This is a genomic window from Congregibacter sp. (assembly GCF_045107095.1).
GTDB lineage: Bacteria > Pseudomonadota > Gammaproteobacteria > Pseudomonadales > Halieaceae > Congregibacter.
The window spans coordinates 1-45,247 of record NZ_JBGCFU010000121.1 but is presented as its reverse complement, the minus strand read 5'-3'; the positions used below and the strand labels follow the sequence as shown (position 1 = coordinate 45,247).

The 45,247-nt window shown below is 55.2% G+C and carries 43 protein-coding genes and 1 pseudogene; 26 read left to right on the top strand and 18 right to left on the bottom strand.

The window, feature by feature from the left end; genetic code table 11:
* From AB8B76_RS14695 to AB8B76_RS14675, 5 genes and pseudogenes are all read right to left on the bottom strand, one after another.
* Positions 1 to 718: pseudogene (locus tag AB8B76_RS14695) on the bottom strand (xanthine dehydrogenase family protein molybdopterin-binding subunit); the annotation flags it as partial.
* Positions 711 to 1,238: a (2Fe-2S)-binding protein gene (locus AB8B76_RS14690; RefSeq protein WP_405273617.1), complete on the bottom strand. Its 528-nt coding sequence runs from the start codon at positions 1,236 to 1,238 to the stop codon at positions 711 to 713. The gene AB8B76_RS14690 and the pseudogene AB8B76_RS14695, both read right to left, overlap by 8 nt.
* 110 nt (positions 1,239 to 1,348) lie before the next feature.
* On the bottom strand, positions 1,349 to 1,939 hold the full coding sequence (locus AB8B76_RS14685) for an START domain-containing protein (protein ID WP_405273616.1): 591 nt from the start codon (positions 1,937 to 1,939) through the stop codon (positions 1,349 to 1,351).
* Between the two features lie 14 nt (positions 1,940 to 1,953).
* Positions 1,954 to 2,796: a glutathione-dependent disulfide-bond oxidoreductase gene (gene yghU, locus AB8B76_RS14680; protein WP_405273615.1), complete on the bottom strand. Its 843-nt coding sequence runs from the start codon at positions 2,794 to 2,796 to the stop codon at positions 1,954 to 1,956.
* A 70-nt stretch (positions 2,797 to 2,866) separates the two neighbouring features.
* Positions 2,867 to 3,670, bottom strand: coding sequence for a PaaX (locus AB8B76_RS14675; RefSeq protein ID WP_405273614.1), 804 nt, complete (start codon positions 3,668 to 3,670; stop codon positions 2,867 to 2,869).
* 88 nt (positions 3,671 to 3,758) lie between these two features.
* On the opposite strand from AB8B76_RS14675, the gene AB8B76_RS14670 reads away from it, so the two are divergent.
* The 4 genes from AB8B76_RS14670 to AB8B76_RS14655 all read left to right on the top strand — a co-directional run bounded on the left by AB8B76_RS14670 (position 3,759) and on the right by AB8B76_RS14655 (position 9,564).
* On the top strand, positions 3,759 to 4,697 hold the full coding sequence (locus tag AB8B76_RS14670) for a fatty acid desaturase family protein (RefSeq protein ID WP_405273613.1): 939 nt from the start codon (positions 3,759 to 3,761) through the stop codon (positions 4,695 to 4,697).
* A gap of 146 nt (positions 4,698 to 4,843) precedes the next feature.
* Positions 4,844 to 6,835 (top strand): sodium-translocating pyrophosphatase, encoded by a 1,992-nt coding sequence (locus tag AB8B76_RS14665; RefSeq protein WP_405273611.1) that lies wholly within the window; start codon positions 4,844 to 4,846, stop codon positions 6,833 to 6,835.
* 48 nt (positions 6,836 to 6,883) lie between these two features.
* Positions 6,884 to 8,230 (top strand): amidohydrolase family protein, encoded by a 1,347-nt coding sequence (locus AB8B76_RS14660; RefSeq protein ID WP_405273610.1) that lies wholly within the window; start codon positions 6,884 to 6,886, stop codon positions 8,228 to 8,230.
* A gap of 2 nt (positions 8,231 to 8,232) precedes the next feature.
* Complete coding sequence (locus tag AB8B76_RS14655; protein WP_405273609.1) at positions 8,233 to 9,564, top strand: nucleobase:cation symporter-2 family protein; 1,332 nt, start codon at positions 8,233 to 8,235, stop codon at positions 9,562 to 9,564.
* On the opposite strand, the gene AB8B76_RS14650 is transcribed toward AB8B76_RS14655, so the two are convergent.
* Positions 9,545 to 10,108: a phosphoribosyltransferase gene (locus tag AB8B76_RS14650; protein ID WP_405273608.1), complete on the bottom strand. Its 564-nt coding sequence runs from the start codon at positions 10,106 to 10,108 to the stop codon at positions 9,545 to 9,547. The two genes, AB8B76_RS14655 and AB8B76_RS14650, sit on opposite strands and share 20 nt — an antisense overlap.
* 189 nt (positions 10,109 to 10,297) lie before the next feature.
* Between AB8B76_RS14650 and AB8B76_RS14645 the strand changes: the two genes are divergently transcribed.
* Genes AB8B76_RS14645 through AB8B76_RS14620 form a run of 6 tightly spaced genes read left to right on the top strand, consistent with a single transcriptional unit; the run spans position 10,298 to position 14,205 of the window.
* Positions 10,298 to 11,440: an amine dehydrogenase large subunit gene (locus tag AB8B76_RS14645; protein WP_405273606.1), complete on the top strand. Its 1,143-nt coding sequence runs from the start codon at positions 10,298 to 10,300 to the stop codon at positions 11,438 to 11,440.
* Between the two features lie 3 nt (positions 11,441 to 11,443).
* The gene (locus tag AB8B76_RS14640) at positions 11,444 to 11,980 is read left to right on the top strand and encodes a MauE/DoxX family redox-associated membrane protein (RefSeq protein WP_405273605.1); all 537 of its coding nucleotides are present in this window, start codon (positions 11,444 to 11,446) and stop codon (positions 11,978 to 11,980) included.
* Positions 11,970 to 12,578: a thiol-disulfide isomerase gene (locus AB8B76_RS14635; RefSeq protein WP_405273603.1), complete on the top strand. Its 609-nt coding sequence runs from the start codon at positions 11,970 to 11,972 to the stop codon at positions 12,576 to 12,578. The genes AB8B76_RS14640 and AB8B76_RS14635 overlap by 11 nt, the downstream gene beginning before the upstream one ends.
* Positions 12,575 to 13,156, top strand: coding sequence for a methylamine dehydrogenase light chain (locus AB8B76_RS14630; RefSeq protein WP_405273602.1), 582 nt, complete (start codon positions 12,575 to 12,577; stop codon positions 13,154 to 13,156). Before AB8B76_RS14635 ends, AB8B76_RS14630 begins: the two co-directional genes overlap by 4 nt.
* Positions 13,157 to 13,159: 3 nt before the next feature.
* Positions 13,160 to 13,594, top strand: a complete 435-nt coding sequence (locus tag AB8B76_RS14625) for a c-type cytochrome (protein WP_405273601.1) — start codon at positions 13,160 to 13,162, stop codon at positions 13,592 to 13,594.
* Entirely contained in the window at positions 13,591 to 14,205 is a 615-nt protein-coding gene (locus AB8B76_RS14620) for a phosphoribosyltransferase (protein WP_405273600.1), read from the top strand. Before AB8B76_RS14625 ends, AB8B76_RS14620 begins: the two co-directional genes overlap by 4 nt.
* A gap of 17 nt (positions 14,206 to 14,222) precedes the next feature.
* Here the strand turns inward: AB8B76_RS14620 and AB8B76_RS14615 are convergent, their stop codons facing one another.
* A complete protein-coding gene (locus tag AB8B76_RS14615; RefSeq protein ID WP_405273599.1) occupies positions 14,223 to 17,480 on the bottom strand; it encodes a glycosyl hydrolase in 3,258 nt (1,085 codons plus the stop codon).
* Between the two features lie 160 nt (positions 17,481 to 17,640).
* On the opposite strand from AB8B76_RS14615, the gene AB8B76_RS14610 reads away from it, so the two are divergent.
* Together AB8B76_RS14610 and AB8B76_RS14605 are read left to right on the top strand one after the other, a co-directional pair.
* The gene (locus tag AB8B76_RS14610; protein WP_405273598.1) at positions 17,641 to 18,639 is read left to right on the top strand and encodes a HupE/UreJ family protein; all 999 of its coding nucleotides are present in this window, start codon (positions 17,641 to 17,643) and stop codon (positions 18,637 to 18,639) included.
* Between the two features lie 70 nt (positions 18,640 to 18,709).
* Positions 18,710 to 20,629, top strand: coding sequence for a DUF3604 domain-containing protein (locus AB8B76_RS14605; protein ID WP_405273597.1), 1,920 nt, complete (start codon positions 18,710 to 18,712; stop codon positions 20,627 to 20,629).
* A 7-nt stretch (positions 20,630 to 20,636) separates the two neighbouring features.
* Here the strand turns inward: AB8B76_RS14605 and AB8B76_RS14600 are convergent, their stop codons facing one another.
* From AB8B76_RS14600 to AB8B76_RS14585, 4 genes are all read right to left on the bottom strand, one after another.
* Complete coding sequence (locus AB8B76_RS14600) at positions 20,637 to 21,140, bottom strand: DUF4124 domain-containing protein (RefSeq protein ID WP_405273596.1); 504 nt, start codon at positions 21,138 to 21,140, stop codon at positions 20,637 to 20,639.
* A gap of 594 nt (positions 21,141 to 21,734) precedes the next feature.
* Positions 21,735 to 23,921: a carbohydrate-binding family V/XII gene (locus AB8B76_RS14595; protein ID WP_405273595.1), complete on the bottom strand. Its 2,187-nt coding sequence runs from the start codon at positions 23,919 to 23,921 to the stop codon at positions 21,735 to 21,737.
* Between the two features lie 39 nt (positions 23,922 to 23,960).
* Positions 23,961 to 25,517 (bottom strand): arylsulfatase, encoded by a 1,557-nt coding sequence (locus AB8B76_RS14590; protein ID WP_405273594.1) that lies wholly within the window; start codon positions 25,515 to 25,517, stop codon positions 23,961 to 23,963.
* Positions 25,518 to 25,601: 84 nt separating this feature from the next.
* Complete coding sequence (locus tag AB8B76_RS14585) at positions 25,602 to 26,009, bottom strand: hypothetical protein (protein ID WP_405273593.1); 408 nt, start codon at positions 26,007 to 26,009, stop codon at positions 25,602 to 25,604.
* Positions 26,010 to 26,261: 252 nt separating this feature from the next.
* On the opposite strand from AB8B76_RS14585, the gene AB8B76_RS14580 reads away from it, so the two are divergent.
* Genes AB8B76_RS14580 through AB8B76_RS14560 form a run of 5 tightly spaced genes read left to right on the top strand, consistent with a single transcriptional unit; the run spans position 26,262 to position 29,747 of the window.
* Positions 26,262 to 26,816 (top strand): nuclear transport factor 2 family protein, encoded by a 555-nt coding sequence (locus AB8B76_RS14580; RefSeq protein WP_405273592.1) that lies wholly within the window; start codon positions 26,262 to 26,264, stop codon positions 26,814 to 26,816.
* 1 nt (position 26,817) lies between these two features.
* Complete coding sequence (locus tag AB8B76_RS14575) at positions 26,818 to 27,390, top strand: acyl-CoA thioesterase (protein WP_405273591.1); 573 nt, start codon at positions 26,818 to 26,820, stop codon at positions 27,388 to 27,390.
* Positions 27,391 to 27,394: 4 nt separating this feature from the next.
* The gene (locus tag AB8B76_RS14570) at positions 27,395 to 27,583 is read left to right on the top strand and encodes a CPXCG motif-containing cysteine-rich protein (protein ID WP_405273590.1); all 189 of its coding nucleotides are present in this window, start codon (positions 27,395 to 27,397) and stop codon (positions 27,581 to 27,583) included.
* The gene (locus AB8B76_RS14565; protein WP_405273589.1) at positions 27,580 to 28,788 is read left to right on the top strand and encodes an NAD(P)/FAD-dependent oxidoreductase; all 1,209 of its coding nucleotides are present in this window, start codon (positions 27,580 to 27,582) and stop codon (positions 28,786 to 28,788) included. The genes AB8B76_RS14570 and AB8B76_RS14565 overlap by 4 nt, the downstream gene beginning before the upstream one ends.
* A complete protein-coding gene (locus AB8B76_RS14560) occupies positions 28,785 to 29,747 on the top strand; it encodes a nucleoside hydrolase (RefSeq protein ID WP_405273588.1) in 963 nt (320 codons plus the stop codon). The genes AB8B76_RS14565 and AB8B76_RS14560 overlap by 4 nt, the downstream gene beginning before the upstream one ends.
* Here AB8B76_RS14560 and AB8B76_RS14555 read toward each other — a convergent pair.
* Both AB8B76_RS14555 and tsgA read right to left on the bottom strand, forming a co-directional pair.
* Positions 29,733 to 30,575 (bottom strand): 2OG-Fe(II) oxygenase family protein, encoded by an 843-nt coding sequence (locus AB8B76_RS14555; RefSeq protein ID WP_405273587.1) that lies wholly within the window; start codon positions 30,573 to 30,575, stop codon positions 29,733 to 29,735. The genes AB8B76_RS14560 and AB8B76_RS14555 overlap by 15 nt on opposite strands.
* 138 nt (positions 30,576 to 30,713) lie before the next feature.
* Complete coding sequence (tsgA, locus tag AB8B76_RS14550; RefSeq protein WP_405273584.1) at positions 30,714 to 31,889, bottom strand: MFS transporter TsgA; 1,176 nt, start codon at positions 31,887 to 31,889, stop codon at positions 30,714 to 30,716.
* Between the two features lie 128 nt (positions 31,890 to 32,017).
* Between tsgA and AB8B76_RS14545 the strand changes: the two genes are divergently transcribed.
* A complete protein-coding gene (locus AB8B76_RS14545) occupies positions 32,018 to 32,872 on the top strand; it encodes an SDR family oxidoreductase (RefSeq protein ID WP_405273582.1) in 855 nt (284 codons plus the stop codon).
* A 30-nt stretch (positions 32,873 to 32,902) separates the two neighbouring features.
* Here AB8B76_RS14545 and AB8B76_RS14540 read toward each other — a convergent pair whose 3' ends face one another.
* The gene (locus AB8B76_RS14540) at positions 32,903 to 33,490 is read right to left on the bottom strand and encodes an HD domain-containing protein (RefSeq protein ID WP_405273580.1); all 588 of its coding nucleotides are present in this window, start codon (positions 33,488 to 33,490) and stop codon (positions 32,903 to 32,905) included.
* A 185-nt stretch (positions 33,491 to 33,675) separates the two neighbouring features.
* On the opposite strand from AB8B76_RS14540, the gene AB8B76_RS14535 reads away from it, so the two are divergent.
* The 3 genes from AB8B76_RS14535 to AB8B76_RS14525 are packed head-to-tail and all read left to right on the top strand — an operon-like array spanning position 33,676 to position 36,152.
* The gene (locus tag AB8B76_RS14535) at positions 33,676 to 34,566 is read left to right on the top strand and encodes a DUF1295 domain-containing protein (protein ID WP_405273578.1); all 891 of its coding nucleotides are present in this window, start codon (positions 33,676 to 33,678) and stop codon (positions 34,564 to 34,566) included.
* A 6-nt stretch (positions 34,567 to 34,572) separates the two neighbouring features.
* Entirely contained in the window at positions 34,573 to 35,493 is a 921-nt protein-coding gene (locus AB8B76_RS14530) for a lysophospholipid acyltransferase family protein (protein WP_405273576.1), read from the top strand.
* Positions 35,490 to 36,152 (top strand): DJ-1/PfpI family protein, encoded by a 663-nt coding sequence (locus tag AB8B76_RS14525; RefSeq protein ID WP_405273573.1) that lies wholly within the window; start codon positions 35,490 to 35,492, stop codon positions 36,150 to 36,152. Before AB8B76_RS14530 ends, AB8B76_RS14525 begins: the two co-directional genes overlap by 4 nt.
* Before the next feature lie 14 nt (positions 36,153 to 36,166).
* On the opposite strand, the gene AB8B76_RS14520 is transcribed toward AB8B76_RS14525, so the two are convergent.
* Positions 36,167 to 36,979, bottom strand: a complete 813-nt coding sequence (locus tag AB8B76_RS14520; RefSeq protein ID WP_405273570.1) for a polysaccharide deacetylase family protein — start codon at positions 36,977 to 36,979, stop codon at positions 36,167 to 36,169.
* Complete coding sequence (locus AB8B76_RS14515; protein ID WP_405273568.1) at positions 36,976 to 37,887, bottom strand: mitochondrial fission ELM1 family protein; 912 nt, start codon at positions 37,885 to 37,887, stop codon at positions 36,976 to 36,978. The genes AB8B76_RS14520 and AB8B76_RS14515 overlap by 4 nt, the downstream gene beginning before the upstream one ends.
* A 69-nt stretch (positions 37,888 to 37,956) precedes the next feature.
* Between AB8B76_RS14515 and AB8B76_RS14510 the strand changes: the two genes are divergently transcribed.
* Positions 37,957 to 38,874 (top strand): patatin-like phospholipase family protein, encoded by a 918-nt coding sequence (locus AB8B76_RS14510; RefSeq protein WP_405273566.1) that lies wholly within the window; start codon positions 37,957 to 37,959, stop codon positions 38,872 to 38,874.
* 27 nt (positions 38,875 to 38,901) lie between these two features.
* Here the strand turns inward: AB8B76_RS14510 and AB8B76_RS14505 are convergent, their stop codons facing one another.
* Complete coding sequence (locus tag AB8B76_RS14505; protein ID WP_405273564.1) at positions 38,902 to 39,318, bottom strand: YidB family protein; 417 nt, start codon at positions 39,316 to 39,318, stop codon at positions 38,902 to 38,904.
* 195 nt (positions 39,319 to 39,513) lie between these two features.
* Here AB8B76_RS14505 and AB8B76_RS14500 point away from each other — a divergent pair, with 195 nt between their 5' ends.
* The 4 genes from AB8B76_RS14500 (at position 39,514) to AB8B76_RS14485 (ending at position 44,032) form a co-directional block, all read left to right on the top strand.
* Positions 39,514 to 41,337 carry an alkyl sulfatase dimerization domain-containing protein gene (locus AB8B76_RS14500; protein ID WP_405273562.1) on the top strand — a complete coding sequence of 608 codons (1,824 nt, stop codon included), beginning with the start codon at positions 39,514 to 39,516 and terminating at the stop codon, positions 41,335 to 41,337.
* Between the two features lie 32 nt (positions 41,338 to 41,369).
* Positions 41,370 to 42,713 (top strand): MFS transporter, encoded by a 1,344-nt coding sequence (locus AB8B76_RS14495; RefSeq protein ID WP_405273561.1) that lies wholly within the window; start codon positions 41,370 to 41,372, stop codon positions 42,711 to 42,713.
* Positions 42,661 to 43,542: a trans-aconitate 2-methyltransferase gene (gene tam, locus AB8B76_RS14490; RefSeq protein WP_405273560.1), complete on the top strand. Its 882-nt coding sequence runs from the start codon at positions 42,661 to 42,663 to the stop codon at positions 43,540 to 43,542. Before AB8B76_RS14495 ends, tam begins: the two co-directional genes overlap by 53 nt.
* A gap of 85 nt (positions 43,543 to 43,627) precedes the next feature.
* Entirely contained in the window at positions 43,628 to 44,032 is a 405-nt protein-coding gene (locus AB8B76_RS14485; RefSeq protein WP_405273559.1) for an acyl-CoA thioesterase, read from the top strand.
* Positions 44,033 to 44,045: 13 nt separating this feature from the next.
* On the opposite strand, the gene AB8B76_RS14480 is transcribed toward AB8B76_RS14485, so the two are convergent.
* A partial coding sequence (locus AB8B76_RS14480) for an SdrD B-like domain-containing protein (protein ID WP_405273557.1) occupies positions 44,046 to 45,247 on the bottom strand: 1,202 nt, incomplete at its 5' end.

The following is a 45,247-nucleotide window of genomic DNA, read 5'->3' as shown; positions in this document are numbered from 1 at the left end:
CCTTGGCAGGTATATCGCGGCGGGGAGCACTCTTCCCCATAATGCGGAACTGCTCCGGTGTTTTGAGCGCTGGTGTAGGTGACGGCGACATTTGCGACGCAGCCAAAGCAAACTCCGCAAAAGGAGCTCGTTTACCCGAGTTCCTATCGATGATGTGGGTATCGCGTGCATCCAACTGCGCGGTGGGAACGCCCCAGGCCTCACTGGCCGCGTTGATCAGCATCTCTCGGGCAGCAGCACCGGCTACACGAACGCCATAGACGCCAGTAGCGCGGATAGAGGCGCTGCCTCCGGTGATCTGCATCTTCATGGCTTTCATGATCTGAAGCATGGCGCCATCGACAGTCGGGACCAAGGCCTTAGGAATATCCGCATCTCCGAGTAGAAACCCTTTGCCCAAAGCCCAGTTTGCGTACTCATCAATAGCCGGTGCTTCTAAAAAGCTCGTGTCTTCCCAGCTGGCGTCTAGTTCATCAGCAAGCATTTGGGTTAGCGCGTTTTGGGCACCCTGCCCCATCTCGCTATGCGCAGCGACAAGCGTGACCTTGTTCCGAGGGTCGATTTTGACCCACATGTTCACCAGGACCTCACCATCTTCGGTGACCTGACCCGCGACCTTTGGCGCGCGATGACCGGGGCGAATTGCTACGCCTACGGCCAGAGCGCCTCCCGCGAGGACGCCGGTGGTGATGAATGCGCGTCTCGTCCACTTACCCATGATTCGCCACCTCGCTACTGCCGTCTGAAGCGGGGTCAAAGGTTTGTACCACCGCCGCTTGCTGGGAAGCGGCCAACTTCACCGCCGCCCTTATGCGCGGATACATTCCACAGCGACACACATTGCCAGACATTGCCGCATCAATAGCTGCATCATCGGGATTTGGATTGCTATCCAACAGCGCCGCGGCGCTCATAAGCTGACCTGACTGGCAGTATCCGCACTGAGGAACCTGCTTTTCGATCCACGCGCTTTGCAAGGGATGCATAGCATCGCCCGGAACGAGATCGGCCAAACCTTCAATAGTGGTGACTTCACCTCCAGCCGCCGCTGAAACGGGGGTTACACAGCTACGAATCGCCCGCCCGTTGAGATGCACGGTACAAGCACCGCACTGCGCTATGCCGCAGCCGAACTTGGTACCTGTCATAGCGAGATTCTCTCGGATGGCCCAAAGCAAGGGCATAGCCGGATCTACATCCAGCTCCCTTTGCTCACCGTTGACGCTCAAAACAATCATGTTGTGTCTCTCGTTTAATGCCGGTTTATTGCCGGCGTATTGTCGCATGGTGTTCCCGCTATCCCCTGGGGTGGGAACAGGCGGATTATCTTCGGATGCCAGCTTAGCTATTAACTCTCAAAATACTCTTTTAGCGCCTGCAGGGCTGCCTTAGGTGTTTCGATGACTCGCGCGTTCACCAGGCCGCTGGGAATGTTACCTCCCGGCTCGACATGAAACTCCCAGTGCAAAGCAGTAGCGCCGTCGCTGTCCTTCAGCTCCCAAAAGCCAGCAGCGGCTCGAATACGTACAGCGTCGCCAGACTCCGGGACCGTGTCGGGTGCGACTCCTACAACTATCTTTATAGAGGAACCGCTACGCTCCAGGTTTTGCGTGTAAATTGCGTCGCGGTCCTTTACGGGCCAGGGCGCATCCGTGCGGACGTAATTGGCCCAGTCATCACCGTCAAGCTCCAGTCGCCTAGCCTCCACTGTGTCCGGAAACCAATCGGGATAGCTCTCAATATCACGGAGCCGAGCAAGAACGTCCTCGGGAGAGGCGGCTATCAGGGCTGTTGCTCGAAAAGCCTTGTAGTTGGAGTCATCGACATCACGAGTATCAACCTGCACACCGCCTTCATCAAACTGGGTCTCCCAATCACTAGACAGGGCACTTCCTGCCCAAACAATCCCGATTACCAGACCCATCGCTCGAATCAACATAGCGACCGCCGCCTTCATCGTTTTATGTCGGCCGCGCTGTGACGCTCCAGAACTTGCTCCTCTTCCGGCCCCCAGGCGCGATTAACGCAGCGCCCCCTAATCACGCCGGGACGTTCAAAGATTTCCTCAGACCAGCGTATGACGTTTTTGTAGGAGGCCACGTCGAGAAACTCTGCGGCTTCGTAAAGTTTGCCCATGGCGAGCGCGCCATACCAAGGGAAGGTAGCCATATCGGCGATAGTGTATTCGTCGCCACACAGATAAGCGCGATCAGAGAGATTTTGGTCCAAGACATCCAGTTGGCGCTTTACCTCCATCGCGTAGCGATTGATGGGGTACTCAAACTTCTCCGGGGCGTAGGCATAGAAATGGCCAAAGCCACCACCCAGAAACGGCGCGCTGCCCATCTGCCACATGAGCCACGAATAACACTCAGCCCGGGAAGCCAAATCTTTCGGCAGAAACGCATCAAACTTTTCTGCAAGATATAAGAGCATCGCGCCGCTCTCGAATAGACGTACCGGGGTGTCGCCACTCTGATCGACCATGGCAGGGATTTTTGAATTGGGGTTAACGCTGACAAAGCCACTGCTGAACTGAGCGCCTTCCTGGATATTGATTAGCCAGGCGTCGTACTCCGCTTCGCTTATACCCAGCTGCAGGAGCTCCTCCAGCATCACCGTTACCTTCACCCCATTCGGGGTCGCCAAAGAGTAGAGCTGAAACGGATGCTCACCCACTGGCAGTTCCTTGTCATGGGTCGCTCCAGCGATTGGACGATTGATGCTGGCAAATTTGCCACCGCTTTCTGTATCCCAGGTCCATACCTTGGGCGGTTCATACTGTGTCTCACTCATAGTATCGAGGTGTCCATATAGTTCATTAAACCTACTGTGCGAGTTAAAAAAAGGGGGCGCTCTCACAGCGTCATGCGCTGTAACTCTGAAACCGTACCCAGGCATCTCGCCCAAACGCGTCATAAGCTACCATCGTTTGATGCATTTTTCGCCGGGCCGTAACGTCAATCATGCTATCGGGCAATAGAGGATCGCTCGTGACCTGACGAATGACCGCCTCACCTAACAGGAAAGTCTCCCTCGCCAAAGCGTCACTCTCCTGCGCGTCTCCTCGGCCCATGCTATCTAGCATCGCCTGCGTCAGCGCTTTGTACCGCTCCTCGAGCATGGCCCCGGACCAAAGAACGCTGGTCGGAACGGTCGCTCCCAACAGTGAGTCAACCCGCAAGATTACGGCGCCTGGTTCCAGACCCAACTCAACAAGTCGCCCTCGGGTTTCCGCAGGGGTTTCGAGATAGTTGGCAGGCCGGCACCAGAGACCCGGATGCAGCTCAGCAAAACCTTCAAGCTCCAGTGAGTGCTCTCGCACCCTTAAGGTGGTTTTGTCTCGGCGCCCTAAATGGGCGGTATGCGCCATGAGCCAGCGTCCATCCCAGGGGCCTACGCGCTGTTCCGCTGAAACCCAACGCCGCGCGGTTTCACTCAAAACCTTGCCTCGGTCCCCTATGGCGTAGCGACCTCGGGAGACGCTGCGCAAAAAACCGGACTTCACCAGTCGTCCAAGAGCAACGCGCATAGCCGTGGGATCAATGGCAAAGAGTTCTCCCCAATGCAAACACTCACGCGCTGTGATTTCGGCGAGGTCCGGCGAGCTAAGAAGAGAAAGGACGAGACGCTTCGGCGTCGGCCACTTATACGTTGTGGGATCAAACATGCAGGAATCTTAGCACCGATAAATATAACAAAAATATGCGCATTGTTATTTTCTATGTTACTTTTGAGGCTCTCAAAAGGACACCACCATGAAAGCGTCAGATTATCTTAGCCGGGATGAAGTCAAACACTACACGCGTCGCAGCGATGCCGTTGGCTTGTGGCTGATATTCAAAAGCTGGCTGGGAATCGTCGCCGTGTTTGCCATGGTCGCGCTATGGACCAACCCACTCACCATCGCCCTGGCGATCCTGCTTCTGGGAGGCCGGCAACTCGGCCTGTCCATTCTGATGCACGAGGCCGGTCACAAGACACTATTCAAAACCCAAAAACTCAATGAAGTCCTGGGGCAGTGGCTCGGAGCCTATCCAGTCTTGGGTGATTGTGATGCCTACGGGGCCTCACACCGCGAGCACCACCGTCTTGCGGGCACGGATCAGGATCCTGATTTGCCCAACTATCGAAAGTACCCCATTGCCGCGGACAGCTTTCGTCGGAAGCTTTTAAGAGATGTCACGGGTCAGACAGGTGTCAGGCAGCTGACAAGTCTGTTAAGCGGCGCCGGGAATCGAATCATGATGCGCAGTGGCGAAGGTAACAGTGCGCTTCGTCAGGGTTTGATTGCGAATGCAGCCCTGCTGGCGGTCCTTTGGCTCTGCGGTGCGACCTGGCTTTATTTACTTTGGGTCGCGGCTTACCTAACCAGCTACCCTTTGGTGGCGCGCATTCGACAAGTTGCCGAGCATGGCAATGTCACGGCGCTCTATGAAATGGATCCTCGCGGCAACACTCGCACTACGCGCGCAAACTGGTTAGAGCGATTAATCCTGTGCCCAAACAACGTGAACTTTCATATCGAGCATCATCTTTTGCCCAGCGTACCGCTCTGGCAGCTGGAGAACCTTCACAAGGAGCTCAGCGCCCGCGGATTTTATGAGGACTACCCGGACGCCGTCGCCGATGGTTATTGGAGCGTCATCAAGCGCGTCGTACCCGATTTCGATCGGAGTGCGACTGCTGCAGCCTGAGCGCATCCGGGCAAAAGCGCGCTACCTCTAAAACTCAAAAAAGGACTTTTGAAGGCACTGAACAGCGCTAGCAAATCTCTCCTCGTCTTACGCCTTTTCTTTTCTATACTGAGAGGGCATCAAAACAATAAGAAGGAGTACGCAATATGTTCTTTGACTACCTGCTCTATCCTCCGATTGTGGGCGCCGTCGGTCTCATCGCGGCATTCATCATCTATCACATCATGATCCGCCATAACCATGGCGACGGTAATGTAAAAAAAATCGGCGACCAGATTCATCTGGGCGCCATGGTGTTCATGCAGCGCGAGTACAAAATGCTTGCGATGTTCGCAGCCGTACTGCTGCTCGGTATTTTTGTTTCGCCCTTAGGCACTAATACCGCCATTGCTTTCACGGCGGGCGCTGTATCTTCTGCAACAGCAGGATTCCTCGGTATGTTCGCGGCTACAAAAGCGAATGTGCGCACCGCTGTTGCGGCACACAATCATGGCCAAGCCCAGGCGTTAACGATCGCCTTTTACGGTGGATCCATCATGGGGCTCTGCGTTGCGTCGCTCGGCCTCATTGGCCTCGGAAGCCTCTATTACTACTTTGGAGGCGATCCAGAAACGGCTCACGCTATCCATGGTTTTGGTATGGGCGCTTCCGTAGTAGCCCTCTTCTCCCGCGTAGGTGGAGGCATTTTCACGAAGAGTGCCGATGTGGGCGCAGACCTCGTGGGCAAAGTGGAAGCGGGGATTCCTGAAGACGATCCGCGCAACCCTGGCGTCATAGCAGACAACGTGGGGGATAACGTAGGTGACATTGCCGGCATGGGTTCAGACATCTTCGAATCTTACTGCGGCTCCATGATCGCCTGCATCGCCATCGCCTCAACTATGGCCATCGATAAGCAGGCAGAAATGATGTTCCTGCCTCTAGCGCTGGCAACTATCGGTTTGGTGGCTTCGGTACTGGGTATTCTTATCGTTCGTATGCGCTCCAGCGCCGCACCAGAGGCTGCGCTGCGCACCGGTACGCTCATCGCGCCTGCCGTGTTTGCCGGTATTGCCTGGCTCATGATGCAAGAGATGGGACTCGACATGAACGTGTGGTGGTCGGTTGTCGCAGGTGCTATCGGCGGCGTGCTCATCGGGCTGATTACCGAGTACTACACAGGCTCTCACCCCGTCCGCAAAATCGCTAAGGCTGGTGATACAGGACCTGCAACGGTCATGATCAGCGGATTGGCGGTAGGTATGGAATCAGTTGTTCTGCCGGTACTTTTCCTAGCCGCGATCATTTGGGTGTCCACAGAGCTCTCAGGTCTTTACGGCGTGGGTATCGCCGCAGTCGGCATGCTCTCTACCGTCGGTATCACTATGGCTATTGACGCTTATGGTCCGGTTGCAGATAACGCAGGCGGCATTGCAGAGATGGCAGGTATGGGTGAAGACACCCGGCGCATTACCGATGGCCTCGACGAGGTGGGCAACACCACGGCTGCAATCGGTAAGGGCTTCGCCATCGGGGCTGCCGCGCTAGCTGCTTTGGCGATCATTGCCGCCTTTGTGCAGACGGTGCAGGTGAACAACCCGGGCTTTTCTCTGGAACTCTCGGATCCCACGGTTCTGGTAGGGCTGTTTATTGGCGGCACCATTCCCTTTCTTATCGCATCGATCACCATGACGGCGGTGGGTGATGCCGCCTTCGACATGATCAACGAGATCCGACGTCAGTTTCATGAGATTCCCGGCCTCCTCGAGGGCACTGCCGAGCCCGACACAGCCCGCTGTGTGGACATTGCGACCACTGCGGCACTTCGTCGGATGATCCTGCCAGGCGCTATCGCTGTCTCCGCCCCTGTAGTCGTAGGTATGGGACTTGGCGCAGCGTCGCTGGGTGGCATGCTTGGGGGCGCGCTGCTAGGCTGCGTACTTATGGCTCTTATGATGGCAAACGCCGGAGGCGCCTGGGATAACGCCAAGAAGTATGTCGAGAAAGGCAACCACGGTGGTAAAGGTTCACCAACGCACTCTGCCTGCGTGGTGGGCGATACCGTGGGTGACCCCTTCAAAGATACGTCGGGCCCATCCATGAACATTCTGATTAACGTGATGGCAATTGTGAGTTTGGTAATCGCTCCCTTGCTATAGCAGCTGTCTATGCGGCTGTAGGCTCTCCACAAGAGGAACTCAGCCGCCATGATTGAGGCCGATCTCGCCATTATTGGCGGCGAAATTTTGACTATGACCCAGCAATCCCAAGCTGGGAACTCCGCGGCGTTGAAAGGCGCCGTTCTCGTTTCTGAGAATCGAATTATTGCCGTCGGTGACGAAGCAGAGATCGGGCCCTACGTCGCCAAGAAGACCATCGATGCCACGGACCAGGTAGTCATGCCCGGTTTCAGCAACTGCCACACGCATATCGGTTCAAACGTGTTACTGCGGGGCCTCAACGAAGACGCCAAGCTCTTTGAATGGCTTCAAAGCATGTGGCGCCTCAAACAAAATTTTGATCATGAGACTCTGCGTCTGGCGAGCCTCGCTGGACTTGCGGAGATGGCGCTGGCGGGTATCACCAGTTTTAACGAACACTTCGATGCCTACTCGGTGAGCCCTGAAATCAACGCACTGGAGACAATCCCACTGCGCGCTACTTTGGGTTACGGCTTTGCGGACATTGGTCTGTACGGCGATTTGAAAGATTGGTCCTACGGCGCGCTGGATAACTTTGGTGAAATTGCCAAGGAGCATCACAACACACTCGATGGTCGCCTGCGCGTGGCCTTGTCACCCCACGCCACTTATTCCTGTACAGAAAAGCTGTGGCGGCAGTGCGCGGACGTCGCCGGCGAGCATCAGCTCACCATCCACACACATCTATCAGAAGGCCAGCAGGAGCATCAGTTCGTTTCAGACAATCACGGCATGACGCCTACCGGCTGGTTGCATAGCATGGGCTTGCTTGGCCCTCATCTCACTGCGGCGCATTGCACCACGCTGACCGACGACGACATCGCTCTCATGGCCGAGCATGATGTGAAAGTTGCGCACTGCCCAATTAGCAACGCGAAGCTGTGCTCGGGCATTATGCCCATACGTAAGTTAATGGAAGCCGGCGTCACTGTAGGGCTTGCCACCGATGGTCCGGCAAGTCACAACACGCTCGATATGTTTCAGGAAATGAAGTTCGGCGCGATTACCCACAAGAACCACAACCTGGACCCCGAGTTACTCACCGTTAGTGAAATGCTTGAAATGGGCACACGGGAAGCTGCCAAGGCGATGCATCTGGACGAGGCAGGTACCCTCGCCCCAGGTCAGCTTGCAGACATCATTGTCGTCGATCTCAACAACGCCCATTGTGCCCCACGCTACGACTCTCAGGCGGCATTGGTATATTCAAGCCGCGCGGACGATGTTATTCATACCATTGTGGATGGGCAGGTAGTAGTAGAGAACGGCGTGCTCCAAGGAGTCGACCTCCAGGGAATGTTAGGCGAACTCCGTGAGCGCGCCGGCAATCTCCGCCAGCGAAGTGGAGCTTAAGGATGCAAGATAACGACACCGCACATCCCGTAAACGAATGGCTGCCCCTGCGTTGGACTTTGCCCCTTGGCTTTCAGCAACTCCTGGCAGCCTACGCCAGCATCATCATTGCACCGCTGGTTCTCGCCAGTGCACTGGGCTGGCCTCAGGAACAAACCACCTTTCTGCTGGCCTCTGGACTCTTTGGTAGCGGCGTTGCCACATTAATCCAATGCCTCGGGATCCCGGGTCTTCCCATCGGCACACGCTTGCCCGTAGTCCAGGGCACGACCGTCGCTGTAATCCCACCACTGATCGCCATTGGCGCCAATGGCGACCTCACAGCCATGTTCGGGGGCACGATAGTCGGTGGCACTGTTTGCCTTTTACTCGCCGGATCCTGGAGTAAGCTTTTGCGCTTTTTTCCGCCGCTGGTCACAGGCACGGTAATCACGGTTATCGGAGTCAGCCTCATGCCGGTTGCGGTGATGTGGTTGAGCGGAGGTCGGGGCTTTGGCGCTCAAGACACAAGCATGGCAGAAGTGAGCCTCGGGCTTGGCACCCTTCTCCTGGTGCTACTAGTTATGCGCTTTGGCCACGATTTTCTCGCGCGCACTTCCATACTCGTGGGTTTGGTCGCTGGCGGTATTGCTGGTGCTCTTATGGGGATGTCTGACTTTAGCGGGGTTTCTACCGCCAGTTGGGCGAGCATTCCTATGCCCTTCGCTTTCGGCCCACCCACCTTCACCGTTGCAGCCTGCGCCGCGATGACCGTCACCATGCTCGTCACTATGGTGGAGTCTACAGGCGATTACTTGGCGATCGGTGAAGTCTGCGAGCAGGAGGTCGATGAAAAACGCCTCGCCGCAGGACTCCGTGCTGAAGGTCTAGGCACTATCATCGGCGGTTTGTTCAACGCCTTTCCCTTCACTACCTTCTCTCAGAACATCGGGGTAATTCGCGTCTCTGGCGTGCGCAGCCGCTTTGTTGTGGCCGCCACAGGTGTCATGCTCATACTGCTGAGTCTCGCGCCAAAAGCAGCAGCTCTAGTGGCGAATATTCCTACCCCGGTACTGGGCGGCTGCGGACTGGTGTTGTTTGGCTCCATTGCGGCAACGGGGATTCAAACACTCCGCCGCGTAGACTTCGAGAACACGGGTAACGTACTCACGGTGGGAATCAGTCTGAGCGCTGCGATGTTAGTAGTGGCGAACCCCATTTACTTCTCGGCGCTGCCAAAAGCGGTAGCCGACATTCTCAACAACCCTATCACTCTAGGCGCAGTGAGTGCGGTGACGCTGAACTTATTGTTTAACGGTTCCCGTACGTCCGGGGTTATAGATAAGGCTGAATAATTTCAAATAGCGCAGGACGCTCTTTGGCCACCTCATCAGCACTCAATCCCTCCAGTGAGTGAGGATACTTGAGCCACTGCTCCGTCTCGTGGAGGAAGTAGTCGGGCACACGATCGGTAACGTTGCGAGTGGGCTTGAAGTAAGGAACGGCAACGCGAATGTCCTTGGGGGTGTTTAACCGAGCTTTCTCTTCGATGTAGCGGATAACCGCATCAATGGTACTGCCTGTATCAAACACGTCGTCCACTATCAGCAGCTTGTCTTCATGCGTGAGCTTCTTGATGAGGTAGTTCATGCCGTGAATGCGAATCTCCGATGACCGCCCGTCTATCTCGGGCTTGTACAAAGAGGTTCGGATCGCGATGTGATCAGTCTCGATACCGCAGTGGGCCAAGATCTCCTGCACAGCAACGCCCACGGGGGCACCGCCACGCCAAATAGCGATCATCATGGTCGGCCGAAAGCCGCTAGCCACTACATTCGCTCCCAGGCGAAAGGAGTCTTCAAGGAGCTCCTGGGCTCCTAGATACACTTTTTCCGACATGCTTTTCTCCTGACCCAGGCCCACTTTCGCTGCTGACTTTACGCACTCATGATCGATCTTTACCTAACTCATTGCCTAACTGCCACAGCTTGGTATAGCATCAGTTCAACCCTCGCGCGGTCGCAAGGTACATATTATTACTACAATCCCGCAAGCCACCGACCGCTAATCCCTACACTGGGAGGTAGCATGAAACACTACCTGGCAGCAGCGATACTTTGCGTAACGCAAAGTATCGCAGCACAGCCTTATGATTCTATCGTTGGTGAGTCCCGGAAGCTCGGAACTCCGAATGAACACTGGTTTTCTGCCCGGGGCAGCGAAATCGCCTATCTCATTAATGGCGATAAGGGCAGCGTGGAAGCGACGCTCACCCTATCGATGTTCTCTCCGGCAATCGAGCCGCATCTGGACGCAGGCCGCATTTACTCCTACGGCAGCTTCTACACGCGAACATTTTATGGCGATCGCACCGATGTCGTGCTGGTCTTTGATCTCGAGAATGCACTACCAATCAAAGAGATAGAGATTCCACCAAAGTCTGCGGGGATCGGTCACAGCGGCATGATTGGGCTGATTGAAGAGCGCTTTATCGGTGTGTGGAATATCACACCCGCTATGTCGGTGAGCGTAGTCGATACCTCTGACGACAGATTCGTAGGTGAGATCTCAACGCCAGGCTGTGCGGGCGTTTACCCGGTAGACGCGGGTTTTCTCATGGCCTGTGGCGACGGTCGCATTCAATACATTCGCCTCGACAGCGTCGGCGAAGAGGTAGATCGACTGCGTAGCGAATCATTTTTCAGTATGAGCGATGATCCTGTTTTTGATTACGCGGTGCCCACACCAGAGGGCTGGATGTTCATGTCGCTGGAAGGCATGGTTTACGAAGTGTCGGTGGCAAATGGCGCCGTGCAAATCAGTAAGCCCTGGTCAATCAATCCCGAGGACATCGAAGATGCTGCTGACCTCAATGGTGTTCCCATTGAGGCAGATGACGATTGGCGTATCGGTGGTCGACAAGCCTTTGCCTACAATGCGAGCGCCAATCTACTTGTGACTCTCATGCATCAGGGTGGCGGCCAGGAAACCTTTGAAGACGCGGGTACGCAGGTTTGGGCATTTAGCACTCAAACCCGTCGCAGAGCCTACGTATTAGAGCTCGACGAAGAAACCATGGGCAGCTCTCTGGAACTTACCGCTGACGATGAACCGCTATTGCTTATTGCACCGGCTGACGGCGGAGAACTACTGATTCACGATGCGCTAAGCAGCCGTTTGTTGCGCACCGTACCAGAGATCAATGCCAGCATGATTCAAAGGTTAGAGTAGTCTGTGATCGACCCACTCCTACAATTGACTCTCGCGCTCTCGCTCTTCTTGTTGTTTGTTAGCGCAAGCCAGCACAAACGCAGCGAAGCACGCCGGTTTCAAGCGCAACTAGATGCTTATGCGTTGCTGCCTGGAAATCTGGTGCCACTGATGGCTAGAGTTCTGCCCTGGCTGGAACTGGCGATCGCCATCGCGCTTCTGGTTCCCATAACTCGGGAGGCCGCGGGCTTCACCGCCATGCTGGTCTTGGGTATGTATGCGTTGGCCGTGCTCCTCAATCTTGTTCGCGGCAGGCGCGATATCGACTGTGGATGCGGGGGAACCCCTCAGCCACTGAGTTACTGGCTAGTTACGCGCAACATCGTACTAGCTGCGGGAGCGCTGATAGTCGCCCTACCAACAACATCACGGATACTTGGCGCGGCGGACGCCGCTGCGATGATATTCATGAGTGCGCTGCTGGTACTTAGCTACGTAACTGTTGGCCAACTTCTTCAAAACCAAAGTGCGCTTCAGGGCTGGAACCCATATGACCATTGATTCCCTAGCTGTTGCGGTTCTCATCCTCGGCCTTGTGGTCGCGCTGCTCGTGATTGTGGTACTCGCACTCGCTAGACAGATTGGGGTGCTGCACACCCGCCTGGCACCCGCAGGGGCGCTCATGAATACCGCGGGCCCGGAAGTAGGTTCCGCGGCGCCCAAGCTTGCTCTTCAGGATATAGACGGTGTGAGCGTCAACATTGGTGGCACGACGTCATCATCGACACTGATTTTGTTCGTCTCGCCGACCTGCCCGATCTGCAAGGAACTTGTTCCCGTGGCCTGCTCAATGGCGCGCTCCGACAAACTGCGTCTTCTGTTTGCGAGCGATGGTGGAGAGTTACCTCAGCACATCGAATACATAGAAAAGATGGGCATTGAGACTTACTCCTATCTGCTCTCCTCAGAGCTGGGACTCAAGTTTGCTGCGGGAAAACTACCCTATGCAGCACTTATCGATAGCGACGGTGTTCTGCGTTCCAGAGGTCTCGTGAACAGCCGTGAGCACCTCGAAAGTCTGGTGGAAGCCATGTTGAGTGGTTACGACTCTCTACAGGATTACCTCGTCAAAGAGCAGCAACTGGAGCAAGCCTCATGAGCACGCAAAATGAATTGCTAAAGCAGCTTCTCAGCGACATCGATGCCGCAACCACAGGCGTGGTGCGTTTTTTTGCGGGACGCACGTCTCGCCGCTCATTTTTGGGAAAGTTAGGCGCATTGGCAACGGGTATGGGAGCCTTCCCACTACTTCCTATGGCGCGCGAAGATGCAGGAAACGCTAATGCCTTAGCGGCTCCCGCCGCCGGATCCGAAGGAGCTATTTCGGAGATGGGCGATGAGCAAAGTTGCGATTACTGGCGCTATTGCGCTTTTAGCGGCCAGATTTGTAGCTGCTGTGGCGGCAGCATGACCCAGTGTCCCCCGGGCTCCGAAACCGCGAGCGTGGCCTGGGTCGGCACCTGCCACAACCCTCTAGATGGTCAGGACTATCTCATCTCCTATAACGATTGCTGCGGTAAGTCCGCCTGCGGTCGTTGTGGCTGTCATCGTTCAGAGGGAGACCGCCCGGTCTATTTTCCCTCAAAATCAAATAGCATTCTCTGGTGCTTTGGCTCTAACAGTCACGCTTATCACTGCACCCTTGCCCGGGTAGTGGGCAAAGCCGACGCAGGCTGAGCATTGCGCCTTCGCTCATTTGGACTCGCACTAGCGCCAGCGCTGTTGTGCGTAAATCTCGTACAGGCAGACCCCCAAGCAAACTATCTGCTGCACTGCGGCGGTTGCCATCTGGAAAACGGTGAGGGAACACTTCCGGAAGTTCCGGACCTGCGCCATGATCTGGACTGGCTTGCCCAAACGGCTGAAGGCCGCTCCTACCTCACTCGCGTGCCAGGAGCCTCGCAAGTTCCTCTTTCAGACCAGAAACTGGCGGACATCTATAATTGGATGTTCGACGTCTTCTACCCACCGCACAGTAACATCCCTCCCTTCAGTGGGGAGGAGATTGCGCGCACTAGAGGCTTACCTCTTTGGGACCCACTTAGCGCGAGAAAGGCTTTGCTCAGTGATCGCAAAGAAGTTACTCAGGCCAAAGAAGAGAGCCAGAACCAATGACAAACGCTACCGCCTCACTGCAAAAGACTTTTGTAGAAGAAGAGTCATTACTCCAAGACGCCTATCGTCTCGCGGTGTCAGTTTATGACAGCGGCTTTCGTCCTGACTTTATTGTAGGCGTATGGCGCGGCGGCTCCACCGTGGGCATCTACGTGCAGGAATGTCTTCAGTATCTGGGTGTTAAAACAGACCATATCGCCATCCGGACCTCCTATCGCGGGATGGAAAGCTACCTTAACAACGTGGAGAACCCCGAAGGTATTCGTGTGCACGGACTTCAATATCTCTACGAGACAATGAACAAGAACGACAATCTACTGATTGTCGATGACGTGTTTAGCAGTGGGCAAAATATAGAGGCGGTCATTCAACGACTGGAATCAAAATCCAAGCGCAACATGCCCGACGACGTACGAATTGCCGTGCCCTATTTCAAGCCCACCAAAAACCGAACCGGGCGCGTGCCCGATTACTACTTGCACGAAACCGATGACTGGCTGGTTTTACCGTACGAGATAACGGGCCTGAGCGATGCAGAAATTGCAACGCACAAGCCCTGGCTTGCAGAGATTTTGAAAGAAAGCCGCCAGGGATCTGGCGGCTCGGCCTAAGCGTCTATTAAATAAGCCTAGCTAGCGGGCACGGGCTGGCCCGCACCCCACGGCGCCCCAGCGGACTGCAGTTCTTTGCGCAGCGCTGGGATTTCGGTATCAATTACCGCATTGAGTCGCTCGCGAATTGGCGCAAACACCTCTACCGCATAGCCAAGACTCTGACGATGCGCGCCGGTTGGCCCGTAGCTGGAGTTAGACACTCCTCGTCTCGCATGACCCAACCAGCTGTTCACGCGGTGCAACTCATAGTTTCCCACCGCCTGCACAGACTTGTTGCCATTGAGCGCTTCATCAATTTCATAGAGCTCCTGATGCAGGTCATGGAGACGCTGGTCAATATCGCCAGGCGCTGCTGCCGTTACAGACAACATCTTTTGCATTGTCGCAATCGTCTCCATAGCGTCATCCAACGCATAGCGCGCGCCACTCACCTGCCCGGAGACAGCGGAGAGCTCTTTCCAGAACGCATCAACCTCATCCATGGACGCACCGCTAAGTGCTGAACCGTACATACGCTTCACTTCAAAGCTTACGGCCTCGTCCAGGAGACGGCTTTCACCGCCCTCAAGAAGAACAAGCTCAGCGCTGTAAGTGCCGGGCATCACCATAAAGCCCTTCGGTGGAAGGCCCTGCCAGTTTGGCGGAGTCTCTACAGAGCCGTAGTAAGGATGACGGAGATCCCAGGCAAGACGATGAAAACCCTTCTCCGTAGGCGCATCGAGACGACGGATCACATTGCCACTGGCATCGCGAATAACCATCATCAATGCAGGAGCTGCCTCTCTGCGCTCGGCTTCCACCGCGTCCCAACCTTCGAACTTCACTTGGCCACCTGCCTCAAGAACTTTCTTCTCTGCGTCTTGCCGGGTTTTCTCCAAAGTCGAAAAACCGTCCGCCAGGTGATAGGTCAGCACCGCGCCAAAAGGTGGATTCTCGGCGACATACAGATCATCACCTTGAGAGCCACGCTTTTTCGCACCCAACACTTTGCGCGGGAAGTACCAGTCGGCATCGCGCGCTTCAAACAGCGTGGCTTCCTGCTCCATCGCGTCGTCACTCAGTTCTCGTAGTGCAGAATAGTCATCCATGACAAAGAAACCACGCCCGAAACTTGCAGCTACTATGTCATTCTCGCGTCGCTGAATTTGGATATCACGAATAGATATTGTTGGCATACCCGCACTGAACTTCTCCCAGCTGTCGCCGCCGTTTAGCGTCATAAACACGCCGAACTCAGTACCGGCAAACATCAGGCCTGCCCGCTCGTGATCCTGTACGAGTCGCCAAACAAGATGCCGATCGGGAATCCCGTCTGTGATGCTGCTCCAGCTGCGACCACGGTTTCGGCTCACCAGAAGGTAGGGCTTAAAGTCGCCGTACTTGTGATTATCCAAGGCCACGTAAACGGTGTCTGCATCGTGCAGGTCAGCACGAATGTCATTTACAAAAGCCGTTTTAGGTACGCCGGGCATCGAGCCCACCTCTAAGCGACGCCAGCTGTCGCCTCGGTTCTCGGATACCTGAATCAAACCATCGTCGGTTGCTGCATAGAGCAAACCCTCGACCAGGGGCGATTCCGCCAGAGATGTAATGGTGTTGTAGTCCGACATGGCGAACATGTCCCAGGGCGCGTCCCAGCTCCAAGTCTGATCCATGAGAGGCATGAGCATTCGGTCTTCATCGCGGGTCAGATCGCCAGAGATCGCCGTCCAATCGTCACCGCGGTTATCCGAGCGCCACACACGCTGAGAAGCGAAGTAAATGCGCGCCGGCGAATGAGGACTCACAAGGATCGGAGAATCCCAGTTGAATCGCTCGGGCGGATCACCCGGTGCCGGCTGCGGCTGAATATAGATGCTCTCGCCGGTGGTTGTATCTACACGGTTCAGGTTCCCCTTTTGGGACTCGGCGTACATGATGTCGGGGTTGCCCGGCTCCGTCGCAGGCTGATGGCCGTCACCACCCAGAATCACTTCCCAATCGGCATTGCGGATACCGTTCACGGTGTCCGTACGGGAGGGACCACCCTGGGTATTATTGTCCTGGGTACCACCGTAAATGTTGTAGAAGGGCTCAGTATCGTCCAGCGCAAGCTTGTAGTATTGAGTGACGGGCAGGTTGCTCATGTAGCGCCAGGTGTCGCCCAGATCAAAACTTTCGTACACACCGCCGTCGGTACCCATCATGATGTAGTCCGGATCCTCAGGATCAAACACGACCGCGTGCATGTCGCCATGCTGGTTAGGGTGAGGCATGGGCTCAAAGGTCAAACCACCGTCCTCGGACTTGAGCACCGTAGGACCTACCAGATACAGCCGGTCATGCTTATGCATACTGGCTGTGAGTTCCTGATAGTAATGTGGCCCTGTTCCGCCACTCACCGCATCCGCACCTTTCACCCAGCTTGCACCGCGATCATCGGAACGCCAGACACCGCCTTTACGTCGGTCCAGCTCTATCGCCGCGTAGACGACATCGGGATTCTGCAGGGAAATAGCTAGGCCGATCTTGCCCATATTGCCTTTGGGAAGACCCTGGGTCAGCTTGGTCCAGGTTTTACCACCATCGAGGGATCGGTGAAGGCCACTTTCGGGGCCACCGCCCATGTACGCGGCGACGGTGCGCTGGTGCTGCCAGGTAGCCGCATACAAAACGTTTGGATCACGGGAGTCGATAACCACATCGGTAACACCGGTCCACTCGCCACCGCCGAGGGTCTTTTCCCAGGTCTGACCACCATCGGTGGTCATGTATAAACCGCGCTCACCACCTTTGGTCCACAGCGGGCCCTGAACGGCGGCCCAAACGGTATTGGAATCCTCGGGGTGCACAATGATTGTGGAGATATGCTGCGACTCAGGCAGCCCCATATTTGTCCAGTTTTCTCCGCCGTCATCCGAGCGGTAAATACCGTCACCAAAGCCTATGTGGCGACCGCCGTTGTTCTCACCGGTGCCCACCCAAACGGTGTGGGGGTTACTCGGATCGATGGCCATAGCACCAATGGAGTAGGAGGTTTCATCATCGAAAACCGGGGTGAAGGTTACCCCTGCGTTGCTGGTCTTCCAGACGCCGCCGGAAGCTACACCCACATACCAGGTGCTGGAATCCGTGGGGTGGCGAGCGATATCGCCGATGCGACCAGACATAAAGCCCGGACCGATGTTGCGCCATTCAAGGCCTTTATAAGGAGTGGACGCTGCGTCTTGTGCTGCGCCAAAAACCGAGCCTGCAATGCACAGACCCAATAGTGTGCTTAAAATCCGCTTCATGCCGAAGTGTCTCTTCTTCAAAATCGGGCGCTAAGACTAACAAAGCAAAAAGGTAGCGTCTTCCTGCAAGCGTCTTTGAGACTCCTAAGCTGACGCTAAGCCCTCAAGCCGCTAAACTCGCCGACCAAGATCCGTTTTGGCCATGCGTAATGAAGATAATATGAAGACAATTTCGGCGCAGCTGCTGACAATCATTCTCTTGCTTCTCAGCCAAGCTGCGAGCGCGGATATCTTCCGACCAGCCTATCTGGAGTTATCGCAATCTGATACCGAGCGTTACAGCGTACTGTGGCGCGTGCCTGCGCTGCCGGATAACCGCAGACTGGCCGCGCGAGTTATCTTTCCCGAAAACGTGGAACGCGCGGTTGAATCACGAAGCGCCATCATCAACAACGCCTGGGAAGAACGCTTTGAGATTGTCGCCACCGGTGGGCTCATCGACCAGCAAATCACTATTGACGGGATTCTCGGGGGCGCGACCGATGTCATCGTGCGCATCGAGCGTATGGATGGCACAACCCAACTCGAACGCCTGCAGCCCGCTGAGCCCGTATTCACCGTAACAGCGTCACCCGGCCCGGGAGAAGTGGCGGTGGCCTACTTTGTCCTCGGCGTCGAGCACATCCTCGGTGGTATCGATCACCTCCTGTTTGTCCTCGCCCTACTATTACTGGTGGGAAGCCTTCGCCGTCTGGTACTCACCGTCACCGCTTTTACCGTAGCGCACTCCATTACGCTGGTTTGCGCCACTCTGGGCTGGATCAGTCTGCCGGGGCCACCCGTGGAAGCGGTCATTGCTCTGTCCATCGTGTTTGTTGCCGCTGAGGTAATCCATGAGCAGCAAGGACGCTCGTCTATTACCGCTCGCGCTCCGTGGATCGTAGCTTTCGGCTTTGGTCTCTTACACGGTTTAGGCTTTGCGGGAGCACTGCAGGAAGTAGGTTTGCCCGAGACCGCTATTCCCGTGGCTCTGCTGATGTTCAATGTAGGCGTAGAGGCAGGACAACTGTTGTTTGTCGCTGGCGTCGTTATTGTCGGCACGTTGCTGGGTCGCATAAGCCGTGTACCATCAAGGCTAGTGAAGCGCACAGTAAGTTATGGAATTGGCAGCGTCGCTGCGTTTTGGACCATCGAGCGGGTCGCTGCATTCGTGCAATAGCGGAGGTCGAATGGCCTCCGCAATAATAAAAATAACGGCAGTCTAGCGCCGCCGATAAGGGGAACACCGCATGCTTCGTAAAATTCCAGGAGCCCGCCAGGGAATGCTCGCGCTCTTTGTCTGCAACGCGACGCTCATGACCACAGCTCCGCAACTTAGCGCCGCCGAGGTACAAGAACCCTACTCCCCGTACGTGGATTCCAGCCCCCAACGGCAGGTCTATTTTGGCGATACGCACGTGCACACCGGCCTGTCTGCGGACGCAGGGGGCTCGGGCACACGATTAATGCCAGAAGATGCTTACCGCTTCGCTCGCGGTGAAGAAGTGCGCTCAAACACTGGCCAGCCGGTAAAGTTAAAACGGCCCTATGACTTTTTTATGATCACAGACCACTCCGATGGCATGGGTTTGATCAGTGATTTATTGGAAGGCACACCCAATGTCATGGCTGATCCCTCGGGTCGCAGCTATCACGAAGATTTCAACGCGGGAGGAAAGCAGGCGGCTGACGCGATGTACCGCTTAATCGCGCAATTCTCCCAAGGAGAGACACCGCCGGCACTTCTTTACCAACCAGGGGTTCCTGCTTACCGCCACGTATGGGAACGGCTGGTTGCGGCGGCTGAAGAGTTTAACGATCCGGGGAAGTTCACGACATTTATCGCCTACGAGTGGACCTCACTCGTGAAAGGGAACAACCTTCATCGCAACGTGATTTTTAGAGACAACGCAGATAAAGCGCTGGAAGTTGTGCCATTCACCATGATGCCGCCGGTGGGCAGTCAGGATCCTAAAGACCTATGGGCATGGATGGCTGCCTATGAAGAAGAGACCGGAGGTGACGTCACAGCGATTCCGCATAACGGCAACCTATCCAACGGCATGATGTTTCCCCTTCGGGATGACTTCGAGGATGGCAAAGAACTGGACGCAGCCTATGCGAAGAGCCGAATGACCTGGGAGCGGATCTATGAAGTCACCCAGTTCAAAGGCGACGGCGAGGCCCACCCACTGCTCTCCCCCGACGATGAATTCGCGGACTTCGAAACCTGGGACTACGGGAATCTCGATGTGTCTGAGGCGAAAACTGACGCCATGTTACCGGGCGAATATGCACGCTCGGGGCTTCTGCGAGGCCTGCAGCTACAACAAACCATGGGTGTGAACCCCTACCAGTTTGGTTTCGAAGGCGCCACGGATACCCACACGGGTCTATCGGCTCCTAGCGAAGACAACTTTTTCTCCAAGTTCACCACCACCGAACCAAGTCCGGAGCGTATGTCTCACCCTGGAAAAACCAATCCGGATCTGGGCATCGAGGGTTTTAGCGGCGCTATGTACAACGCTGCAGGCGTTACCGCGGTCTGGGCTGACGAGAACAGCCGAACCGCAATCTTTGATGCTATGGAACGTCGAGAGACCTATGCAACTACCGGCCCGCGTATCGCGCTGCGCTTTTTTGGCGGCTGGAATTTCGAAGCGAGCGACGCTCAGGCCCCGGACCTCGCACAACGAGGCTACGCCGCTGGAGTGCCTATGGGTAGTGAGATGTCCCGAGCTGGTGATGGAGCTCCGCGCTTCTTAATCTCTGCGCTGCGTGACCCCATGGGCGCAAACCTGGATCGCGTTCAGGTTGTGAAAGGCTGGGTAAACGCCGACGGCGAAGCCAAAGAGAAGGTGTACAACGTCGCCTGGTCTGATGACCGCGCCCTTGATAATGCAGGCAACCTGCCCAGCGTTGGGAACACCGTTGACCTGAGCGTACCAAGTTGGAGCAATAGCATAGGCGCAGGGGAGTTATCCACTGTGTGGCAAGACCCGGACTTTAATGCTGCAGAAGCGGCATTTTATTACGTGCGAGTGCTGGAAATCCCAACACCCCGCTGGACGGCCTATGACGCAGTGCGTTTTGGAGTCGCCGCACCCGAAGGGGTGCCGTTGATCACTCAGGAGCGAGCCTACAGCTCACCAATTTGGTATACGCCCTAGACAGTTGCTAGCGCCGCCCCGAAACGATGGGCCGCATTAGCTGTGAGTTGCCAGGCTGCATAACAGACCAGCCCGGCGCGCCATAGGGTTCAGGGGTAGGTTTAGGGCGAACAGGCCTCCCCGGGCGAATAGGTGGTCGCGGCCGCACGGGCTGCCCGTACCCGGGCCAGTAACTGTTCTGCCAGCTAGTGGTCATGGAGCCCGTCGCCGGTTGAGGTGTGCTCGGGGTCACAACCGCTGTCTGCTGTAAGTCGCGCATTTCCGCTCGATGCTTCTCGCGTTCGCGCCGGTCGCTCGCCATCCGGTCCGTGGTGTCGCGCATCTCCGCCAAACGCTCCTCAAGAACGCCATCCTCGGCGGGTGGAGCCACATCAATGGTCATCACTTCCGCGGGTCCGGATTCGGGAGGACTATCACTATAGGTAGTCACACCGTCTTCCACTGTTTTGTAGACCGTTTGGGCCAGAAGTGGGGTCGACAGCAAAAGAATGAGTATCAGCAGTTTCTTCATAGTCTGAGTATAGGACAGCTACTGCTCAATCCAAGGGATGCTCCATGCTATGGTTTTCAGCATCTAAGATAGGGATACCACGGCTAAGAAAATGGATTCGTCAATTTTGCTAATCGTGGTGGGGGCTACGATCGTTTTCATCGGCCTGCTTGCCTACAAAGCCCTCTGGTTCGTCCGCAAAATCAACGAAGAACCCGAGGCATCAGAAACCAAGCAAGCGCAGCCAGCCGAAAACACAAACCCTGCTACAGCATTTGCAGCAGAGCCAAGGTCAGACCAGCAACAACAATAGTCAGCGCCAGACGGCGCAACAGCGCCTCTCGATCAAAGCCATGAGAGCTACGCATTGCGGAGTACCCCCAGCAAAGAAGTGTGTTTTCCAGCTCTCAATATCGGTCCGGAGACCAATAAAAATGCTGAAGAATCATTAAGTTGTCGGATATAAGCGTTAAACACGAGACGAAAATCTGAGGTGGTTTACAGTGTGTATACGCCAGCACTGAGCCACAGGATTACCGGCCGAAACTCTCTGTCTAGGTATTGGACTTGGGTCACACAACCCAAGTCCAGTTCGTGAACGCTCTTTAACGCGTCTTAACGTCTTCTTCCCCGGCGCGCGCGCTCTCTGGAACCGCCCATATTGCGCGCACGATGAGCGCGATCCATCTGAGAGCGATTAAAACTGCTGCTACTGCTTCGGTTGCTGTTTCGCTGTGCCGATAAGTCACGCGAAGTAGACGGCAACGTGCTTGCTCGGTTACCAAGGTTTTCCGCTTTATTGCTGGTCCCGCCAGCCGCAGTCTGGCGATTCCACTGCCCTTTGTCACGAGTCTCCCAGCCATTGTCCACGCGGCGGGCGACGTTACCGTCTCTGTCCGCAAACACGTTGTTAGCCCTCTGTGTTGCGGGTCGAGCTTGCTTCAACTGGTCGCGCTGGCGCTTGCTCGCCACACGATCCCGATTTTCCGGGCGCTGATAGAGGTTTTTGTTGCCGCCGCGATCACCGATGGACAAATTGTTATCGCCGATGCGATTGCTGATATCGGTGCGATTTCCTATGTTGATGTTGTTGCCAATATTGATGTCACCGGTATTGATAATCGTTGGGCCTCGGTAGCCCCCGCCATACCAGCCTCCGCAACATCCCCACGGTCGATAGGCACCACCCCAGCCGCCGCCCCAGCTCATACCAATAGTCATAAAGCCGTTGCTCCAGCTCATACCAAAGTTCCAGCCAGTCCATGGGTTATACCCCACGTGGAGCCCCCAGGTGGGAGGACGGGGATAGTAGTAACGGCCCCAATAGGGAGGGTAGTACCAACCCGTTCCGTAGACGGGTACCCCGTAATAAGGGAATGACCACATATAACCGGGTGTATAGCCCACATAGACAACTTCGGGTGTGGACTCGTAAACGTGAACATGGGTGACGTTATAGACGGGTGAACTAGGGGGAATCTTCGCGATCTCATCCTCGGGCACAGAATCTGCCACCGCCCATGGGCCGGTGGGGGTCGCTGACATAAACCAGACACCGTCATCCACCGCATAGTAGCTGTTGTCAATACGCAGCACCTGCGCTCCGGTGTTCACCGCATAAGCGACAGATGTACCCTTGATACTCTCGAACTTGGGATTCCCGTCGTACTCCACGGTCAACTTCGCGTCCGAGCGAACAATCGCCGCTGTCTGGGGTATAGCGGCGTCGAGCATAGCCTGCTCGGCTTCATCGGTACCCGCTACGGAACTGCGGAGTCCTCCAATATCTGAGTCCGGGGGAATCTCAGCAAATGCTGGGGGCAATTCATTGGCCGGAACAAAGGTCCAGGGGCCCTCAGATGACTTGGAGCGGTACCACCGCCCGGACAACAAAATGTACATGTTGCCGGTAGGAAGATCGCGGAGCCACGGCGTTTCCGTGTTCTGCACGTACAAGATTTCTCCGCCGGTCAAGGACTGCCAGTCAGGCTTACCATCGGTAACAACCAGCTCCGTAGGCTTTGTGGCGGCGACAATCGCAGGTGCCCTACCCGCTCCCTCAGCAGCATCCATCGCACCACCTTCCGCTACCGCTTTCGCCAGATCCGCAGGGGGCTTAGTCGTTAGTACCCAGGGGCCCAGTGGATCTTCAGCTGTGTACCAGTGACTCCCGTCGCTCAGGAACAGAGCGCCGGACTTTTCCTTGGCAACCAGGAAGGGCGTATTCAGCGCCCGTTCGTAAGGAGAATCTTTCACAGGCTCAAAGCGAGGCTCGCCGTCATACATGAGCAATACCGCAAGCTCTTCGGAAAACAGAATGATTGGAGGATCGCTTTTCAGCGCCTCCAGACTCTTCCGCTCGATGTCTGCCGTCTCCAACGATGCAGACAAACGCTCGTAGCTCAAGCTAAAGCCGTAGTCAGGAAACGCTCCCTGAACCACCTGCATCAAACGCTGCTCTCCCGCATCCTTGGAGTCAGGCCAGGCGGCTTTGGTCACTTTGATATCCAGAACATCCACGGTGCCGGCGTCCAGATCCGTCGCGATACGCGATTCGAACCACATAGCGCCAAACATGGGCTCGTCTTTATTGGGCAACTCGATAGAGATTGCAGCTCGCGCGCTAAGCTTGTCGCCTTTTAAGGATTCGGGCTGGGGCTGGTAAATCACCAACGTGCCCTCATCACCTTTGATTTCCTGAGGCCAGGAAAGCTCCTGCGCCCCGACGGCAAGCGACGCAAAGGTCGCTAACAAAGCAAGAGGCAGCGTCAGAGCCGCGATCAGAAATTTATGTAGCCGCATGATGTCTGCCTCTGAAGTCTTCGCTTATTGGTGCTGATCTTATTGAGGTTTAGCTTGGTAGAGAGATTCCATAATCTGATCCACCGTAAAGGTACCGGGGCGCTGTCTGGGCGGAAACGCCTGCAAAGAGCGCACGAACTGGGTAACGGCTACGCGTGCCATACCCGCGGCCGGCGCGACTTTGTGATCCCACCAGACATTGTAGCTATTGGAGTCGGTGTCCGCGCGTTCAAAGGGGTCACGACGCAAGTGGAACACCTTGGGAATACGCAAAGTCACAAAGGGATCGCGCCAGACATCGAATCGCTTCGAACGCTGCTCTGCGAATACCGTCTTCCAGTCCCCTATGCGCGCCGAGACCAAAACCCCATCATCACTGAAGTAGAAGAATTCCCGACGGGGTGTCTCCGTAACCTCGCCCGTTAGATACGGCAAAAAGTCATAGCCGTCCAGGTGCACCTTAAAATTCTTGCCCGCAGCGCGATGTCCTTCTTTGAGCTTAGCCGCAATCCCATCCTCGCCGGCGGCCGCCATGAGTGTAGGTACCCAATCCATGTGCGACATCACTTTATTACTGATTTGATTGGGCGCGATTTTACCGGGCCAGCGCACCATAGCTGGCACTCGAAAGCCCCCCTCCCAATTCGTGTTCTTTTCACCGCGGAACGGCGTTATGCCGGCATCGGGCCATTGGTTGTAATGCGGCCCATTGTCCGTCGAATAAACCACGATAGTGTTGTCGCTGATACCCAACTCATCGAGCTTGGCCAGCAATTGACCCACGTGTCCGTCGTGCTCGACCATGGCATCGTTGTAAAAACCCTGTCCGGAGGCGCCTAGTTGCTCGTCTTTCACGTGCGTGTAGTAATGCATCCGGGTTGAGTTAAACCACACGAAAAATGGCGTGTCATCTTTGTGCGCTTTGTCGATGAACTTGAGCGCCTCGCCCAGAAATTCCTCGTCCACAGTTTCCATGCGCTTCTTGGTCAGTGGGCCTGAATCCTCAATTTGCCCGTCCGCAGATGATCGAATTACACCGCGAGGGCTGAACAACTGGTTAAACATGGGATCTTTGGGCCAATCCGGATCTTCAGGGTTCTCTTCGGCATTCAGGTGATACAAATTGCCAAAAAACTCATCAAAACCGTGATTTGTCGGGAGAAACTCGTCCTTGTCCCCAAGGTGATTCTTGCCAAACTGCCCGCTTGTATATCCCAATGGCTGTAAAAGCTCGGCCAGGGTCGGGTCTTCGGGTTGGATGCCAATGTCTGACCCGGGTATACCGACTTTGGTCAGGCCCGTGCGCACAGGATGCTGTCCGGTAATGAACGCAGAGCGCCCGGCGGTGCAGCTTTGCTCACCGTAATAGTCAGTAAAAACCATGCCCTCATTAGCAATGCGATCGATATTCGGGGTCTGATACCCCATCTGCCCCATGCTGTAACGGCTGAGATTCCAGATGCCGATGTCATCCCCCCATATCACCAAAATGTTGGGGCGATCGGCAGCGCCTGCGGTGCTTACAAAGCACAGCAGCGCCACTGCGAGGCTTAGCGCCCGAGTGAAAGCTCGAGAAAGGGAATTCTTGCGTGGCATGTCAGGTCCTCAAAACATTATGTTTGTAAGAGAACCTTATACCAACTTACCCAGAAGAATCACCGTTAAATCTGAGAATGCGCCTTACTTGCCCAGAGACCATAGCTGGTCGTGATCACGCATAAGATACAGCGCAATGCACGCCGCAAACATTGGCCATGCCGCAAAAAACAGCAGATTGTTAAAGGCATCGACATACTGAGCCCAGGAGGAGAGCGTAGAACCGGCGTGCAGTAGCATCACCAAACCATAGGTCAGGCGCTTCTTGAGTCCAAGAACAAACGCGATTACCAGTATCAACTGCAAACCACCCAGCACCATAAACACCGTCGGTGATAATCCGTCAACACCATAAAAGTGTTCAAAGACTCGGCCGCTGTGCTCTGGGTTCACGAACTTATCCATAGTCCAGACAAACATGACCAGAAAAACGCTCAATCGCAGTAGCAGTAGCGACAACTCAAGATGTCGCGGAGCTGTAGTAGTGGACATTGTTTTGACCTTAACTTTGAGAATGAGCGAACTTGGAGTGCACAACCTCCTCAAAGTTTTGCCAACTAATGCCCATATTGTGAACAGATCTATCGTAGCGGTCTGGCGTGAGTAACTCTGCAGAAAAACACAGCAGTGCTACGTACTGTCGCAACAAAAACTGGAGACTTCATGAGGGGTTTTCCTAACAGGAGATAAAGCCTATGTTGGCGGGGTATTTCCTTCGCACATGAGCCGGAACAGGATTCCCCTATGCAAATTCGATTCAAAGCCCACGCTGTTTTGCTTACACAATGCTTCTTCCTCGCCGTTTTTTCCTTGCACTCCTTGCAGAGCACTGCTGACGAGATGGCGAAAGAAGCCATAAACGGATTGCTCAATGATTTTCACCAGGCAGCAGCCGAAGCGGACAAAGAGCGCTATTTGGGCTATTTCAGCGCCGACGGCGTATTCATGGGTACCGATGACTGGGAGCGCTGGCCGTTACCGGAATTCACTGATTATGTGGGAGAGCGCTTTTCCGGCGGCACCGGATGGACCTATGTTTCCGAGGAACGCTTCATCACCATGGGCCCCATGGGAGCGAGTGCGTGGTTCGATGAAATCATGGTGTCAAAGCGCTGGGGCCGCTTTCGCGGCACGGGCGTACTGCTGAAGGAAAACGGCGTTTGGAAAATCGCCCACTACTCATTAACCGCTTTAGTCCCCAACGAACGTTTTGCTGATGTTGCGGAAGTAGCAACGGAAGGCTTTCAGGCTCGAGAAGCTGATCCTTCGGAAGAAAGCAAAGACGAGAAGGAGAATTAATATGACGGGCGCGCAAGCGAGTGATGGCCACACTGTCAGCTACTCTCAAACCACGATCACCGAGCTGATGATCCCTGCCTACGCTAACTTTGGCGGCAAGATACACGGCGGCACACTGCTCTCGCTAATGGACAAGGTCGCTTACGTCTGCGCCAGCAAACACGCAGGCAATTACTGCGTCACAGTGTCTGTAGACAACGTGCATTTTTTGGCCCCAGTAGAGGTCGGCGATCTTGTTTCACTAATGGCATCGGTGAACTATGTAGGATCAAGTTCCATCGTAGTAGGCATCAAAGTTGTCGCAGAAAACGTGCAAACCGCCACGGTAAAACACACAAACACCTCGTACTTCACCATGGTTGCCAAGAGTGATGGCAGTGAGAAGGCCGTGGTGCCTCCGCTCATTCTGCAAAGCGTCGAACATATCCGCCGCTTCGCCGGTGCACTAAGACGGCGTCGTTTACGTAGCTATATGAACGAACGCATGGATGAGTACAAAAAGGATTTTGTGGTGGATGAAGAAACCCGTGCCTTCCTGGCCAATGAACGCTGCGTGATTCGCCTCGAGAGCTGAGCCCATGGAACTCCAGGAATCCCAGGTGTACTGCCCCTATTGTGGCGAACCCCTCTCCATACTGTTGGATAGTGGCGACAGCGATGCCGAATACATCGAAGACTGCCAGGTGTGCTGCCAGCCTATGGTCGTGAGCCTCATGGGCCAGGCCGACGGCAGTCTGGACGTCAGCGTACGCCGGGAAGACGAATGACAAAACGGCGAGTAGTGATTGTGGGTGGTGGCTTCGCGGGGCTTGCCTGTGCCAATGGACTGGATTGCGATCAGTTTTCAGTAACGCTCATTGATCAAAAATCCAGCTTCGAGTTCCTCCCAAACATCCACGAGCTTATCTCCGGGGTTAAAAAGCCTGGCCAACTGAGACTCTCCCTCCGCGCTAACCTCAAGGCACGCGGCCATCGCTTTGAGCATGGCACCGTTACTGAACTAGATCCTCAGACGCGGCGCGTAAGCGTCGATTCGGGAAAGCATTTTGAAGCTGATTATCTGGTCGTCGCGCTAGGTAGTGCAGATGCCAGTTATGGTGTCTCTGGGGTAGCCCAGCATAGCTACGGTTTTAAATCTGTCGAGCAGTGCAAAGCTATCCAACAGCGCCTGAAAAACCTGGGCAGGGATGGCGGCAGAGTCGTGATCATTGGTGGAGGACTCGAAGGTATTGAGGCTTTGGGCGAAGTGCTTCGCCGCTACCGGCAGCAATCTTTGGACATCAGTCTGGTGGAAGCGCGCCCAAGGCTACTACCCGAAGGTCCGCAAGCCGTCGGTGAACTCATTGCCCGGCACAGCAGCGAGTGCAACGTGGACCTTGTTACCTCGGACCCGGTGCAACGCATTACTCCGAAGACTGTTCAGCTATCCAGCGGCCGGAAACTTCGATCGGACCTGACCATCTGGACCGGTGGCCCAGCGCCCCCAAGCTTGCTCGCTGAATCCGGCCTTGCAGAACCAAAGGCTTGGGCCCCGGTAGATAGCACTCTGGCCCACCCAGGATATTCCAAGGTATTCGTGGCGGGCGACGCTGCGGAACTCGCTAAACCGATCAGCAAGCAGGCTTACCATGCTCTTGACATGGGTCGCTGTATCGCTGAGAACATTAAGCGTAGCGAGAACAAGAAAAGCCTTCGACGTTACAAACCCACTGATAAACCCACGCTGCTGGCCTTTGGGGATCTCGATAGCGTGCTGATAAGCGATCGACTCACGCTCGCTGGCCCACCCTTGGCTGCAGCGAAAGAAACCGTGTTCGCCGCCGTGATGGCGCAACTGGATGTTCGTGCGCCCAGAGTCAAACTTGATGCTGCCCTGGGCCGAGGTAAGCAAGCGGCGGAGCAGTTACTATGGCCGTCGCTCAGCAACTGGCGAGCACTAAAAAAACAGACAAAGGTCCGGAAACTTTCATGAAACGCGTGATTTTTGACACCGACATCGGCATCGACGATGCCATGGCTTTACTTTTTTTGCACTATGCACCGGGCCTGCGTATCGAGGCGATCACCACCGTTTCGGGCAATGCCAGTATTGCGAACACAACACGCAACGCCTGCTACGTAAGAGAACGCTTTGGCATTGATGCCCGCGTGTTCCGCGGAGCGTCAGGCCCTATTGGTCCTGCCCTTGGTAACGGCCATCCCGATTTTGTTCATGGAAAAAACGGCTTGGGCGATATCGAATTCTCTACGCCACTACAAGACGCCGAACTGCAATCTGCTGCAGAAGCTATCGTTGAATTAGCAGAAGCCTATCCGGGCGAGATAACGGTCGTCGCGGTAGGACGGATGAGCAATGTCGCGAAGGCTTTGGATCTGTGCCCACGACTTCCGGAACTGCTAAAAGAGGTGGTGATCATGGGGGGCGTATTTATGCGCCGCGGTCATCAGGGCAATGTCTCCCCCGTGGCGGAAGCGAATATGGCGGGAGATCCCACCGCAGCAGACCAGGTGCTTGGCAGTGGCTTGGAAGTCACCGTGGTAGGTTTAGACGTCACAGAAGAAACCGTGATGGACGAAGCGTTTGTCGAAGCCTTACGCACCCAGGCCGGTGATGCAGGGAGCTTTATTCACGACATCACGCGCTTCTACTTCGACTTCTACGAAGGCATTAACGGCGAGCGAAGCTGCCCAATTCACGACTCCAGTGCTGTGGCCTATCTCCTCGCCCCAGAGCACTATCAGGTAGAGGAAGGACCGACTCGCGTAGTCTGCGAGGGCGTGGCGATGGGCCAGACAATTCTTGGGTTACATCCCGAGCGTTACGAGAGTGGTGCCTGGCTAGGGCGGCCGAGCTGCCGCATTTGCACCGCCGTAGACGCCGATGCCGTGAAAAAGCTCTACCTCGAAACACTGTCTCTAGCGGGCCAGTAGGTCCAGACGTTCGCGAAGATAAGTGCCAGCCGTATGCTTCTCTGACAACTGAATGTCGAGATCGGGAGCAATAAAGTAAGGCATCGAGATACGTGACAGATTACTGGACCCGCCCGTGGGATTTATCACGCGATGCGAAGTAGAGGGCAGCTGTCGTCCCGACGCTTCTTGCAACATATCACCAGAATTCACAATGACGTCGCCCGGCACGCCGGGTACATCAGTCCACTTCCCATCACGCCCCAGCACCTGTAATCCAGGCTCTGCAGATACCGGCAGCAAGGTGATCAAATTAATGTCCTCATGCGCAGCCGCACGCACCGCATCCGGGGGTTCATCGCCCTTTAAGGGCGGATAGTGGAGAATTCTAAGAAGGCTGTCTGCGGGTGAGATGCTCTCGGCTAGCTGCCCCCGCAGACCCGCCGACAGCGCGCTTCCGCAGTGAATATCCAGCCAACCCAAAAGCAGTCGCCCCAAAGCCTGAGCTTCGATCAGGTGGGACTCCGCATCATTCGCCAAACCCGCCGGCAAGATAGTGTCCGGCACAATATGGAAGAACTCTTTGAGGTCTTTAACATCGTGGCCCACGGCGGTTTCCGACACATCGGGCGGAATGTAACCGCTGGTGTTACCTGACGGAGTTTCCTCCGCCAAGTGCTTCCACTTCTCTTCACTAAAGAAAAAGCCTCGCCAATCGTCCGCCATTCGCGCCATGCGCTGCGCGTCCAAAGGCGGGTTTCGCAACACGGCAAAACCCGTTCGTTTAAGCGTCTCGACAAAGGCCATCTCGGCCTCGGCGCTGCGCATGTCTACTACTGCGACGGTCATGAATCAGCGGTCCTCCTACTGCACCACTACAATTATTCGACTACCAATTTTCAACTAGTAATTGTCGACTACCACGACTCGATTAAAACTATTCGAATGTAACTGCTCGAATGTAACTACTCGAATGTAACTACACGACTAGCTTTGAACCGACTCCGCGCGACTGCGCATCAGCCACCAGGCCACGAAAACAAGAATCCCCAAAACAAGATAGCAAAGAGAGCCGAACTGAAGAACAGCGCGTGTGTTTAGTGCGGTAACAACAACACTGGTGATTTTTGGACTGATCGCCGTACCTGAAGTGGCACCAAACAGAAGCGCTGCGACAAGGCGCGGGCTGGGATTGGGAACCGCTAGCGTCGCGAAGGAAATGACAATCTTCAGCAGGCCAAGGTTAGCGACACCCCAGAGTAAGGACAGCCAGGGTAAAAGCGTCAGCGAATCGTTTAACCAAAGCGGTAGCGAACCCAGAAAAGCGCCGCTGACGCTCAAAAGCACCAGGCGACGAGCGCCGATGCGCAACACCCACCACGCGACCAGAAGCTGAGCGATCAACATGCCGGTCCAGAATCGTGCAACGACAGCCCCCGCAGCATCCCGCGGTGCGCCCAGAGACTCCTCGAGATAGGTCGGCAACCACCACAGCAGAGAGTATTGACCGAGGGTATAGAGAAACAGTGCGGCTATGCAGAGCCAAACAGATGCTGGCCAGGTGTCCCTTGAACGCCCCTGATCGTCAGCTTCGTTACCGGTAGGGAAGCTCGCCGTCGCCACCAATAGCACCACTATCGCGGCAACGGCAGCAACGGCCAAATAGGAGCTCGACCAGTGAAATCCCGCTGCGACCAGTGACACCGCAAGAGTGGATATGACAATACCTGCGACACTAAAGGACCCGTCAGTAATCACCAGCATAGACGCACGGTGATCCTCCGAATAGAGCTGGGTAATGGTGCTCGCTGCCGCCGCCAATCCAATGCCACAGGCAGTGCCAACGACGCCTAAAGACAGCTTTAACGCGAGCGTCGAGTCGGACAAGCGCAGGGTGAGCAGTGCAAGCACGATGGCCAAATAGACCAGCAGGGTCCAGACGCGAACCGTAAGAACGTCAAAGACTACGAGCGCTAGAGCAGAACCCAAAAGAATCCCAAGGGTAAGCCAACTGAATATCGGCGCAACGTCTGCAATGGGTCTGCCGAGATATTCTGCAAGGGGTGGTAACACAATACCAATAGGTGCCAGCATCCCCGACATCACAAAATAGGCGAAGAAGCAGGCCAGCGTGACGCGTACCTTATTACCGGAGCTGACCAAGAAGCTTGACGCCTATTCTGTTCTAAGAGGATGCTATGCAGCTTAGCAGCGCAAGGTCTACCCGAGCTAGTAAATCTGTACCTTGAGCGGCCCTCTACAACTCATTTTGAAGCTAAGGTCAAACCGCTATGCAAACTATCGTAATCACCGGGGTCTCTACGGGCATTGGCCATGCCGCCGCAAAGGTCATGATCGCCCGAGGCTACAGAGTCTTCGGATCTGTCCGCAAGGAATCGGATGCCCAGCGTGTCCAGGCCGAACTTGGCGAAAACTTTTCCCCGCTGATTTTTGATGTTGTGGACCCCGAGGGAATCGCTCATGCGGCAGACTCTGTGAGGGAAGCCCTAAACGGAAGCACCCTCGCTGGGTTGGTGAACAACGCTGGTATCGCGGTGTCCGGGCCTCTGCTTGAGGTGTCCGAAAGTGACTACCGCAAACAGCTGGAAGTAAACCTCGTAGGGCCATTTCTGGTGACGCAGGCCTTTGCCCCCCTTCTCGGCGCCGATCCAGTGCTGAAAGGCGCACCGGGACGCATCGTCAATATCAGCTCTGTTGCAGGCCTTCGCGCCATGCCCTTCGTAGGGCCTTATGCCGCTTCCAAGTTTGGTTTGGAAGGTTATTCAGAAGCTCTGCGTCGTGAACTCATGATGTTTGGCATCGATGTCATTGTGATTGGACCCGGCCCGGTAAAAACCGCGATCTGGGATAAGGCGGAGGAGGTTGATATTGAGCAGTACCGCAGCTCTCCCTACCGACCTATCCTGGAGCGCTTTCAAAAAGTGTTCATTAGTCAGGGTCGCGACGGATATCCGGCCGAACGTCTGGGGGAGTTAATCTGCACAGCACTCACCACTTCCAAACCAAAGGTTCGCTACGCGGCGGTAAAAGGTCGGATGATGGAAAAACTCATGATGAGTGTGGCTTCGCCGAGAATGCTCGACAAGGCAATTGCCAAGATGCTGGGTCTGAACAAGCCGTCCTGAAACAGGGGAGCAAAGGCCCCCCGTTTAGCCTTACTCCATGGCCGCTTTGTACAGCGATGCTTTAGGTGCGGCAAAGACACGGCGAACCATCGGCTCAAAGAACTCTAGAGAATAGGTTTCAGCGTCGGGATCAAAGGCTGGAGCGTCGTATTTCTCGATAAACTCCTTGGTGTAATCGTAATGTGGGTGAGACTCAAACTGTTTGTGTTGGTCTCGATCCAAACCAATGTGATGGAAGAAGTAGTAACCCTGGAAAATCGCGTGGTGCTTCACCATCCAATGATTCTGCTCACTAATGAAGGGCTGCAGATAGGTCGCCGCAATATCCGCGTGGTTGAAGGGTCCGAGCGTGTCACCGATATCATGCAACAGTGCGCAGACCACGTATTCTTCATCCTTGCCATCTTTATGCGCCAAAGTCGCCGTCTGCAGGCAATGAGTCAGGCGATCCACAGGGAAACCGCCGCAATCTCCATCAAGTACTCGCAAGTGCTCGAGCATACGGTCAGGCAACTCGGCCGCCGCGACCTTGGCTTCTTTCATGATGACTTGCCAGTCTTCCGCCGTTCCATCTTTCATGTGATGAAACTTGGCGCGTTCCGGTAATGCAGTGTTCATAGAATCTCCTTATTAGAGGCCGCTCTAAACTCAAACGGCGATAAAACAATCAAAAGGCCTGGGGCAATTTTGTAGCTGGGACAGCTGCGGCCACTGATCAGACCAATATTATAGTGCAAGCGTCGACAAAGACCTCAATCCAAAGCTTGCGATAGACTACAACCTTCGTATTCGGAAATATTCTCATGACAGAGACAGACAAACGACCTCCTGCGAGTAAATCTATCATCGGAATAGCCGTCGCGGTGTCTATTGCCGCTGGCATGGCCGTCGCGGGCAGTTACAAAGGGCATGAACTGGCCGGAATACCCATTTTCGCGCTGATTGCTGCCCTGGCCTTTGTAATCCAGTGGCTGGTCTTTATTCCCGCATACATCAGTCAATCCGAACGCTACTACGACTTCACGGGATCAGTGACCTACGTTACCGTCGTAGCCTGTGCAATGACCGTCAACAATGATTCCCGCTCTCAACTGTTGGCAGCGCTGGTCGCAATTTGGGCGCTACGATTAGGAAGCTTTTTGTTCCTGCGAATTCGTGACGCGGGCTCCGACCGCCGCTTTGACCGCATCAAGCCCTTTTTCTTTCGGTTCATGATGACCTGGACACTTCAGGGATTGTGGGTGCTCATGACTGCCGCTGCGGCTCTCGCTGCGATGACTTCCACGCAAACACCTAAGCTCGGGATTTTTGGGATACTAGGTCTGGCCGTCTGGGTCACGGGCTTTGCTATTGAAGTCACCGCGGATCGCCAGAAACGCGATTTTCGACGCGATCCAGACAATACCGATCGATTTATACAGCAGGGTTTATGGGCCTGGTCGCGTCACCCCAACTACTTCGGCGAGATTTTACTGTGGTGCGGTATCGCCATCATTGCGTTCCCTGCGCTCCAAGGCTGGCAGTATGCAACCTTGGTATCGCCCGTGTTCGTATACCTCCTGCTGACCAAGATCAGTGGCATACCCATGCTGGATGCCCACGCGGTCAAGAAGTGGGGGCATGAGGAGGAGTATCAGGCCTATCGAAAGGCGACGCCGGTTCTGTTTCCCCGTCCACCCAAGGCGCGTGCATAACAAGAAATGAAATGGTTTCTTGGCCTGCTGGCAGCGCTACCCCTACGTCTGGCTTATGCGTTGGCGGTGCTTTTCTATGTGCTGCTCTACCACGTGTTTCGTTATCGGCGTAGTACCGTCGATGAGAATCTACGCTCAGCATTCCCGCAAAAAAGCGAATCTGAACGCGCTGCGATAGCCCGCGCCTCGTACCGCCATCTTTGCAATTTGTTTATGGAGATCCTTTGCTCCACTCGGATGAAGCAAAGTGACATGGCGCAACGCATGAGTTTCCCGAACATGCAGGTGCTCGCTGACGCGACAGATGGCTTTGAAAAACAGGCCATCGTGCTTTTGATTCATCAGGGGAATTGGGAGTGGATGCTTCACGCGGCGATGGAGAAGATGCAGGTATCCGTCGACCCGGTTTACAAGACTTTGCACAGCCCGTTCTGGAATCAATACATGCTCGATGCGCGCTCTCGCTTTGGCGCATCCCCCATGCCCATCGATCGAGTTGGCAGAGAGGTGATTCGTGGACGCAAACGTAAACGGCTAATCGCTATGCTTGCCGATCAAGCGGGCCCCAAAGCTTCGGGCTATTGGCGGAACTTTTTGAATCGACCCGCGAGTTTTTATCGCGGCGCAGACAAACTGGCGCAAACTCTGAGTATTCCCGTTGTGTTTGCGAAATGCCGTCGCACAGAGACAGGACACTATGAAGTCCAGTTTGAGGAAATCAGTTTACCGCCTCACGATGCGGATCCGGAACTGATACTCGCGCGTTACGTTTTGGCAGCCGAAGCAGCTATTGCAGAACAACCGGAGACTTATCTCTGGACCAACAGACGCTGGAAAAAGACACCACCGGAATCGTTCTTTAAAAACCAATCGCAAGAACCCGCAAACGATGCGTCGATCGCGGGGACACAGGAGAGACAATCATGAATACACAACCCTTACAGCTCGGTGCGGTCCTCTACCCCGGTTTTGAGATGCTTGATTACTTCGGCCCTTTGGAGCTTTTCTCTGTGGTCGGCTCTTCTCTCGTTAACATCAATACTGTCGCACAAGAAAGTGGCCCCGTGGCGGCCGCCATCGGCTCAGAAGGCGCGATCGGACCCAGGGTTATCGCCGATTACGGCTTCGACGACGCGCCCGCCTTTGACATTTTGCTGGTACCCGGCGGTAGCGGCACGCTTACAGAACTCGAGAACCCGGCGATGCTCGACTTTTTGCGAGCGCAGTCCAAGACGGCCCAATGGGTCAGCTCCGTATGCACTGGGTCGGCGTTGCTCGCTAAGGCTGGTCTCCTCGATGGGCTCCAGGCAACATCCAACAAACAGGTTTTCGCTATCGCAACTATGCAGTCCGATAAGGTGGATTGGGTCGAGGCCGCGCGCTGGGTTGAGGACGGCAAGTTCTTCACCTCTTCGGGCGTTTCCGCGGGCATGGATATGAGTCTGGCAATGATCGAAAAACTTTTCGGTAGCGAGGCTGCGGAGATGGCCGCCAGCTACACCGAATACACCTGGCATCGTGATGCGAACAACGACCCCTTTGCGGATGAGCTAAACGTCCTCGCCAAACAGTTAGGCATGGTCTAGGACCTCAGGCTTTTTTATGTGCCGCGAAAACCGGCGCGTATTCGCTGTCGAAAAGCCAACATTGAATCCTTGCCGCTGACCTTTATGCGCGGCAACTCCATGGCTTGGGCACTAACATCCTGCGCGATACCCTCTTTCGTTGTCACGGCTGTAGTAAAACCGGCCGCTTTAGCGGCAATGACATCCTCGGGCCCATAAATCCCGAAGGGATACGCAAAGCTTTTAACAGGCACTGCAAAGCGCTCGGCAAGAGTTTGTCTTGCCTCAGCAATCTCTATGTCTCTTTGCTCAGATTCCAAGGTAGCCAAATTCGCGTGAGTGCGTGTATGGCCTCCGATTTCCCAACGCCCACTCTCGATCATCTGCTCTAGCTGAGTATCGGACAGCTTGGACTCACGCATGAGTTCGCCACTGTCGTGGTGAGCTTTCTTGCTCGTGGACCAGTCACGGTCAAAACGATCCTCCACCACGTACAGCGTTGCCCTTGCATCAAAGCGCTCGAGCAAAGGGTCGGCGTTCAACAGATTGTCTTCATAACCATCATCGAAGGTCAGGATCACAGTTTTGACCGGCAAGCTTTCGGGGTGCTCCAGATCCGACATTAAGGCGAAATGCCATCCTTGTTCTCGCAGCCAACGAAGCTGCTCCTCAAAGCGTTCTGGGCAAACCCTGAGCTTGTTAAATTTAGCGTCAGCCTGAGCCTCGCAAACCATGTGGTACATCAAAATCCGTGGACGGCTGTAATCCACAGTCGGACGCCACCAGGCAATACGATGGCTGAAGACCACCACAATGAGGCCGATTAAAACTGCGGCCAGACTAGTCATAGCCATCCTCGCTCAAGAATTCGCCGGGCGCAGCGATCCGCCTCAGCGAAAGGCTCCTTTGGAGTCATCGGTAAAGCGCCCTCTGTAAATGCTCCGAAGGAGGTTACTCTCTGCTGCTCCAGTAGCCCATCGATAGAACGCGCGACGCGGCTGCCCTGCGCTGCAGGAAGGTCGAGTACACCGACAGCGCAGCCGGCAGTCAAAGCCTCGTACACCATGGAGGCACTATCCGGACTCACCCAACATTCCTCAACTTTGGGCAGCTCATTCGCAAGCCAAGCACTCGGCAGCGAGTTTGAGTCATGCACCGTGAGTCCGGGAAGATCAAGATTGGACAGAGCAGTCATAAGTGATGCCGGGGTTCGTCGTGACCCGCTCAGCTGCCATTGCCGTCGACCGCCGCAGAGCGCTTTTACTTGCCGGACCACGGCCGCATCATCCCACTTGTAGTGTGGCGAAGGCCCACCAACGAGAATAAGCCCACCCTCCCTACGACTACCTGAGGGATGCATTCGATTCAGAGGCCCCTCGCTAATCCAGCAACGCGCAGTCTCTCTGCCACCGTCGTGTCGGGGCTCAATGCGTAGGTCAAAAAATACTCCCGGCAGGCTGGGCCTCATAAGAACTATCACAGGACAAAAGTAAGCTCGACGCAGTGCGAGGAGACTCAGGTGTGTCGCATGTCCCGCCGCAATCAGTAGATCAACATCGGGTTGGCGTTTTCTGGGTCGCAGGAATTCAACTAAAGCCTGGCTGCGAGGCATAGCGGGGATTTCCTGCACACGCAGGTTTGGGCGCAGACGCTGCAAGGCATCAGCAAGACCCAGGCTTTGATTCAAGTGCCCGGGTTTACCGTCGCTCAAAATGCCAATAGTTTGCTGTGCCTGCGCTCTCTCTACCGTGTCCACGTATTGATCACTTCACCCATGAGGAACTGAGAGTATAGTAATGCGGTGCGAAGCCAAGGTGTATCGACAATGGCAATTGCTATAGAAGACCAAAACAACGGTGCTCAGGGTTTAAAGAATCGCTGCGACAGAGGTAACGGCCAAGAACAGATCGTGCCCGTTCTTGCCGGCGGTGGAGCCCGCCTGCCTGCGCACATTGGTATTCTCGCGGCTCTTGAGGAACTGAAGATTGGCTTTAATCAGGTTGTGGGCGTGTCGGGTGGCAGCATCGTTGCCGCTCTCCTGGCTGGCGGCTATGACCTCAATGCGATCAGGAAGATATCGGATGACACCGACTTCTCGCAGTTCCTGGGACAGAACCTCATCTCCCTGCTGAGAACCGGGGGCCTATCCAGCGGCAATCGCTTCGAGAGTTGGATGGATGAGAAGATGCAGGGCCGGTGTTTTGGTGATCTGGATATGGACCTGAATGTCATAGCTACGGACGTCCGTTCAGGCAAACCCGTGATTTTTAATACGGCCACTACACCGCAAATGGCAGTGTCCGAAGCGGTTCGCTACTCAATGTCCGTGCCTCTTCTTTTCAGCTTCAAGACGCTGGGTGACCAAGTCATGGCTGACGGCAGCATCCTCTCGGAAGAGGCGCTGCGCAGGGACTGGTCAGGGTTCGGGACGCCCGTCGTGGTGTTCAAACTTCGAGGTACGGGTGCGCTCAAGCTAAATAGTCGGAAACCCGTCATTCCGCTGCGAAACTACCTCGCAATGCTCATACACACCTTTATGACCACCTTGTCCCACGAGTACATCAACGAGGCTTTCTGGCTATCCACCATCGTGGTCGACACCGGTGATGTGTCACCGATAGCGTTCACCCTAGGGCCGGAGCTAAAAGCAGAACTCTATGAAGCGGGTTACCGCAGCACTTTGGACTTTTTACCGCCCAAACTTGCTCAAAGCGATTCGCTCAGCGCTGCCACTAAACCCTAAAGCGATAGATAGTCGCCAGCTTAGGATTTAGCTAAACAGGGATTTGGCCGCGCCAAGAAGACCCTCTGCGCCGCCTGCCATATCAAGGAGGCTGCCACCGCTGCTGGACTTATCCATTAGCTGCGGCAGTACGTCCGCCAGACCGCTACCAGCTGTCTCTGCGTCAGTACCGAGTTTGCCAGCGAACTCCGCCAGCTTATCGCTGCCAAAAATAGAGCTGAGGCTATCTGCCGAAATAGGCGAATTTTCTCCATCGCCAAGCCAGGACCCGACAATTGCGCCAAGGTCGCCGCTACTCGCCATTTTGCTGGCAATACCGGCAAAGTCGATCTGACCATCTGCATTTGAAAGCAATCCACTCAGCGCAGACGACACCGTACTGGGATCCAGATCCATACCAAGTTTGTCTGAAAGGAGCGAAGCTCCCATTTCCATAATATCCATAGCGTATCTCCAGCTGGTATCGTTTACTTTAGTGAGTAGAAAAGTATAGCTCGCGTTCGTGACTTTCGCGCGACAAACTTTACAGTGATAGCTAACTTAAGTGGCTGCCTCAAAACTCAAGAAAACTAATAATTTAAAGCGCCGGGCGCGGCAAGGCTTGAGCCCCAGATCTAGCGCCCACAAAGGAAATCGCTGATGAAACCCAATTCTCTACTAATCCTCGGCCTTTTGGCTGTACCCGCGATTCTTGTTGGCTGCGCTGGCGAAGAAAATCCAGTAGATAGCGCCGCTAGTATGAGTGAGGGTGAGAACCCCTACGTCGTCCCTTTTAGTTCGCCGGATTACCTAAGGGAGCACGCCCGCTACCTTGATGAGGAGCTCTTTCAGATCGGAGACACGCCAGTGTGGGACTACAACACTCCCAATCGTGGCTTCGGAAACGTCATCATGATTGAAGGCGACGACGGCCTGGTGATCATCGACACCACCACCGCGAACGAGCACGCCACGGTCGCGGAGCGCGCTTTTCGGGAAATCTCCAACAAACCTGTCAAAGCAGTGATCTACACTCATCACCACGCCGATCACATTAGTGGCGCCGGAGCTTTTATCGATCGAGCGGATGCTGAGTCCGGTGCAGTCAAAGTCATAGCGGCGGAAAATTTTCTGCGGGAACTCGAAGACGAGAATCAGGTGACAGCTCCCATCATGGGAGTACGCGCGCTCTACATGTACGGACAGCTTCTAGACCCCGTCACTGACGGCCGCGATTACCATATCTCCTGCTGCGGCTACACACTGGGAAGTGAACTGGGCTCTTACATTCCTCCCAACCATTTTGTCGATGGCAACGAAGAGCTCACTATTGCCGGTATTCGCATGGAGCTGTTTCAAACGGGCGGTGAGTCTGCCAGTCACCTGGCGATCTGGCTACCAGACTATCAGGTCATGCTCACAGGCGACGAGATTCAGGGCCCCAACTACCCGAACCTGCACTCTCTCCGTGGCACCAAGCCAAGAGACGCTATCAAGTGGGTAACCGCCATCGATCGTATGCGCGCTTACGACGCCAAACATCTGGTGCCGAGCCACGGACAGCCTATGGAAGGGCAAGCGGAGATTCAGGACATGCTCACGGTGTATCGAGACGCCATTCAATACACGCACGACCAGTCTTTACGCCTGATCAACAAAGGCTATACCCCGGACGATCTTGCTAATGCCATTAGCCTGCCCGAGTCCATGGATCGAGACCCCTGGACGCGAGAAATGTACGGCACGGTTAAGCACAATGTTCGCGAGTTCTATGTGGCTTACATCAGCTGGTGGAACGGCGACCCCGCCGAGCTCGACCCCCTTCCCAGACTCGAAAAAGCCCAACGACTTGTAGAGCTCATGGGAGGACGGGATCGGGTGTTTGCCGAGGCAGAGAAAGCCTTTAACGCAGAAGATGACCAATGGGCTGCGGAACTTAGCGCCTATCTTGTGCGTATCGACCGCGAAGACATGCCGGCTCGCTATCTCAAAGCCGCAGCGCTGCGTCGCATTGGATACGCGACCGCCAACACAAACTGGCGAGGTTTCTATCTGACCTCCGCGCGCGAGCTCGAAGGCTCTGTAGTCCCTCGAGAAGTACTGCAAGGCATGCAAAAACAACGATTCAATCCATCCCAGCTGGCAACAGAACAGCTCCTGAGCCTTTTGCGCTTCCGAGTTGATGCGGAGGCTGCAGAGGGCAAAACCATAAGCGTCGCCTATGAGGTGACCGACACGGAAGAGGCCTACACCTTGAATCTGCGCAACAGTATTCTGGATATTCAGCCCACGCTCGCCGAAGATGCCGATGTCACGCTGCGATTGAATCGAGCTCTGCTGAATCAACTATTCCTTGGAGACATCACTTATGCGGACGCCATTAGTGAAGAGCTTCTGGAGGTCGAGGGCTCTAAGCTCAAACTCCGCAGCTTTGGTCTGGCCTTTGATCGAGATCCCGGACACCCCTATCTGAGTCTGCGTTAACGTCCAAATCTCCGCGGGCGCGTATAACTCGCATGGAAAATACAAACGCACAGAGTGCCGAATCTGGCCAGATACCCAGCCTAGCGGTGCTAATCGCCTACGGTTCTTTGGCTTTTCCCCTGGCCGGGGCCTTCATTGCGTTGCAGGTCATTGTTCCAACCTACTACGCGCAATCGCTGGGACTTAGCCTATCTGCTATCGGCGGCATTCTCCTCGCTGCCAGACTCTGGGATTTGTTCACCGACCCCATCGTTGGCTATTTGTCGGACAGAACACCGGCTGCTTGGGGACGCCGCAAAGCGTGGGTAGTCGCCAGTGCACCTCTGATAGCAGCCTCCGTTTGGGTGCTCTTTAACCCGCCCGAAAGCGCCGGGAACACTTTTCTACTGCTGGCAACCCTGGGAATCTATGTGGCGGGCACTATGAGTATTGTGCCCATGAACGCCTGGGGTGCCGAGATCAGCGAGTCCTACCATCAGCGCAGTCGTATCTCCGGTGCGAGGGTGATTTTTGGTCTTTCGGGCACCCTTGTCGCACTGCTTTTAGTCGACAATAGCAACAACGAAGCTCTGACCGAGTCTTTGTTTGCTATCACCATTCTCACCTTAGTGGGCCTCGCGATTACTACGCCCGTCGCGGCGATAGTCGTGCCAGATCGGTCGGTTGTCGACACACAAAAGAGCTCCCTGCGAGAGGCGGTAAACCTGCTCTCACGTCCTTCGCCCTTTCGCCGCCTGCTGCTCGCTTTTTTGCTCAACGGTCTCGGTAACGCCATTCCTGCAACGCTCTTCCTGCTTTACGTTACCCACGTGCTGGAAAAACCCGCAGTGGCCGGCCCTATGCTCTTTGGCTATTTCGTCTGTAGCGCGATCTCGGTACCTATTTGGGTAGCGCTCTCCAAGCGCTGGGGAAAACATCGCAGCTGGTGTATTGCCGTGATTGGCTCCTGTCTGTTTTTCTCCGTCGCGCCATTTCTGGGAAGCGGTGACGTCATCCCCTATGCGGTCATTGTTGTCGGAACCGGTCTTATGATTGGCGCTGACCTCGCGCTACCGTCGGCCATCAATGGCGATCTCATTGAGTGGGATGCCCTTCAAAACAATCGACGCCGGCCAGGCCTCTTCTTCGCGCTTTGGGGAACCGCCTCGAAACTCGCCTACGCCTTAGCCGTCGGTCTTATGTTTCCGGCGCTTGAGTTTGTAGGCTTCGATGCCACGATTACCAACGCTGCAGACGATGTGAGACTGCTTGCGGTGCTTTACGCCGGCCCGAGCTTGCTGTTCAAGATAGCCGCCATCGCAATGATGTGGAACTTCCCTGTCGATGAAACTGAGCACCAGCGAATACGGGCCGCACTTGAAACACGGGGTATCTGAAGGCAGTCTGGAATATCATCACTACGCGAGTGGCCATCCCATCAGTGATTGGAATGCACAACAGTACGACGACTTCGCCGAGCAACGACAGCAAGCCGCACGAGACCTTATCGCTGCGATTCCAACCCTCCCGAACGCAAACGACCGGTTAAAAATTACCGATCTAGGCTGTGGTTCGGGGCTCTCCACAAGCCTACTGGTCGAGCGCTGGCGCGACGCTGAAGTAAAGGGCATTGACCAATCGCCGGACATGTTGGCTCAGGCCTCAAAACGCGTGCCCCATGCCCTGTTTGAACAAGGCGACGTAGCAAACTTTAAAGCCACCATTCCCCAGGACCTCATTCTCGCTAATGCGAGCCTCCACTGGCTCCCCGACCATCGAAAATTGTTCCCCCATCTCGCTCAGCAGCTCGTGTCCGGTGGAACGTTAGCGGTGCAGATGCCAAACACGCTGCCCGAGCCAAGCCATCAACTGATGTCCGAGCTTGCCCATAAGCCGGCCTTCGCTGAGCACCTCAGTAATCTCAATTCAGATCGTGAAGACTTACTCACTCCTACGGATTACTACGATGTACTCGCGTCCGTGTGTGAGGGGATCAAACTATGGGAGACGCGTTATCACCATATCCTCGATGGCCCACAGGAAATTCTGCGCTGGTTTGCCACTACTGGCTTGAAGCCATACCTCGAAATGCTTCCTAAGCAAAAGCGACCGGATTTCGAAAAGCAGTATATTGATGCGATCGAGCGACACTACCCATCGACGCGCGATGGAAAAGTGCTTCTTCGCCTGCCACGCTTCTTTATCATTGCTCGGCGCCGCGCATGATTGTCATACTGTGGCAGGCAATAAACACCGCGGCCTGAAGTCGTCGCGTTCCTTAGCAAAACTAGAACTTGGGAATCATCACACCATGAGCACTTCTTATCAGGAAACGCTTCGGGTTCGCTTTCGCGATACCGATTCACAGGGCCATATGTTCTTCGCCAACTACCTTGTCTTCGCCGACGAAGTCGCGGGTAATTACATGCGTGAACTTGGTTTTGACTGGAGCAACCCGGAAGGTCTTCCCTGCTATGTGTTCACGGCCAACGTGAGCTGCGACTACCTGCACGAGTGCTTGTCAGGTGATGAGGTTGAGGTGAGCATCGCTTACGAACGCATCGGAAACACCAGTGCGACGCTAGGCTTCTCCATGCGCAGAATCAGCGACGAGGTTGAGCTCGCAAAAGGCAGCTTCGCTCAGGTGTTTGTGGATCGAGAGACGCGCAAACCGACCCCGGTACCAGAGTCAGTTCGCGCTGCATTTCCCGGCTGACTAGCCGAAAAGTCTATGCTCGGGCAGGCGTTAACTTGGGCGAGGCCACGGCCATAAGCATAAGAGCAAGCAGTAGCAAGACCCAGCGAGGACTCACTGGCACGCTCTGCACTCGAAAGGTTCCCGGTGGCTGCGCAGCACAGGCAGGCGTAGCCGGGGGGTAGCTCACCGTGGCGGTTCCTGTCGGGTTGAACTCAACCTCGAGCGTCATAGTCGGGATACGATCATCTGCAACCTGCACCCACTCCCCTCCCGTGAGCGCCCAACCTGGCCAGCCTGTACCGTTGCCGCTCGCATCCACGCTCGCACCAGGCCACAGCAGTCGACCGGACCCAGGCTGGTTAGCACGCTCTTCAGCGACCCTTGCCCCGGTCGTGACCCAGCGAACGGTTACGTTCGGCGCCGATACACCCGCAAAACCATCAATACTGTAGTTCACATAGGGCACATCGTTGATGCATACGGCATTAACGTTTAGTGACAGAAGCGCAGGCGCTATCTCACCAAAGTTATAATTAATACCAGCATCACCAGGCCCCAGCGTAACAGCCGAATTTACATCATTGGCATTCACACCGACCGACGAACCGCCCACGGTACCCACCGCGTCCATGCCATCTACCCAACCACCGGGCTGAACTTCGGTTACGGTGTAATCGCCGGGAGGCAAATTCGTAAAGCTCCAGCTGCCATCCGCTGCTGTGGTTGTCGTTAACGTGACGGGACCAGTAAGGGTTATTTCCACACCACCTATACCCGGCTCATCAGAGTCGAAGAAGCCGTCATTGTTCTGATCAAAGTACACGTTTCCGCTCAAAGAGGCGGGAAGCACCTCAGAGAAATTGTTGTCGGGAGATCCGCTGACTTCAGTCGCAGTGCCGCCGTTATCGCCTAGAACAATGCCAGTTATTTCACTGCTGGTATCCGTAGGGTTAGCGGCAGAACCAGCGCTACCAGTGCTAGCGCCAAAGGGAACAATCGTGCCTTCGGTAGTTACGCTATTAAAGGTACTGGGGGGCTGAGTTGGCTGACAAACCGAGTAAGTCCCTGCGGGCAATTCGTCAAACAGGTAGTTGCCCTGAGCGTCCGTAGTCGTTGATTCAAGCAAAGCCCCACTACAGGTACCACCGCTGCGAAGCTCAATGGTATTCCCGGTAATAGGTGTGGAGTCACCCGGAATAAAGACACCATTGGGTACCGTCTGCTGATCCAGGA

What these genes read in the sequence shown, in the direction of transcription:
- AB8B76_RS14645 (WP_405273606.1), top strand. Translation starts at nt 10,298, where the DNA reads ATGAAACACTACCTGGCAGCAGCGATACTTTGCGTAACGCAAAGTATC.
- AB8B76_RS14540 (WP_405273580.1), bottom strand. Translation starts at nt 33,490, where the DNA reads ATGAACACTGCATTACCGGAACGCGCCAAGTTTCATCACATGAAAGAT.
- AB8B76_RS14560 (WP_405273588.1), top strand. Translation starts at nt 28,785, where the DNA reads ATGAAACGCGTGATTTTTGACACCGACATCGGCATCGACGATGCCATG.
- AB8B76_RS14610 (WP_405273598.1), top strand. Translation starts at nt 17,641, where the DNA reads ATGAAGACAATTTCGGCGCAGCTGCTGACAATCATTCTCTTGCTTCTC.
- AB8B76_RS14570 (WP_405273590.1), top strand. Translation starts at nt 27,395, where the DNA reads ATGGAACTCCAGGAATCCCAGGTGTACTGCCCCTATTGTGGCGAACCC.
- AB8B76_RS14565 (WP_405273589.1), top strand. Translation starts at nt 27,580, where the DNA reads ATGACAAAACGGCGAGTAGTGATTGTGGGTGGTGGCTTCGCGGGGCTT.
- AB8B76_RS14655 (WP_405273609.1), top strand. Translation starts at nt 8,233, where the DNA reads ATGCAAGATAACGACACCGCACATCCCGTAAACGAATGGCTGCCCCTG.
- AB8B76_RS14525 (WP_405273573.1), top strand. Translation starts at nt 35,490, where the DNA reads ATGAATACACAACCCTTACAGCTCGGTGCGGTCCTCTACCCCGGTTTT.
- AB8B76_RS14650 (WP_405273608.1), bottom strand. Translation starts at nt 10,108, where the DNA reads ATGTCGGAAAAAGTGTATCTAGGAGCCCAGGAGCTCCTTGAAGACTCC.
- AB8B76_RS14635 (WP_405273603.1), top strand. Translation starts at nt 11,970, where the DNA reads ATGACCATTGATTCCCTAGCTGTTGCGGTTCTCATCCTCGGCCTTGTG.
- AB8B76_RS14495 (WP_405273561.1), top strand. Translation starts at nt 41,370, where the DNA reads ATGGAAAATACAAACGCACAGAGTGCCGAATCTGGCCAGATACCCAGC.
- AB8B76_RS14660 (WP_405273610.1), top strand. Translation starts at nt 6,884, where the DNA reads ATGATTGAGGCCGATCTCGCCATTATTGGCGGCGAAATTTTGACTATG.
- AB8B76_RS14580 (WP_405273592.1), top strand. Translation starts at nt 26,262, where the DNA reads ATGCAAATTCGATTCAAAGCCCACGCTGTTTTGCTTACACAATGCTTC.
- AB8B76_RS14555 (WP_405273587.1), bottom strand. Translation starts at nt 30,575, where the DNA reads ATGACCGTCGCAGTAGTAGACATGCGCAGCGCCGAGGCCGAGATGGCC.
- AB8B76_RS14600 (WP_405273596.1), bottom strand. Translation starts at nt 21,140, where the DNA reads ATGAAGAAACTGCTGATACTCATTCTTTTGCTGTCGACCCCACTTCTG.
- AB8B76_RS14520 (WP_405273570.1), bottom strand. Translation starts at nt 36,979, where the DNA reads ATGACTAGTCTGGCCGCAGTTTTAATCGGCCTCATTGTGGTGGTCTTC.
- AB8B76_RS14620 (WP_405273600.1), top strand. Translation starts at nt 13,591, where the DNA reads ATGACAAACGCTACCGCCTCACTGCAAAAGACTTTTGTAGAAGAAGAG.
- AB8B76_RS14615 (WP_405273599.1), bottom strand. Translation starts at nt 17,480, where the DNA reads ATGAAGCGGATTTTAAGCACACTATTGGGTCTGTGCATTGCAGGCTCG.
- AB8B76_RS14575 (WP_405273591.1), top strand. Translation starts at nt 26,818, where the DNA reads ATGACGGGCGCGCAAGCGAGTGATGGCCACACTGTCAGCTACTCTCAA.
- AB8B76_RS14545 (WP_405273582.1), top strand. Translation starts at nt 32,018, where the DNA reads ATGCAAACTATCGTAATCACCGGGGTCTCTACGGGCATTGGCCATGCC.
- AB8B76_RS14595 (WP_405273595.1), bottom strand. Translation starts at nt 23,921, where the DNA reads ATGCGGCTACATAAATTTCTGATCGCGGCTCTGACGCTGCCTCTTGCT.
- AB8B76_RS14670 (WP_405273613.1), top strand. Translation starts at nt 3,759, where the DNA reads ATGAAAGCGTCAGATTATCTTAGCCGGGATGAAGTCAAACACTACACG.
- yghU (WP_405273615.1), bottom strand. Translation starts at nt 2,796, where the DNA reads ATGAGTGAGACACAGTATGAACCGCCCAAGGTATGGACCTGGGATACA.
- AB8B76_RS14505 (WP_405273564.1), bottom strand. Translation starts at nt 39,318, where the DNA reads ATGGATATTATGGAAATGGGAGCTTCGCTCCTTTCAGACAAACTTGGT.
- AB8B76_RS14685 (WP_405273616.1), bottom strand. Translation starts at nt 1,939, where the DNA reads ATGTTGATTCGAGCGATGGGTCTGGTAATCGGGATTGTTTGGGCAGGA.
- AB8B76_RS14605 (WP_405273597.1), top strand. Translation starts at nt 18,710, where the DNA reads ATGCTTCGTAAAATTCCAGGAGCCCGCCAGGGAATGCTCGCGCTCTTT.
- AB8B76_RS14590 (WP_405273594.1), bottom strand. Translation starts at nt 25,517, where the DNA reads ATGCCACGCAAGAATTCCCTTTCTCGAGCTTTCACTCGGGCGCTAAGC.
- AB8B76_RS14500 (WP_405273562.1), top strand. Translation starts at nt 39,514, where the DNA reads ATGAAACCCAATTCTCTACTAATCCTCGGCCTTTTGGCTGTACCCGCG.
- AB8B76_RS14630 (WP_405273602.1), top strand. Translation starts at nt 12,575, where the DNA reads ATGAGCACGCAAAATGAATTGCTAAAGCAGCTTCTCAGCGACATCGAT.
- AB8B76_RS14585 (WP_405273593.1), bottom strand. Translation starts at nt 26,009, where the DNA reads ATGTCCACTACTACAGCTCCGCGACATCTTGAGTTGTCGCTACTGCTA.
- AB8B76_RS14510 (WP_405273566.1), top strand. Translation starts at nt 37,957, where the DNA reads ATGGCAATTGCTATAGAAGACCAAAACAACGGTGCTCAGGGTTTAAAG.
- AB8B76_RS14530 (WP_405273576.1), top strand. Translation starts at nt 34,573, where the DNA reads ATGAAATGGTTTCTTGGCCTGCTGGCAGCGCTACCCCTACGTCTGGCT.
- AB8B76_RS14665 (WP_405273611.1), top strand. Translation starts at nt 4,844, where the DNA reads ATGTTCTTTGACTACCTGCTCTATCCTCCGATTGTGGGCGCCGTCGGT.
- AB8B76_RS14675 (WP_405273614.1), bottom strand. Translation starts at nt 3,670, where the DNA reads ATGTTTGATCCCACAACGTATAAGTGGCCGACGCCGAAGCGTCTCGTC.
- tam (WP_405273560.1), top strand. Translation starts at nt 42,661, where the DNA reads ATGAAACTGAGCACCAGCGAATACGGGCCGCACTTGAAACACGGGGTA.
- AB8B76_RS14690 (WP_405273617.1), bottom strand. Translation starts at nt 1,238, where the DNA reads ATGATTGTTTTGAGCGTCAACGGTGAGCAAAGGGAGCTGGATGTAGAT.
- AB8B76_RS14535 (WP_405273578.1), top strand. Translation starts at nt 33,676, where the DNA reads ATGACAGAGACAGACAAACGACCTCCTGCGAGTAAATCTATCATCGGA.
- AB8B76_RS14485 (WP_405273559.1), top strand. Translation starts at nt 43,628, where the DNA reads ATGAGCACTTCTTATCAGGAAACGCTTCGGGTTCGCTTTCGCGATACC.